Origin of the sequence: Paenibacillus piscarius (genome assembly GCF_022234545.1) — a bacterium.
GTDB lineage: Bacteria > Bacillota > Bacilli > Paenibacillales > Paenibacillaceae > Paenibacillus_AQ > Paenibacillus_AQ piscarius.
This window is the reverse complement of sequence record NZ_JAIEUI010000035.1, coordinates 1-43,270: the sequence shown is the minus strand read 5'-3', so window position 1 is coordinate 43,270 and position 43,270 is coordinate 1. Positions and strand designations below refer to the sequence as shown.

Below are 43,270 nucleotides of genomic sequence, written 5' to 3'. Positions count from 1 at the left end.
ATGTGCAAGCATCCTAGCTACAAAGGTGGCTTGGTCCCTCCTTTGGTTGGACTTGCACCAACTAGATAATGCGTGCCTCTGGGCACGCCTACCGCAAAAAGAGCCACTTTTCAGTGACTCTTAATTTGATGAATGTTCATTTCCCCTCAAATTCAGACCAGACTCTAGCGAAAGTAGAAATACTATTGAAAATGGTGGCGGAATCAAGGAAAGGTTGTTCTCCATCATAGTATTGGAAATCCCGGTAGTCTTAAAAGAAAGCGAAATAGCAGCTATATAATGCAAAGACTCCCGGATGATATAAGCTCCAATTCCAAACCCTAACAGAAAAATCCCTATCCCTTTTTTACTCCAAGTCATTCCCTCCACCTTTATACATACAGTTTACTCTCCAGCGCCTTCTCCCAGATGAGTTGATAGTCACAATCTATCAAATTTGGAGTTAGATCTCCACAATAACTTCTCATGTTTATTGATTATCTACTTTTAGTCGCTGTGGTTGTTTGGGGTCTAATTGTTTCCAATCAGATGCATCTCTGTCTGTGAAAATGTATTCGGTGTCAGGATCATCAGAAAATATCACATATACAGGAAATTTAGGCATAGATCCAAACTTCGCCTTAATACTCACTATATCTTCTTCAGAGTATCCTTGCACGTTAATTAAATAGCTTTTAAGGCTTTTTTCAAGTGAATTATATTTAAACTGAAGTGCTGAATATCCCCCGATAATTAGAATTACAATGATTAATGTCGAATAAATGATTAATTTTCTAATTTTCAAAGCACCTCCTATTTGAATTTATTAAAGCAAATGAAATTAAACTTATTATAACATTATTACTATATATTTCACAAAAACAAATTAAAAACATTATAACCCCCTGCTCTTAAACAGGGGGAGTCTCGTCAGTATAAATACTCTAATCCGTAATCAATTAAACTGCTTTAAATGAAGTCATGTAAATTACAAAGGGTGAATTTATTACCATAGAAGGAGTAACAAATCCTACAAGATCTGGGGTATTATTAACGTTAGTCAAATCTATTCCCTCACCATAATAAAATGCTTGCCATACAAACTTAGAGCAATAGTTCGGTGAAAGAGTTCCAAGTTTTGAAAAAGGGTTAATGAAATACTCCTTAACATATATAAAATTCCAAGTTGCCCATTTAGCAGCACTCACACCCATACCATTTGTAGGACGATAGACTCTTATAGTTTCACCAGCACCATGTCTATTCATATAGCCTGTCATGTTATCTATCGTTCCTCCATTAACAGGATATGTAACATGAACAACTTTAAAATCCGAATTTACAATTCCTGTATGTCCAACTATTTGCGAACTGGAACCCAATGTTTTTGTGGAATAAAGAATATCTCCAATTCTCATTTGTACGTTGGTACCAGGATAAGTAGGACCGATTTCTGCAAATGGTTGAACTAACCCTTCTTCACCATAAGTTTCAGTTATTACAGTTGCCTGGTTTGTCTGGTCTGTTATTATACTATCTTGAATATCAAACATACTTGCACTTGCCTCAGTCACTCCAACTCGCATAAACCCTAATATTGCAAAAATAAATGATAGAACAAATACACTTTTCAATACATAATTTTTCATTTCTTTCCTCCTAATGGTTTATGATACCAATTATTATAAAAAGAAGGGCTTAAAACAATGGGCCCACGGGCCTATTTTTCTTTAATTATCCAATTATAAAAATTTATTCAATATTTCTGTTTTAAACTTCAGTTAAGACTTAATTCCTCATCTTAACATAAGTATCTAAACTAATATTCTCTAAGTTCACATAATCAATAGGTGAATTTTACCTTATTTTGAAAGAATATCACTTAAAAATCACAATATTTAGAGGGAACTATGAATAGTAAAAATGGGGGGACTACTTGTGGTGGTCTTATTAGTTGGTAGCAGCATTAACGGAAACATTATGTATGATGCGAAAAAGGAACCTGATCGTTAAGACCTGCTCCATATTGCATAGGAATACACCAATCTAATGGAATCTATCATTGATGGAGTATTGCTGTAAAAGTGTACATTTTATCATCCCTTTATCTATGCTATGTTATTTTTTTACCTACGAATTTTCACTTCGATTCCTCTATTTTCTCCAATCTATTTCCCTGAAGAATATTAGATTTAAAAACTACTAAATAATGAGATGTTTTATTCAATTCGCTAGTGTCAAATTTAGAGGGGACTTTTATATTTGTCATTTCTCCCCATTTCATGGTTACAGTAATGTTTTGTTTATCTATCTCTGCAATTTGAACAATAGCAGCAGTACTTTTCATACTACGAATAAAGATAATGAATACTAAAATGAAAAGTATCGATAACATGAATTTTATGTTTTTTTGACATTACACTCTCCTTTTACTTGTTGCCCACACTATATACTAATGTTTATTTAATCCTATAGTAAATATTACCACATTCTGATAGAATGATTTTGGTTAATTACATATATTTAGGGGAGCTATGAATAGTAAAAAATGGTGGGTACTACTTGTGCTGGTCTTATTGATTGGTGGCAGCATTGGCGGAAAAATTCTGTATGATGCGAAAAAGGAACGTGATCGTCAAGACCTGCTCCATATTGGAGATCGGTTAGAGAAGTCGTTGTCTGACTACGAAGATACAGTTAAGCAAATAAACGAGGATAAGGATTTAGCAGAGGAATACACCAACCTAATGGAATCTATCATTGATGAGGATTTTGCAGCAAGCGAGTTAGACGATATGATAGCTAAGGCCTGCAAGATGGAGAGCGAATTAATGGATATCTACCCTACCGTCTATACAGAGCCAAGTTCAGTTTGTGATTGAGAGGTGTTTATGATGGCAGTGACACCAGAACTAAAGGATGTTCATGTTTTTGCTGAAGGAGATGTGAACGGAGATTTTTGCGTATCCTTAGTTTTAGACATTGGTCCTGCAGACGTCTATGGTGCTGATCAATTCTATGCTACAGTTGGGACGGCTCAAGGAATTGCGGATTTTCTTAGTACCAAACCATTTATAATTTGTCGAGGTTTTGTGGTAGTTCCTGAATTTAACTTAAAAGCCATTAAAGATTGTATTCAAGTTAGAATTTCGGAATGTGCTAAGGATGACTGGGAACAAACTGCATTGTCAATTAACAGGCTTTTTCCGTGGGAATATGATGAAATGAAGGATTATAAATATTTTTCGCAAAAGACTATTTTTTTCTGATTATTATCAGAATAAGGGGCTATTCATAATGATGTTATTTATTTGGGGATTTATTGTAGTGCTCATTATCGGTATTGTTTTTGCAGCAAAAAAAGGAATTAAACAAGGAAATGAGCTAAAAGAACAAACCAAAAGCATGGGAGCGTTACAGGGGGTATTCGCATCACATGTGGAGGGACTTGGCATTGGAAGTGTCGAGTGCAAAATTTTTAGATTTTCTGATCGTGTGCTTATTGATTCAAGCAGACAAAGATTTGAAATATATCTGACGCAATTCAGAGCCGCTGAAGTTAAAAGTATGCAAGAATTGATCGATAAAAGCAAAAGCGTTGTGGGACGTGCAATGATTGGAACATTACTTGTACCTGGGTTAGGAACAATTGTCGGTGGAATGTCCGGAATAGGAAATAAAAAGAAAACTAATCACTATATGATATTTAACTTTATAGATACTCATGGTGAGTTGTCAGCTGTAACTTTTCAAGATACTTTTGCATTTGGTATGAAGGACTTCTGCCAAGGCTTAAATCATTCTCTGCCGAATGACGAGGCCAGTGTCGTAAGACTTTAACCAATAGCCCGCCGCCCCGTTAAGGTCGACGGGCTTTTCTTGTTTTCCCATCCTCATGTTAAAATAAATTAGATAACTAACAAGGAGGTTCATTTCATTGATACATCATATCGAAATTAACGTTTCCAACCTTAGACGTTCGGCGGAGTTCTGGGGATGGTTTCTGTCAGAGCTTGGTTACACGCAATATCAGCAATGGGAAGAAGGGAACAGTTGGAAATCAGGGAACGCCTACCTGGTCCTCGTTCAAACCAAAGAAAAATACGTGGATGTCTCTTACCATCGCTCTCAGATTGGATTGAATCATCTGGCATTCCATGCAAATTCAAGAGAGCAAGTAGATGAACTGACTACAATGGTGCGAGATAAGGGTATGCATATTCTTTACGAGGATAGGCATCCTTTTGCAGGCGGGGACCATTATTATGCTCTATTTTTTGAAGACCCCGATCGAATTAAAGTAGAGGTCGTCGCTCCCTAACCCCCATCAATCCACCACCAATACCCTGGGTGACGCACTCTGTATAGACTTGGATGCTGCCCAGCAACCCAATCCTGCGGCAATGACACTCAGGGGAATCATCGCAGTGATCCCTCCCCCGTTCATAATCAGCGGAACTTTAACAATCCCGTAATCCGACAGGATCACGTTAAGCAGCGGAGGCAGACCTAATAAACCTAGAGGAATTCCTACCAGGGCACCGATCCCTGATACGACCAGGATTCCGGTGGTTTCCGATAGACGGATCTGGCGGGAGGTCATGCCGATGGATTTGTAGATGCCGTAGGTGCGGCTCTCTTTCTTCATGTTAATCCGGCAGATGCTGTAGATGATCACGAACGTAATGACGATGAACAACAGCGCCATAACGGACACTGGCAGCACGATGATTTTGACCGCCTGGGAGAATACCTCATCCACCAGCGATGCCTGACTGGCGATCCCGAGTACACTGCCGTACCGCTCTTGCAACTCCTTCACGAATGAATCGGTTGAAGTGCCCTCATTCAGATTCATGAAAGTGGTGTTCATCGTACTCCCATAATCCGGATTACTCGTTCTGATAACGTCAGCGGTAATGCGCCCCGTGTTGGACATGTTCGCGATCGCCTGGTAGATTCCGGTGACGGTCAGCGTATGCTTAGTCCCTTCAATATATATGTCCATAGTATCCCCTGCTTGGATGCCCAGCGTTCTGGCGACATTCACACCCACCGAGATTTCATTGGCAGACACCGGGTTACGGCCGTCCACATTCTCATAGCCTATCTCATCATAGTTCCCGTCCGCCACCGTCAGCAAGATCCCCATCGTATCCTGTTTCACAGCAGCCCCATCCTTCTTAGGAACCGGCACCACCGCATTGGCATCCCCGTACCGCGAGTAATTCATCACCCTTGGGTCAGAGAGGACTTCTTCTTGCAGCTGTGCAAAAGTCATTTGGGCCGGATTATCGATTCTTATGGACAGATCCGCCGAATCATACCCCCACTTGGCAATGGTGCCATGGATGGAAGCAATGCTGTATACGAACAGGAATCCGAAGACAAGCACAGCGGTGGACAACGCCGAGATCAGCACAATTAGCAGCGAGCCCCGGATATTCTTGGTGACGCTTCTTAGCCCGATAATCATCGAGGTGGGAAGAGCGCCCAGCTGCAGGAGCTTTCTTTTCCATGTTCCCTTACCCCCGGATTGGCGGGAGTACTCCTTCTCGGACATGCCATAACGAACGGCTTGGGCCGGCTCCACATGACGCGCCTTATTCGCAAATAGCAGGGCCGAGAGCAGAATAACCGCAACAACAGCCGCACCAGTCCACAGGCCTGTACCTGAGAATAAATCGCTCATCCCGGATGTTCCTGTATTGAGATAAGCCATGGAACTGGCAACAATGGTACCGGAGAGAAGATTGCTAACTATGATCCCCGGAATAACCGATATGAGTGCCAGGAAGGTATATTGGGCAACATAGGCCATAATGACTTTGCGGGAAGATAATCCGACAGATTTGATGATCCCGATTGTCCGGTAGTTAGAGAGGATGGCATCGGCAATTGTGAATCCCAAGGTGTACAAGGCCACACAGACCATGACGACAGCCAGAAAAATCATCACGAAGCTGATCACCTGATTCGCTATCATATAATAGGAAGACAAGCTCTCGAAGTCTTTGACAGACTCCAGATAAGGGGTTCCGAGAGACTGCTCGAATCTATCCCAGTAGGCCCTATGTTGGCTGTAATCCTCGAACCTTAGTCCGGTCATATACTTATCGCCGCCAGGCAGCAGGGCCATATGCTTGTTATAATCCTCAGGATTCAGCCAGATTCTCCCGCTCGTCGCAAAAGGCGAACAGTAAGAGATATCCACAACGATGCCCGCAACCTTTAGCTGGATGCCCCCTTCATCCGTTTTGAATTCAACCGAATCGCCCACATGAATATCATTGGGATACGCCAGCGAGGTGGGAATCCAGACAGTTCCTGCTTCCGGTGAGCTCTGCTCTGCTCCTTCCACGAACTGCAGCCGGTCCACGGGAAAAGGCCCTTCGGGCGTATCCATCATGAACAAGTCCACATTCGGGATCTCTTCTCCAGCATGCGACATGCTGGACAGATAGCGGTAGCGCATCAGATCGGAGACCGTTACCCCTGACTGCTCCTTCCACCATGTATGTACCTGAACCGGATCATGGATGCCATTCTCCAGCTGCAATATTTGATGCGCGCCACGGGACTGGTCATGAACACTCTCATACATCCGGTTGGTGTTGTTCAGAACGGACACGGCGGTTGAGAGGAGCAGAGCTGCCAGCATGATGATAATTGCAATGAAGCTGTTTTGCACTTTTTTATGCTTCAGGTTCGTCCAGCATAGCTTCCATACCGCATACATCCGCTACCTCCCCTCCCCTGACATGAACATGAAAATTTGGTTTTCTCTCGCTTTCAGCTGATCCGGTGAAAATTTTCCCATTTCCAGAATTCCATCGATGGTGCCGTCTTTGACCAGGATGAGCCGGTCCGCTCTGCACGCAGCCTGGATATCATGCGTTACCATAACGATCGATTGATGATTCTGATTCATCTCCGTCAACAGATCCAGAATCACAGCGCCCTGCTCCTGGCTTAATGCCCCTGTAGGCTCATCCGCAAAGATCACCTCCGGCGAATTAATGAGCGCTCTGGCGATCGCCGCTCTCTGCTGCTGTCCTCCAGATACCTGGGATGGCAGGCGTCCGGCTTGAGCTCCGATCCCCATCTGGTGCAGCAGGCTTAATGCCTGCCCGTTCACCTCGCTTGCGCTGCGGCCAGCCACGTACCCCGGGAAAGCCACATTCTCCAGCAAGGTGAAATCGGGAACGAGATTGATCGATTGATACACATAGCCGATTTTGGTGGACCGGAAATCCGTAAGCTCCTTCTCTGTGTATGTATCGATCCGCTGTCCCTTGAACATCACTTCACCGGAGGTGATCCCGTCCAGACCGCTGAGGAGATAGAGCAGCGTAGATTTCCCCGAGCCCGAGCTGCCCATAATCACTGTAAAGTCACCTTGGTATACTTCGAGATTAATGCTTTTGGCGGCGGGAAATTGCTCATTGCCTGAGGAGTACACTTTGCATAGATCAACAGTCTGGATTAAGACTTCCTTGCCGGGAATCTGTGTTATCATATAAGGCCGCCTCCTAGAATCAATCGTATTCCTCTTCCTAATCTGCGCTTGATTGCTGTTCGATCTTAAGATCGCCGGTGTCCGAGATCAGCTCGACAAGTGGCCCGCCCTCACCGATAGAACCATCCTGATAATCCGGCAGCGTGACCTGAACCGTTCCAGAATCGGCAGAGAATTCGGTACGGAGTGCCTCAGGTGCTTCTGCTGTCCGAATGGTAATATCTCCACTATCCGAGACGGCATGGATATCCTGACTAATGCGCTCCAGCGAGGCGGTGATTTTACCCGTATCGGTCTCCGCATGGATGATCCCCTCTGCGATATCCAGCTGGATCGCCCCCGAGTCGCTTACCACCCGGTATTCCTTCGCCAGGACGGGGCCGACATCTATTGTTCCAGAGTCCGTTACCACCTCAAGCTGGTCTAGCCGGGTCTCAGGAATCCCAACCGTGAGCTTAAGCTCCGTATAGATGTCAAAAAAGCGGTACCGGTTGTCCTGAACAACCTTTATCCTTATCTGCCCCTGATCCTGAGTGATGTCCAGCTTGTAATCCTTCATTAATGCCTTGGTCGTCTTCCCGCCTAAGGTGGTCTTGATCTCATCTCCCTGAATGGGAACCACATCAATCGTTCCAATATCGTTATGAAGAAGAACACTGGTGGTCTGGTCCATCCGGACAGACTGTTCAACCGATAGCTCATGCACATTGAAGGGTGAATTGCCTAACAGATACAGCACTACATTGCCAATGACTCCGGCAGCAATCAGGAGCAGGGCAAGTCTGGTTACGTTCCGGGATCTATTTTTCAAAAGAAACCACATCCTTCTTAATAACTGTCAGATTATACTTCAGGTACCGGATCACAAGATGGTAATACAGCCGGGTGAGCTTCAATGTTCCAAGGGCTACTAGCAGTCCCACGCCGACCAGGCCCAGCATCAGGAAGATGCTATTGATAGACAGCGCCACCGACTGATACTGAAGCATTAACAGAACCGGAGAAATAAGCAGGCAAATAGCTAAGACGAATACTGCGGCAATCACAGTTAATGAGGTGACAAAAGGCAGCAGAACGATAACCAAGTTGAACAATCCTAAGCTCACGGTGGCCATAACCGCTCTCGTCACGCTTAAGAGGGTTGGGGATTTGTCCGCTCGCTCAATCTGCGACTGGGTCAGTAGTTCACGGGCAATCACCCGGGGATGACCCAGCTTGGAGATCACCTCTGCTTCAGACCGCCCGCTTAACCGGGCAAACTCGAAATGCTCCTTGAACTCCCCCATAAGCTCAGCACATTCCTCAGGAGGAAGCAGCTTCAGATACCGTGCCAATTCATTCAGATAGGCCTCTTTATTCAATCCGATCCCCCCTTAATAATCTCCTGCACCCCTATGGCAAAAGCATTCCATTCTTCAATCATGTCGTGCATGACTCTCCTTCCCTCATCGGTAATCTTATAGTACTTCCGGGGCGGCCCCTCCTCCGATTCGGATAAATAGGTCGAGAATAACCCGTCCGCCGCCAGCCTTCTTAACAATGGATAGATCGTGCCCTCCGCAATGGCAAATTTCTGCGAGATCTGCTCCACCAGCTCATACCCGTACCGGTCCTTCTGTGAGGTCAACACCAGCACACAAAGCTCCAGCACACCCTTCTTGAACTGAACATTCAATCCTAATCACCACGCTTTATTTAGTACTGTGCAATAAACAGTAGTTACTAATACAAAGATTACCATCGACTACTGTTTAATGCAAGGTAGTTGTAAAATCGAATTTACTCCCGGTCATCTTTTAGAGCTAGTGGGCGATGGCCATGTTTTGTATTCTACAATAAAATGAGCCATAAAAAAACATGCTAAAAGCTATATTTTTAGTATAATTTGACAGGTTTTTTTTTACTTTTTTATCAGCTATGATGTTCTCATATATCAAGCTAGGAGGTGAAACAAATGAATCTATCAGATTTGGTAGCACAACTCAACAGCAGCGTAGCTGTCCCGTTAGGTGGCTGCGGAACAAAAAAAACAAGCTCAGCTAATACAGGATGTTGCTAAAAACGAGGGGACGAAAGCTAAACTTTCGTCCTTTTTTATAAGGAGGCTCTTATGAATAATCATAACCCGAAAGATGATGTTGAGAACATGCTTTATGAAATGATAACAACTCTATGCGGCAAACCTAAGGACGTACATAATAATTCGGGTTTAGTAAATGATCTAGCTTTATCTTCATTGGAAATTGTTCAATTAATAGTGATGATAGAGGAGAAATTTAATGTGGAAATTGATATGAATGTTGAATTTAAAGTTATCCAAGACATTATTGATTATATCAATAAGGAAGTTGGTTCTAATGTTTAGTATTGACTCAAAATCCTACCACGTATTTAAAGACAACGATAAGTACTTCTTATTTGATATTTATAAGATGATATTTTGTGAAACTAATTCTTCAATTTATAATGCATTAACTTCTAATGACCTTAGCTTATTAGGTGACGAGGAATTAGTGCTCCTACAATCACTATCTGATAATAATGTTTTTTTTAATACCTCTATCCCCCATCAGCACGAAAATACTCCTGCAGATAAAGCTTACTTCTCATTAGCACCCGTTCATGGCTGTAATCTAAAGTGTAGATATTGCTTTGCCTCATCAGGTAATAACTATACTAACCAAATACGAATGCATGATGATCATACCTTACGAGATATTTCAAATTTTATTTGCTTTAATTGGATGCCTGAATGTAATGAATTCAGATTGGATTATGTTAGTGGCGGAGAGCCACTTATTAATAAAAAGGCATTTAGAAATTCTGTTATGACTCTAAAACACCAGTTCAAACTAAACAAGCGGGAATTATTTATATGGCTTTGCACAAATGGAACACTATTGGATGAGAGTGACCTTGCTTTTTTCGAATCACAAAATTTACTCTTTGGACTAAGTCTTGATGGTAATAAAGAACAAAATGATCAGCGGTTATACCATGATGATAAAGAGACCTACGACGATGTGATAGAAAACATCAAGATGATATTATCTTCTGATTTCTCAAATAAGAGCAAGGAATTATGGGGCTTGTCAGTTATCACAAAACATAATTCGAATTTAAAGGAAATAATAGATCATCATTATAAACTAGGGTTTAAAACTGTTCAAATGAAACTGGTCAGATTATCTCAACCAGATGATAAAAATGTAGATTTTAATAAATCAGAAATAACTAATTTAAAGGAACATATTGCTCAACTATTTGAATATGTGTTGGCAGAAGCAGTTCAGGATAACCTTCAGCCCTGGTTAACTTTTCTGAATGATAATGATCATTTTGGTAAATTAACCCGCAGAATTATATTAAAAAAGCCTTACGATTATCGTTGCCATGCAGCTCGTTCAAAACTGAGCTTTACCCCGGATAGAAAGATTTACCCTTGTGATAGTTTTATTGGCATGGAGGAATTTTGTATCGGGGATTTGGACAACGGTTTGGATCATTCAAAGCTTTCTAACTTTGAAAATCAGTCAATCTATGAACGGGATTCCTGTAAAGAATGTTGGGCTAGATTTGTCTGTTCAGGTGATTGTTTTCACAACTCCTATTTGTCTACAGGCAATATTTCCGAACCAGATCCTTTCTTTTGCGAAATCGTTCAATATACTGCCATGCATTCCATTGTAACCTTAAATGATCTTTTAAGAAAAAATCCGCAATCATATAACAAGCTTTTTAAATTCCTTAATATCAGAGACAAAGTTAAAAAATAGGAGCAATGAACATGACCATTTATATTAACCCCAATGTTATAGGAATTCACTATTTTGGCGAATGTAGCATTATTGAGTTTCAAGACGAAGAATATATATTAAACCCTGCTAAATCTTTAGTAATGGATATGGTGCTAAATAATAGTGGTATTGAAATTGAAAAATGGAGCCTTCTTGATGCCAATATTGAATACCGGGATGAACTCAGACAGGCCGCTTTATTTTTTATCGAATCCGAATTAGGACAAAAGCTATTTACTACAACGGCCCCGCTGACACAATCCGGTTCAATTTTAAAGATTACTGGAAAAACTCAACATTACTATCCCAAAAAAATAAGTATTGAATTAACCAATAAGTGCAACTTATATTGCTCACATTGCTATAAAGAAGCCAATGATGGAAATGTATCTTCTATGAATAAAGACAAAATCTTTTCCTTTTTGCATAAATATAAAGGTCTAATCCCTGCCATTCATCTTACAGGCGGTGAGCCTTTGGTTGCTCCTTATTTGGAAGAATTAATAGAGGAATTTAAGCATTACTATCAGATAGAGCTGAGCAGTAACGGGACGCTATTGCACACCTTAAAGAAAAGCACATTAGCTAGTACCTCTAATATAAGTTTGACCTTATACGGATTATCTGATGAGCAATACAAACTAAATACTGGCAATGCAAAGGGATTTTCTATGCTGCAAAAGAGTTGTTTGTTATTAAAAGAAATGAATAAATCCTTCAAAATGAATGTCGTTATGAATAAACAAGTTCTTCAAAGAATAGATAGTTATATTGAATGTGCCATAAGTTTAGGGGCAAATGTTTTAAACATTGGAGCGCCGCTTTCTGTAGGAAGGTTAACTCAATCAGCATCCGTTGATGATTGGATGCTAACTGAAACAGAACTAAATAAAGTTTTTAGAACTATACAGAAATCTCAATTACATTACACTGACCAAATAAAAATATTGCCTTGGGAAAGAGACATTTATTACAACGCTAGTGATTACAGAGAAGAAATGCAAAATATTTATTCATCACCCTGTTTAGCATGTGGAGCAGGAAATCGTACTTGGGGACTTTCTGAAACTTTCAATTTTACTCCTTGTATCATTTATAAAGATTTATACAATTTAAATCTTACAAGCTGGGAAGAGTACGTTGAAGGGGGTTTAAAGATAGATTGGAATGAAGTAACGACTACGTATAGGAATAATTGTCAGCAACATTCCACCTGCAATAGAATGATTATATTCCAAAAATGAAAGCGTGTGGTTCCCTGATGACGTTCAACGTTCGGTTTGCAAAACTGGTTTGCGGTTTGACGTTAAGAAATCTTTTGGCTATTCCGTTTGGTTTGCTGACAGCATTCAAGCTGGCCCATATTTTGGAGGCATCGCTTAGAACCGATTTCAGGGCGTTACAAACCGGGAGTCTGGAGCTCCTTACGATAGTCATCGTATATTATACAATAGACTACTTTTTTTATTTACTTTTACAACTCACGGTAGAGCGAAAAAAAAACCAGTTGAAAATGTCCATGATTCACCGTTTCTTGTCACTGGATATGCTACAGATTGAACGAATGGGCGAAGGCAAGATGATTGAACATCTCTCGAATGACCTGAACGAACTGGCAGATTATAAAACTACAGTGCTCCCCGGCTTGATTAGCGCCTCCGTCACTGCTGTTATCTATTCGGGTTATTTCCTGTCAGTCAATCCTTTATTTGCTCTGATCCTTGCCTTCATATCCATACTGCATGTTATTCCGCCAATCGTAATCAGAAAATATATGTATACCCAGTATATGGACACACGAGATATTGAAGCCGAGCTTACCAATCATCTTATATCCGGTTTCAAGGCTTTCCGGATTCTCCAGATCTACTCCGGCCACCATTGGTTTATGCAGCAGCTCAAGAAAATTCATAATGAGTACAACGGAGTCGGCAGTAAGGCTGAAAAAACATTAGCTTCGGAGGAAGTGCTGACGAAGGGTGTGGAACACGCCGTCAAATTTGGCACATACGGCATTGTCGGATACCTGATTTGGATAGATGTAATTACGCTGACTAATGGCCTAGCCCTCCTCATGCTGAGCCCCGGCTTCTATTCAGCCGTTAGCACGTTATGCTCACATTTTTCTCAAAAAGCCGTTTATACCGCTGCAAATGAAAGATTAAGTCTATTTCATAAGATCAACGGTACAGAATCATCCAATTCTTTGCGTATTGCTGCAAAAAGGGAGTCTTCTCCCCCATTGTTACTCGAAGTAATGAAGGCAAAAGCGGAGATAGACTCAGCTGTAGCTAATCAATCATGGCATTTCCAACTAATGGAGCATGATCATCTGCTGATACAAGGAAAAAATGGATCAGGTAAATCCACACTTTTACGGCTGCTGACCAGACATGTCCCGCTAGCTGAAGGTCAGATCTATTTCCGGGGGACGGAGCTGGCGTCAATTCCAGAGGATGAGCTTTTCCTGGAGCTCTCCCTGCTTCCCCAAGCGGATTTGAAGCTATCCATAACTCCTATGCAATTATTCAGCCTTTTATATTCAGCTCATCCTGACATCCTCCAGAGAACCCTTCAACTGTGCAGCACCCTCAATTTAAATGATGACAGATTGAGCAAGCATACCATCAGTGAATTGTCGGGAGGAGAACGCAAAAAAGTCTATCTTGCCGCTGCTTTAATGAAACCCTCGGCTTCACTCCTTCTTCTGGATGAACCGGATAACTCCCTGGATCACAATTCCAAAGCGGCACTGATGAAATGTTTGCAGGATGACAAACGTGCTTTAATCATAGTCAGCCATGATGATCTGTTCCAAGCAAGCTCAAATCTGGCCATCCAGTTAAATAGAGAACCTACAGAAGGACAAGAAAGGGATCGTACTTATGTCTAGATCACCATTGCTGCAGACCGTATACTTTTTGCGTTGGACGATTGTACTGGGTGTTGTGGAGGGGGCATCCATAGGCGCTCTTTCTGTTTTTATCTACCAAACTATCGGGTCTGTCACCAACGACATCCTCTACGGCTCCCGTTCATTCCCTTCGACATCGCTGATAATGCTAGTCTTGGCTTTGCTTACAAGTATCCTGTTAATCCCTTTACTGCAATATGTTAAAAATATCTTGATGTTCCGCAACGCCCTGCAGCATGACCGCTATATCATCAATCAGTTCATTCATAAATCGATACCAGACATACAAAAATTCACTGAAGCTGAGATTCAGTACAGGCTGGAGCAGGACCCTCATGAATACCGGATGGCTATCGTGAGAGTTCTGACGGATCTGCCGGTGGCTCTGATTGTCGGTACTGTTATTTTGACAAAGCTTTTCGAAACCCATATCTGGCTGGCTCTGACTTGCATCTTAGCTGCTGCTACTCCGCTTGCCGCCATTCGTATCACCAAACGGCTCGAAGCTGTGTACAAAATGCAAGTCCGGGATTTTGAGCTGGAACAGCGGAATCTGGAGTTTGACGTCATCAACGGCGCCGGTTATTTTAAATTGTATGGAATAAAAGATCAATGGATTGCCCTTTTCCGGGATTCCTTCACAAACCACATGAACCACTCGCTAAAAAAGAGTATGCGCATCCTGTATGCTATCCGCAATGTAAGCTTCATCTCATCCTCTTGCGGCAATCTGCTTCTTCTGCTGGTTGGAGCCTGGCTTGCAGCACATCAAGAAATCATGGCTGGAGCCATTATGAGTGCTCTGGGATTATCCGCAAGCCTGACTGATGTGTATCAGAAATTAGCTTCCGCTATCAAAAGCCATGCCCTTTACAAGCAGTTCATGCCAAAAATCAGTGAAATTGCCGCTGACTCTGCTGAGTCAGGACAAATCGTGCTATCAGACGACCCGCTGACACTTGAATGCCACGGTTTGCAATTCCGTTATAGTGAATCCGTCGCACTGCTTGACAACATTGATATCACGATTAAGCCAGGAGAAAAGACGGCGATCGTCGGACCTAACGGTACCGGTAAAACGACGCTGCTTCACCTGCTTTCCGGCATGCTGACGCCAGCAGCCGGCAGCATTCTTTTGAATGGAGAAAGTCTATCTGCAATTTCTCCCTCTTCTTATTATCGCCAGATTGCGTATATCGAGCAGGAACCCTTTCTGTTTCCGGTCTCACTATTGGACAATATTCAACTGGCAAATCCGGATGCAGCAGCCGATGAGGTGCTTCACATTATCAAAGAGGCAGGTTTGTTCGAAATCCATGAGCAAGGTACTGAGCCGCAAAGCTGTTCAGGCGGTGAGAAGCAGCGAATTGCTATAGCCCGGGCACTACTGAAAAAGGCTCAGCTGATCTTCATGGATGAGCCGTCTAATCATTTGGATGCCCAGGGTAAAGAGTGGCTTAAAGACATCCTTTCTGCTTCCGATTGTACGATTGTATATGTCTCGCACGATCCGGAGTTTATTACGCTGGCAGATCAGGTGATTCAATTACCGACTACTGGAGCGGCCATCTGAGCTAAGCCGACAGTCATGTGAGACAAATCAAAACACCCCCAAGAGAATGGATCCTTATCGTAAGATAGGGGAAAAATCTTGGAGGTGTTTTTGCATGGGTAACCAGAGTAAGTTAATTACTTATTTGCGCCTCATTTGCTAAGCAATCAATTAATTTAGGGATCCATTCTAACTCCTTAGCTTTCATTGATACTAAATTAGAAATAATTATTTTTATTAGCTTTATGTTATAGGCCAATATATGCTTTAAATATTGCTGTCTTGTAGTATATGCAAGATCCATAAGTGATTTGAATTGCGGAAAGAGCAGCTCAAATATATTTTCACTGATTAGACCCCTCTTTCGCATGTAATTCAGTCTCATTAGCATTAGCTTTTTATGCTCATATATCAGATTCAATGGTCTTATGCCAATTTGATTCGTGACAATATTTTGTATCAGATAATCGTATACATCTACTCCATAAACCATATCCGGATCATAATTACGGCTGGTTACAAGACTTGAAAAAGAATCAGCAGCATGAATATAGTCACTTAATTGTCTCTTCACTGATTCTATGTTAAAGCTGAAGGATCTATATACATGTGGTTTAATTAATAATATATCATGCTCTTTATCTTTTATTAGAGCTTTTTCAAACTCTTCAAATGTCACCTTGCTATTTCCAAAAATATTACCTTGTGTATACCCCACGAGATCGAATGTCTTGTTTTCACTGTCATACCCATAAATCATGCTGGAGTGAATGCGGGGATATTCCCGATATGCATCTCTTTCTGGTATGTAAAATTCATTTAGCCCAATGTCAATATATTGCCCTTCATTTATTGCATTAATTATCAGATCTATAATACAAATATCTAGTTTTTCAATTAACGAATAATTTATTTTTTGAACGTTAAGAAGCGGACAAAAAGAGTAAAAATCATCTTTATGTGGACCCACATTGAAATCAATCGGGATCGAATGCATATTAAAATCCTTGTAACAATATAATTGAATGAAATCTGAGGCGTACCAGTTCATATATGAGTTTTCTTCTGACGAACACATCGCTAATCCCATGTAAAGCTTGTTCTTTGACTTAAAAGATACTTCTTTAAAAAATTTCAAATTATGCGGACTGCGGCCATAGTACAGATTAACACTGTCTTTGACTCGTTCAATTTTCAACCTAATAGGAAAACTGGATTTATCTATATATTCTAGTTTTGGTGCTTCACATTGCGAATCTCTCACTTGAAAACATATCCCATTTACAGAAGGAGTTGCAAAAATAAATACATATTTCGAATCAGAACTGATATCTTCTCTAAACATTAGCCCCGCTTTTGACCAAACACCCGAGTTTTTAATATGGTCGATTGAAATTTCTATACTCGAATCTCCTGTGATCTTCGAATAAATATACCTGAAATCGTCGTTTTTATTCAATGATGAAATATCCCCATTGCTGCACGCTGCACTTGTCCGATTAGAAATAGCTATATTGTTTAACACTTCTATTTCTTCGGAAGAACTGAATTCACTTATTTGTCGCTCAAACCAGACATTCCCTTCCGAAGTAGGATCTAATTTCACATTTGAAAACCACACATTTGCTTCTTCTTCTATTTTATCATCTAAAAGTATTGCTGAAATATTAGCATGGTAGGAATATGTTTTGATCAGATTAGCTAAGTTTATTGGTAATACTTCTTTCATCCCTTATCACTCCTATGCTTATTTCACTTGGAACATTAATCTCTTAACTACATTGTATTTTGTCCCACATTGATTGTGAACCTTGCAAATCATTGTTTTATACCGTACAAATCATTGCTTTATTACGGCGAGAAGCACAAGTTTGCAAATCACCTGATTGGATCTTAGCGTCCTTGCAACATACCCCCTATTGAGCTATCATGATGAAAATTACTTAATACAGTCCTAAAGATAGAGCTTTTACAGGAGGTACCGTATGTTTGACCTTCATCATTATTTGCAAAATGAGCTTGCGGAGCTCACGGATCGGCATACGCCTATAAATGGTCCTCAGTCTACCTTGATTTCGTCCCTTAGCTTCTCCCGCTGTTCCATTCCTTACCATTCAACCGAGACTGAACCTCCCTACAAGCTGAACAACCCTTCCCTCTGTATCGTCGTTCAAGGTCTTAAGGATATTGTCATTGGAAAAGAGCGCTTCAGGTATGGTCCGCCGCACTATCTGGTAGCCTCTATGGATTTGCCGATCATTGCCGAAGTGCTGGAAGCTTCCCCCGAAGTGCCCAACCTAACCTGCAGGATTGAATTTACGCCCGGCCATATTCTGGAGCTGGTAAGCGATGATGCACTCCAGGCGAACGCCAAGGGAAAATCCAGACGCGGGATGAATGTTGGCGAGTTGGATGTCCCGCTGTTAGATGCTGTTGTGAGGCTGGTCCGGCTGCTAGATACACCTGACGATATTCCTGTGCTGGCACCGCTTGTTGCCAAAGAAATTCTATACAAGGTACTGCACGGTGAACACGGTGACTCCTTAAGACAAATGGTAACCGAGGGGAGTCCCAGCGTTCATATCAAGCATGCCATTGAGCACATTCTGAATCATTATCAGGAAGCATTCCGCATTGAGGATCTGGCACACATCGCGAAGATGAGCGTTCCGTCGTTCCATCGGCACTTCAAGGTAATCACCGGCATGAGTCCGATTCAATTTCAAAAACAGCTAAGGCTTCAGGAAGCCCGCCGCCTGTTATTATCCGGTTCAGAGAACGCAGCGGATGCTGCTTTTCAGGTAGGTTATGAGAGTCCGACACAATTCAGCCGGGAGTACTCCAGGATGTTTGGTGCTCCGCCCAAAGAGGATATGAAGCGTTTTAAAAGCAACCCGTGATAGGATTAGGCAACTTTTTGATCGGATCGGAGTACCGGGGGTCTCAGCAATCGCTGTATATTATGAATACCTTCAATAAGGTTCAACAAGAATAAAATTTATTCAGGAGGTATGTATGCAGTATATCAAGCTAGGCCACTCCGGCCTCGAAGTTTCACCGGTCTGTATCGGTTGTATGGGTTTTGGCGATCCCCACAGCGGTTACCCCAGTTGGGCGCTCGGCGAGGAAGGCAGCCGGCTTGTGATCAGACACGCGCTGGAGGCGGGGATCAACTTCTTCGATACCGCTAATCTGTATTCGCACGGAACCAGCGAGGAGAGTCTTGGCAGAGCACTCAAGGATTTCACTACACGGGAGAACGTCGTCATTGCCACCAAGCTGGGGGCTCCCATGCGTTCAGGACCTAATGCATTTGGGCTCTCACGCAAGGCCATTATGACCGAAGTTGACCACAGCTTGCGGCGTCTTGGAACGGATTATATCGACCTGTACCAGATTCATCGGGCTGACCCTTTTACCCCGTGGGAAGAGACACTGGAAGCCCTCCATGATCTCGTCAAAATGGGCAAAGTACGCTACTTGGGCGCCTCCACCATGAGAACTTGGCAGTTCGCCAAGGCCCTGCACCTCCAGAAACAGAACGGTTGGACCCGCTTCATCTCCATGCAACATAACTACAACCTGATCGCCCGCGAGGAAGAGAATGAGATGCTCCCGCTCTGTGCCGACGAAGGGATTCAGACCATGGTCTTCAGTCCGCTGTCGCGTGGGGTCCTGGCCCGGCCTTGGGGTGCACAAACCGCCCGCTCTGAGACCGAAACCGGTGCTGCCCAATACTTCCAGGCAACTGCGGCAGCCGACCAAAAAATTGTCGAGGCCATCGGCCAAGTGGCAGAGGAACGCGGAGTCAGCCGCGCCGAAATCTCACTCGCCTGGCTATACCGCAACCCCGTCGTTGCCGCCCCAATCGTCGGAGCCCTCCAAACCAGTCACATTGACGCTGCCATCCAAGCCCTCTCCATCAAGCTATCCGACGAAGAAGCGGAACGGCTGGAAGCCACCTACACCCCCCGCATCGACGTAAACGTGAGAAATTCCGACCCGAAATCCATTGCCCGCATGGCCGCAACCGTCGGGCATGAGGTTGCGATTCCGGATGGGGGGGAAATGAGTATAGGCCCATGCGGGATTGCATGCCTTTTGGATAATTGGAAAAGAATAGATCGTTAAAGTCTGGCAGTTATCTCTGCTTCAGAGCGTCTGCTTAGCCGTGTAACCCATTCTTGAATCATTTCGTGCATGACTCCCGATTAAGATTAACAAGCGGGGAATAATTCTTCCGAAGCCAGTCTTCTTAATAAAGGGTAGATGGGGTCTCCGTTATGGAAAATTATTGAGACATCTGCTCCGCCAGTTCATATCCGTAATGCTACTTCTGTGAGGTCAAAACAAGAACATATAGCTTCAAAAAATCCTTTTGGAACTGAGCAGGAAACAACGTACAAGAGAACAGGGGCAAATGCCGGGCATATTGAATCAGCTTAAAAAAAGTTTTCCAAACCTTTAGCACTCTTTCGGCTCAAGTTGAACTCTTTACCTGACGTACATTAGATTCTGCAATTCATTAATAATTTCAGCTTCTTGGATTACGGAAACAGCTAAATTTCTACACTCATTTGCTTTGCAAACAAGACTCTCGACATATTCTTTAACAGACTTATTATTATCATTAATAATCCTCTTTAGTCTTATACAAAATGATTTAGCATTAGTTCCTTCTTTAAGATATTTATATTCATTTTCATTAAAATGCAATACCAAGAACTCTACAATACCTTTACCTGCGTAATGATTATCAAATAAATCATTAAACTGCGTCTCAGAGAGTATAAAGAAAGGATTTAATAGAAACACTCTAAAATCATTTACGATAACAAAATGGTCTGATGAAAACGAAAACACTTTACTGAATTGAATTAAATGATCAGAGAAGAATCTTTCATTCAATAATTTAGGCGTTTCAATTATATCTTGTAAGAAGTTAATTCCCCATTCCCCATTATACGAAGATTGAATGCTACTGTAATCAAAATCCTTAAAATCTATTGAGTAATTGAAGTTGTCCGAGAAGATAAATATAAATTTTAAAAGCTTTGCATAGGAGATATATGGCCTTGACAAACACTGCTCTATTACACTGTTATCAATTTCCCTTATATTAACGTGCTGACTTACCCATCGTACTAAATCTTCTTTAATTTTATGACCAATATAACTTTTGTCAATTTTATAGCAAACGAAATCCAAAACTTCCTTATCTGTGATAGACTCTTCAATCCATATTTTACTTATAACACTTCGAAATAATATAACTTCTCTCTTCCATTCCCATGATGGTCCAGTATAAAACAAATGATAAAAGACTATGGATGCCTTATACTTAAAGCCTATTTTTCCAGCCAAAAACTCTAAATACTCTTTATTTTTTTCTGTGCATTCCATGTGAATAATGTAGTTATAAATGATATCGTTTGTTCGTTCATCAATACTGCTTGTATTATCACATACACGGTGTGAACCCCAAAAGCTGGAGTATTGTTTATTTTTAATATCATCCAAATAGTTCTTATACTGATCCAAAATATTGTAGAAATAATTATCGTAGCTTTTAAAAAGTTGTTTTTCGTATTCTTTCAATTCCTCATCCTTGAGTTTACTAGCTTTTTTTATCTTTTTAAAACCTATTCTTTGTGTTACATGTTGATGAATCTCATCAATGTCATCACTAGAAGATATACTCTTCACAATTATAAAAGGTAATTTAAAGTAAATACATTCATCATTTGTCCAACTTTTTGTGTTTGAATAGACACAAACTAGCTTATCCAATAATTCTTCCTCATCTATATGAAGAATAGCTATACCGGTGTAAATCGCATTATCATGTAGTCTGTAAATTACCAACAAATCGTGCAAACTTAGTTCAATGTTACTTTTTTCAATCTTTTTATAGAGTTGGGTAAAAAAATTATGTAAATTAAATGGTCTATATTTTAATTCTCGTTTTCTTCGATTAAATATCTTAAACAATAATCCCCTTCTGCTTTGTTCCAACTTTAATGAGAAGAAAACTTCTTTTATAACATGCATTAACATCTGGTTCTTTTCAGCATTGTCTAGTGATTTTAGTTCTAAAAAAAGCTCATCTAAAAAATAACCATTACTTTCTCTAATAGAGTATTCAAATATCTGTTGATATTTTTCAGTCACTGTTCTTTTAATTTTCCTCTCTAGCCATGAACTACGTCTTTCCTGAATATCATAAAGTATTCGCATAATATTCAAGCTTCTCAAAAAAAGGTAAGCATACAGAACATAAATAATTAATAGGCTTGATTCCCAAAGTGCTTTTGGAAACTTATTGAATATATCAAAATCATATAATAAGTTATGAATTTCCTGACTTAAGCTGGGATAAATAACTACATACAAAAAAAGCACTTTAAAAAGTGTTGAATTAAATATTTTTGACCTCAGATGATTAAAAAAAAGCTCTTTGGTTATACTTCTTCCCCAGTATTTATCGTTTTTATTTTGAAGAGCGTAACCAATAGTAAACTGCAAGAACGCATAAAGAATTCCGTATAAAGTTAAAATACTAATTACTAAAGAATTATAATTATCCTTATTACCAAACTGAATAAGATCATAATTTTGTTGAAAAGCAACAATTAATGCTATCACTACAAGGAGCAAAATATTAATAATTGCATTCTTTAAAATTTTAGTCCTAAAAAAATAATTTTCGACTCTACTAAACAGTAAAAAATTTACTCTTCTAAAAATTGGTTTTATAAAGACACGAAAAATAATAATAACCAAAGATACAAAAAAGAAAATCTTAAGATTTTGCTGCGAAAATTCGATAATTTCCAATTAATTCGCTCCTAACATGAAATTACATATTTGATAGTGTACTCCCTTACCCAGTAAATATCGTACCACATAATCTAACCAGTGTCCTCTGGAGGAGTAGCAGGTAATTACCTTCCTGTTGATCGATCCAAACGGTAGCATCAGCGTTAATGAACCATTAGCGGAAAACAAATAAACGCCGACCCCAACGGAGACTAGTCCATGAGATTGGCGCTTCATACTCCTTATTGTTCTTGCCGTCAGCTTTTTAAGCTGACTTGACTTCCCGTGCTCCACCTTCCAATCTTCGTTAGCAGGCGCGAAATAACGCCGTGTCCCCTCTATATCGCCATGGTCTAGCGTCTTCTCCTGCGCAAAAGCATTCGCGCCATTATAAATATATATGAGTCTGAACGCGTTTCGGAGGTCATACGGACGGATAGTACGCCGAGTTGATCTCTGGTCGCCCCACATATGACGTTCAATACAAACCCCATAAAGCGCTCGAAATATACACCTCACTCCAATCCCTAACTAAATCAAGCAATGCCTATAGAGAGATGATTTTGTTGTTCTACTGTGCCTTTGAATAACTTTGTAAGATACACAATGCCCAAATAAAAGAAGGGTCCCAAAGGCCTCCCCACTCCCCAATTTCTATCCCCCCGACACATATTGTACATTTTCCTGTTTTATACTGTACGTTGTTTCTATCCTGTAAGTCGTTCTAGCCTGTATGTATAGAAAAGACGCATTCGAGTGAGTCCGTCCTTTACTATTATAGCCCGAGGAGGCATACAAAGCGTTTAATTAAAACTCCATCTTCTTTAACATTGACAAATATAGAATAATGTGAGAATTTGTTGATGTAGGAGAGTCTTCTATTCGACACTATATTATTTCACAAAATGATATGTGTACTCTAATCAATTGGCATAATGTTGATTCCTTTGGAATAATGACCTGAACTTACTTGGGACTCTCCTACAATAACTAAGTAATAGAGGGATAAAATGAACTCAGACTTACAAGATGAAATTAAGAATTTCATTAACCACAGGGTATGGATGACTAAAAAAAGCCGCATGGAAGCGGAATCAAGAATGAATAAGAATAATGTTTTCTCCCAGTTCCTTGTAAATTATTATACTTTTATTGTCTTAGCCTTTTCAATATTATCTTTAATAGAAAAAAACTCTGATATAATTGCGATAATGACTGTTATTGCCTCGGTTGGACTTTTTGGGACAACATTATTTTTAACTTCAATGGCATACAGAGAAAAAGCAATACAATACAAAGAATCATATTTAAGCCTGAATGAACTAGAATCTGACTTAAGACATATACTCAGAGAAAACAATGACGATCCTGAAGTGATCACTCAATTTCAGAAACTTGAGAAAAAATATAATGAAATATTGGCAAAGACCGACAATCATAGTGAGGTTGACTTTAATAGAGTCCAATTAAAACACGGAGCAAAACTAAACAAAGACAATTACCTAAATTATTACAGGCATAAAAGTATTACTATCTCCTTTCAAATCATTTTAATTTTATTACCTTTAGCTCTAACGATCTTATATCTGCGCTATAAATAGGAGAGATGCTCTGTGTCTGCTAGTAATGAGTATAATAAATTATTCACTATAAAAGGCTTATCAAACACGTTTGAAACTTATATTAAGTTCAATACTGCCGCAGGCATTGATAAGATCAACTATGATCGCTTCGAATCACAGAAAAACGAATATTTTAATATTATAAAAAACAAAGTTATTTCTGGAAAATATAGATTTACCCCCTATAAAGAAAGACTTATCCTTAAATCTAAGCATTCCTTACCTAGAGTTATTTCTATTCCAACAATTAGAGATAAAATTGTTCTTAAAAATCTACATCTTATATTATCTAAAACTTTTGACGTTCATCAACATTTACCACAAAAATATTTACAAGATCTCAAAGATAATCTTCAAGAATATGATTCATTTCTCAAAATAGACATATCCAATTTTTTTGGCACTCTGAAACATGGAATTTTATTAGATAAATTAAAAACAAAAATTAGAAAAAAGGAAATATTAGAACTTATCCACAAAGCAATAACAACCCCTAATTTTCCTAATACATATGAGCTTATAACTGAGGGAGTCCCTCAGGGATTACCGATTTCTAATATATTAGCCCATATTTATATTGATGACTTGGACAGAAAATTTAAATCCATGGAAGACATTATGTACTTAAGGTATGTAGATGATATTTTAATTTTTTGCCAACAGTCTAGTTTAAATAACATAGAAAGACAAATTAAATATCAACTAGAAGCAATTCATAATCTTAAATTGAACAATGAGAAAACAAAGAAAGGTTATTTAACAGATGGCTTTGATTATCTCGGATATTCAATAGAGTTATTAGGCAATGGACAAATAGGAATGAAAGTTAAAGAATCAGCTAGAAAGAGATTTGAAAACTCTCTTGTTAATCTCTTCACCGAATATAAATATTCAAAAGAAATATCACCAAAACAATTTATTTTTAGGTTGAATAATAAAATAACTGGCTCAATAAGTAGTAAAGTTGATGGAGACGAAACAAGAGAACATAAATACGGATGGCTCTTCTACTACTCACAAATGGATGATATTAAATTTCTATATCACCTTGATTGGTTTATTAAAAAGATGTTTGAAGATTTTGCTTTAGGAAATATAGATCTCTCAGAAATCAAAAGTTTTGTTAAAGCCTTTTATGAAATTAAATACAATGTCAAGGAGAGTGAATACTTCCACAGGCCTGATTCTCTTTCTGACCAAGAAAAAAAGAAACTTCTTATGGAGGTGTTTAATATACATAAGGAAAAACTACTTGATAAAAGCCAACTAAATCGCCAGTACTATAGATGTGTATATAAACCAATTAAAGATTATGAAAGAGACATACAAAAAATCAAATCTTAAAATAATTAGCAAAACAGTCATCTATTTTAATGATGGCTGTTTTTATGAGTTCTAAATATTCATATTAAATATATAAACGATTAATGAAACCTTTCATAATAAATAATATAATCAATATGATATTCTCTTAAAATCAGTCTTTTAGGGTTTGTTCATCTCAGATTACCACAGACACGTATGAACATGTCACAAAAAGGCTAGTCGCAAAACAACGTCACACCTTGATGCCTTCAATCCAAATATTCGTCCCCAATCCGTCCCCCAATCAAAAAAACTCTCACCCTCTATAAATATGGTTCAAGTTATAAAAAAAGAAATCCCTTAGTATCAAGGGATTTCCTGTTCTTTAGTATGCCGAGGACGGGGGTCGAACCCGTACGGTACCAAGTACCGCAGGATTTTAAGTCCTGTGCGTCTGCCTGTTCCGCCACCCCGGCGTGAAATGTGCGTTGTTCACGCAACAAGGAATATAATAACACGTATCCTTAGGATACGCAATCAGTTTTCACATATTTAATGACGGCAACAAAAGCCCGCCCAGCCGAAGCTGATGCGGGCCTTGTCTCTACTCAATCCCCCAACTAATGCCGGTCACGCTCACCGGTTCTGCTGCGCATGCCAGCCAGGCCGAGGAGACCGAGCAGACCGAGCCAGCCCCAGTTGGAGCGGTTGTTGGTGGTGTTGGCTGTGGTGGTGCTCTGTGCCCGGTAGCGGCCCGTGTTGTTGTTGTTGGACAACGGGGAGACGGAGCTGTTGTCGCCGGTGCGGACTTTGTCGCGCATGATATTTTCGGTCTTATGCATCGAATCACGGGTCTCATTCATCAGCGTGTTGCCCCGACTGTCCATCATGCGGTTATCCATATTGCCCATGTTCCCCATACGTCCGTCTGTGGTGGTATTCATGCCTGGTGCGGAAGTACTCATAACGCCCGGAGTCGTAGTCGTCATTCCGCCTGGTGCTGCGGAGATGTCACTGGCTCCGAGCAGGCTCATGGACAGGACGGTTCCGCAGGCAAACGTTGTGATCAGCTTGTTCAAAAGGTTGTGCCCCCTTCATAGATGGTTGTTTTCTCGCTGATAATTTCCCCATCCGGGACACGGTCTATACAGAGAACTTTATTCCTTCACAATATTCACAGTCTTGGTACGCGGGTCATACGCCACCTGAGCTCCAAGCGCTTCGGCTATGGCCCGCACCGGGGCATAGGTTGTATCGTTATCCATGAGTCCGGTGGTCAGCTTGCGGCCGTTCAGTGTGATATTCACCGGGGTATCCTTGTTCACGTCTGGCTCACCTCCGTTTATTATGCTCAGCGCTGTTTTCACCTGCTGGGCGGTCGGCTTCTTGCCGGCGCGCAGCTCCGAAGTGGTCAGTCCGAAGCTCATCTGCAGATGCGAGTAATCCTTGAACGAGGTCCAGTCCCCGCCCCATTCGAAGCCAAGCTTCTTCCCCTCCTGGGCGACCTCCTGCCAGTCCGCAACCTTGTCGCCGTCCCCGTCACGGTTCATATCCCAGGATACGTTCCGGCCGTCCGGCAGGAGCAGGGCGAAGTCAATCGCGAGGCCGTAATTATGATAGCTGCTTCCGCCGCGTACATTCGTCACGATATTCCCCTTCTTCGTTCTCCCTTGTGCATACAGCGCATTCTGCTCCGCTATGGTACGCATTCCCTGCGTAATAATGATCGGGACGCCACGGTTATAGCTTCGTCTGATCAGCTCGTTGGCCCCTGCCAGCACAGCCGGATGCAGATTGCTAAGCCTTCCGGCCGACTTGCTCTTCACTTGCTCAAACGTCAGCATATACTCACCCCCTGGTATAGTATATGCACGTTTGGCCGGACGGCTTGCTCCAATTTTCCCGGACAACCACCCATTTTCCTGATAAAAGCGTAGGATTCGACGAATTCTGTCCGCCGCTTCCTGATAAATTCCGGCTTCTTCGGCCAAAATAAGCCTATTGACCAGCTGTAACCCTTAAACCCTACAGAAAGGCGGAATGAATATGGACATCCACAGCAACAGCTACCGGATCGCTGCGTTTGACAACCGGGAGGAGGTCATCGAGGTCATCCGCGAGGCTGAATCCGCGATTGCCAAGATGACCGGAATCCCGGAGGTCACACTGATTGCATATGAGAAGACGGATAGCGGGGAGTAGCCGGAGCTCTTTTCTCAAACCGCATAGTACTTGATCCGGTCCTTGTTAGACAATGTAGGCCTCGAGCACATCATCTACCAGCAGCCACTTCCATTCTTCCGCCCACTGCAGCTTGAATTCACGCGAGTGGGTGTGAATGGAGGTGACGAATCCGCTTAAGCGCCTCCGCTCCAGTGGGTCATATAATTCAACGGTTACCCGCACATGACTGCGCAGCGACAAGGCCAGCGTATGCTCAATCTCCTCCACCTTCTGCTCATCCAGCACCGGCCTCAAGCTGCGCCACGTCTCCCGTTCCACTCTCCCCGGCTGCTCCATATACGCCGAAATGATCCGTCTGCGCTCCGCCAAGCCGTTATCCTCCAGCTTCTTGCCCATCGCGGTTCCTCCTGTCTGATATTTAGCTTACTCTCAATACAGAACATATGTTTGTATTATAGCTGTGGCCCGGCCGCTTAGGCAAGCAGAAATTAATGTCATCCCGGAGAGCTATGAGGAGCAGCACCATAACCTCTGCACAGCAAAAAGACGCCTACAGTTCAGCTGTGAAGCGCCTTAATATCATTTATTCCATTAAACAGTTCTCTCTAGTCTGCAGTACTTCCGGTACTCTCAGTATCCGTCTTGGCGTCTGCATCCGATACGGTTCCCACACTAGTCTGCAGGCCGTCCTCTGACGTAATCAGTCCCACTTCGAGTCTGGCTTCGTTCAGCTTGGAGATGCCGTACAGCATCGCTACGTCCGCCTGCTGGTTCATGGCATTGAATTCCTCAGGGGTCACATCGGGTGATACGGCGCTCTTGGAGGCTTGCTCCTTAAGGTCATAAGCACTCTTGAAGGCAATGAAGGATTCTCTCAGCAATGTCTCTACGGTGTCCGGCAGGCCCTTCGAAATCTTGACCTCGCTCACCTGATCCGATATCTTGGAAGCCGTATTCTGGAATTGATCTACAGCCTTCTGCAGCTCCTTGCCGGTGGCTTGTCCGGTGGAATAAGAGGTTAGTGTCGCATTGAAGTTTTCCAGCGAGGTTTTACCCATTTCGTCAAATCTGGTCATTTCATTGTAAAAGTTAAGTACCGTGTCCTGCACCTCTTCCGGGGAAGCCGGTTCAGCACTGTTATTGCCGCAGGCGCTAAGGATCATAACAACGAATAATACGCCTGCCAGTAAAGCTTGTCTCATCATTTTCATATCCCTCCACTTAACAGAATAATCGCGATTAGATTTAAGCGCAAATGAAATTATTGTAAAAGGAAAGGAAATGAAACATCTTCTTGCGTTGAAGCGTATTCAATGAATAGAAATCCAGCCGGAACCCTTGGTGACTGGGGATTTTCGTTATATTATAATGAATCTATCTGTCAGATGAGAGGAAGCGATCCTATGCCTTATTGCACAGCCTGTGGTACAGAATACAAGCAAGGTGCCAAGTTCTGCGGAGAATGCGGAGCGGACACGGGGGATCATGCGGCGGGCGGGTCACAGCGTCCGGTTACAAGCCGGGGCCGAGGCTCCCAGCCGGAAACTGAGCTGTGGCAGGGCAAGCCTGCCGGCATCTCCGACCGTCTCAAGGGGCTGATCGGACTGAATACGACGAGGTACACGATTACCTCCCAGCGGATCAAGGTGAGAAGCGGTCTGATCGGTAAGGATGCCGAAGAAATCGAGCTGCTGCGTGTCAACGATTTCTCCGTCACCCAGTCCATTATGCAGCGTATTCTGGGTATAGGGACGCTTATTATTTTGTCGGATGATACTTCATCTCCTCAGCTTCCCTTCTATAGAATTCGTAAGGCTCATGAGGTTAAGGATATCCTGCGCCAGGCTGTCCGCGACGAGAAGGTCGCCAACAACATCAGCTACCGCGAACAGATCTGATCCCTCTACTTATCCAGGGAGGTATAGAGCCTCCGGCGGAATTACGCTTCTGCCCTGGCTCTGGCTCTCCCACATCAGCACCGCCCGCGCATCTCCCTGGTTCTCATAGTACTCCACCTTCAGCTCATGCAGCTTCCCCGCAATCAGTTCCGCCGTGCCTTTCCGTTCCTGTCCGCTCTGCTTAATCCAGCTGTCAATGACCAGCTTCCCGTCAATCCATATCCGGATGCCGTCATCCGAATAGGAGTAGATCGTATACGTCTCGCTGAACGCTGCACTCAGCCTGCCGCTCCAGCGTACCGAGAACAGGTCTGCATTAATTCCCGGACCCGGCGAGGCCTGCCTCCAGGCGAAGTTAATGTTCGCATCCGTCCGGCTCAGTGCCGGCGTGCCGCTAAGCGTAATGTTATTGTAGTATTGCCCGTAGAGCCCCGGCTTCAGCACCACTCCTGCGGAGGCATCGAAGGCTGCGGCTTTGGCTGCATATTCATCCCTGGTGAGCACGAAGCTGTCGTTCATATAAGCCCGGATCGCCGCCTCCTTATTCTGCTCATACAGCAGCTTGCCCCAGGTTAACTGGTAGCTCCATTTATTCTGCGTACCTCTTAGTACCGAAGCCTGCGGAAGCTGTCCGTTCTCGCCAATGGCAATCAGCTTGCCGCGCCCCAGGTCCCACATGCTGTCATGATGGCTATCCTTGTAGTCCCCGTCATAGATATCCGCTGCCAGCACATCCACTCTGCCGCTGCCGGGATAATATTTCGCCGGGTCCTCACTATTCTTGTTCTTTGCATTAGGACTCCACACCCACAGCAGATTGTGCAGCTTATGATAGACGGTGAAGCGGTTGAACATGAGGTTCCAGAGGGTGACAAAAGACGACTTCTGCCCCCACCAAAACCAGCCGCCGTTCATCTCATGGTAAGGTCTCCAGAGGACGGGCACGCCGGCGTCCTGCAGTTTCCGGAGGAAGACAGCGACCTTATCCAGCTCTGCCAGCAAGGCCGTATTCTGCGTCGTCCCCGGGGTGATGTATGGGGTGAAATTGGCTTCGCTCAGGCTCATCGACACATTCGTCCAGGCCGGGGCCGTCCCCGGCAGATTGGCGTGGTAGGTCATCGCTACCATGCCTCCGGCTTTGTGCCAGCGGATGGCGCTGTCCGTCACACCCTGCCGCTGGCTTGCGATCTGCTTCTCCGTCTGATTACTGATCGGTCCCATCTCATAACCGTGAATCCCGGCATACGTGCCGGCCGTAGTCTTCAGCTTGTTATTCAGGTCATCCGGGCTCTCCAGGTAGTCATGCTGCCCGCTGATGATCCCCTGCCCCTGCAGCCAATATAGCGTCCCGAGCAGCTTCCGTGCCGGCTCAGCCAGCTCCGCATCTGCGGGAGCCATCTGTACTTTGCGAAAAGCCGCCTGCCACTGCACATCGCCAATCAGCCGGGAAGCGGCGTCCAGCAGGTCCCTCAGATTGCGTTCTTCCACATTTTCCACCATCCTTTACCATGTGTTTGTACATTTTATGACGAATTGTGGAATTTAAGCACGGCGAATGTCCCGCCATCCGGGCGGTTTCAATGCTATACTAATGGAAGCCGAAGGCTATATTACAACACTGTACAAGGAGCAGATATGAACAAGCGTAAATCCATCATCAGTCTCTTCCTCATTCTTCTCATCAGTCTGGCCGCTTACTGGTTCGGAGAGGACGGCCAGTGGCCCCCGCAGCAGCCTTCATCGGGTAAGTCCGAGGTCGTGAAGCTGGAATTCCCGGCAGAGCGGTTTCCGCAGACGGCCAAGCACATCAAGGAAGCGATCCGCAAGGGGCATTCGGCCGTATGCACGATTGACCGTAAGGAGGCCGAGCAGAACCGTAAGGAATCCCTGAAGGGCGTCCCCGTCAAAAAAGGCTACGACCGCGACGAATGGCCGATGGCCATGTGTGCAGAGGGCGGGAGCGGCGCAGATATCAAGTACATATCCCCCGGCGATAACCGCGGGGCAGGGAGCTGGGTAGGCAATCAGCTGGAGGACTTCGCTGACGGCACCCGGGTAGAGTTCATGTTCAAATAGGCGACACGGCTTCATCCAGCTTGTACAGACCTTGCCCCTGTTATTTTATCCCTATTTCACTGGAATGAAGCGTACAATGAAAAGGGAGCTAATAACGAAGATGGAGAGCCGCGAGTGTTCTATATCTGTTACCGGGGCAGACGGCTGTACGGTCCGATGTCCGAGGCGGAAGCCTTACAGGAATGGTTCTCGCTCGCCGGAACAATCAAAGAACTCTATATCGTCGAAATCGATGCAGCTACAGGCAGAACCAAACGCCAGATCGGGCCGGCGGTCCGCAAAAAAAAGAAAAAATAGCCCTGGCCGGCACGGGGCCGGACAGGGCTGGGCTTGCTGCAGGTCATTCTAGAACAGGCAAGCTTTGGTGATAATAACCAGCAGGATGAACAATACCAGAATAGCACCTGTGGAAGTCCAAGGGCTAACCACCGGAACGATTGGAGGTCCCTGATTCACACCGCCAACGTTATTTCCACAACCGCAACCATATTCTGCTCCCATCATTAATTCCTCCTCTTGAATATTGAATACAGCACAGAATATGTGAATTTCCGCCCCGGCGCATGGGCCTTACGGCAAAGAAATCACATTCACCTAACGGACAGGCGGCCAGCGGCCGATATAAGAGAGGAAAGACCAAGTTCCAATCCCTGATGGAGGTTGCTGTTATGGATATTGCCGCATTATCCGTGGTCATGAGCCAGTCTGCCTTACAGCAGGCCGCAGGGCTGCAGGTTATGAGTCTTGCCAAGGAGCAGGCGCAGAGCGGGGCCCAGAGTATGGTCCAGATGCTGAGCCAGGCCCCGCACCCCAGCTTGGGAAAAACACTTGATATTCGAGTGTAATTCCTTTATGCTTACATACATAGGAACACCCGTTCCATTCAGCCGCCGCTTGGAGGCGGATTGCTTAGCCCTTTCGGGCTTTTCTTTTGGCCAATAATACGAACATACGATCTTATATCGAGGTGATTGATGATGCAAGGTTATTATCAGATGACAGCATTGGAGCAATGGACAGAGGACCTCTATCAGCGGATTGGAGTCCGTCAGCCGTCCGACATCTCCATCAGTTACATAGCAGAACGGCTGAATATCTGGGTGCATTACCTGGATGTCCGAAGCAAGGCGGTAGAAGCTGCGGCCGGAATGTACAGTGTGTATATCGACAACCGTCTGCCTCCTGAGCTTCAGCGGCTGGAATTCCTCCATGAGCTCTGCCATCTGCTGCGCCATGCCGGGAAGTCGACCCTGATGCCAGCACAGTTCACGCAAGCGCAGAAGGATGAATCCGAGCGGTTTATTCTGTACGCCTCCATGCCCTATTCAATGATCTCTAAGGGTAGCTTGCCTGAGCTGCGCGATGATGCCGTTGCCGTGCTCGCTGTAACCTTCCAGGTCCCGGTTCCGCTGGCGGTGCAGCGGATTGACCAGATCCAGCGGCGGATTTTTCAGGGGCAGCTGATGGCCGTCATGGAGCGCAGCGAAGACAGAAATATCATCCATAGACATATTCGCTAAGCGATGCGGGGATAATACGGGATAGAGATACAGACCAGTAAGCACCTCTATACATGGTGAGATTCTACTGTAAAGGGGATCAAGATCGACATGGACGCCTTGCAGGTCATTGAATTACTGCTGACTCATCCTGATTATAGTGTGGATGCGGTGCATCCTGAAATCCCGGACTTCGTGGGTATTGAGACGATTGAGGTGGATCACGGAACCAAGACCTTCTCCATCCTGCTTCAGGAGCCCAAGGAATACGGCTGAGCTGTCGCCTTAGCGGCCTGTGCACAAGTGACCCCGCCGGAGATCCGGCAGGGTTAAGCTTGTGGACTAAGGATTCATTTCGTGGATTCAATAGATTTCGTGGGCATTATAGGATGACAATTACATAGAATAGTGCGGCTATGACGAAGCGGTAGAGCGCGAACCATTCCAGGCGCAGCCGTTTGATCAGCTTAATGAATGTTACCACCTCAATCAGTGCCACTACAAAGGATGTCACGAAGCCGATCAGCATCAGTGTCAGCGCATCCGAGTTCAGCAGATCCCAGCTGTCGTACAGATCCAGTAGACTCGCACCGAACATGACGGGCACGGAGATCAGGAAGGTGAAGTCAGCCGCGGCCTTCTGGCTGGTGCCCAGCAGCAGACCGCCTGAGATGGTCGAGCCGGAGCGCGAGAACCCGGGCCACAGGGCCAGGCATTGGAATAACCCGATCCCGAAGGCTTGTTTATAATTCAGATGGTCTACGGTATCTGCCGTCTTGGTTCCTCTGCTGCGTGCCGCGAAGATCATCAGGATGGCGCCAGCCACCAGCCCGATCAGAACCGGCTCAGGCCCGAACAAGTGAGTCTTGATCATGTCCTTGAAGAACAGATACACAATTAATGCCGGAATCATGGCCAGGAACATATGTATGGCGTTCAGGCCCTTGCTTTTCGCGAAGTCCATCTTCAGCATATTGACACCAATATGGAGATACTTCTTCCAATACAGCAGGAGCACCGCCAGTACGGCCCCGAGCTGTATCACAATCTTGAAGGTTACCGCCGTATCCCCCTCGAACTTCAGCAGATCCCCGGCCAGCACCAGATGTCCGGTAGACGAGACCGGCAGGAATTCAGTCAGTCCCTCTATAATCCCTAATATTATAGCTTTGATTGCATCAGTCACTGGTGGATAGTCCCCTTTCTGAAATAGATCAACTATTTACAGTATAAGAGGCAGGCTTGGAATCCCCCATCGAATCGCCTAACAATCCGGGAGCAGGGTATGACAGAAATGTCACTTGGCGGGGGAAGTTCCTGTTTTGTGCAACCTCTTCCACCCGGAGTGCGTACATGGATAAAGGAGTTGGTAACACTATGGCTGTTCTGTTTATTATATTAGTTGTAATCATAGCGGTCCTGAATATCTTCTTCCCGGCCCTGGGCTGGCATCTGCGGTATGGCTGGATGGTCCAAGGCGACTCCGAGCCCAGCGATGCTTATCTTCTGATGAGCCGGATTACCAGCGTGGTCGTTCTTATATTTTTTCTCTTGTACTTTTTGCCTTCGATGTTAGGGTAATAAGTATTGGGTGAAATTGGGGAGAGTTGACTCTAGCTAGAATATTCAAGTTGCACATTCGGGCCATAAAATGGCCCATTTTTCATGTATAAAAATCTTTTCTAAACTAAGGGTAAATATAATTTTATCAATTAATATTCCTATTAAAGTCCTAGGACATATTAATCAATTACTAATTTATTTTACAATACGACATTTTTCTCCAATATATAACATTATTTTTCTACAAAAACCATACTTTTTACTTACATACATATAAATCCAATTAATTTATTATTATTTATGAAAAACAAAAAACTTAATTATGGAGGTATGGCAGTATGAAAAAGAAAATTTTAGTTGGTCTCTTAACTGTTTCAGCTTGTTTCGCTCTAGGCTCTACATCATTTGCAGCAACTGCACCAACCAAGGCTCCTGATCTATCCTCAGTAGCTACTGTAAGCAAAGCTACTGCACAAGACGTTAATGCTAAGGCTAGTTTTGAACAAATTATTGTCCATATGAATTCAGGATATTGGAAGTATCTCCCAGGAACACTCGAGCTAATCTTTAATGATGGAGCTATTGTATTGTATGAAGATGGATGGGTTCAGGCTGTTCAATACGGAGCTTCAACTATATTTTCATATGATGAATTCGGAAACATAACAGCTTATACTATTCTGGTAGATAGAAATTAAATGAATTCCGCTTAGTTGCAGTTTACGTAAAGACGGGTAACTAATAAGAAAAGAAGCCACCAGCGCTTCCCTGCCGGCGGCTTCTTTTCTTATTTTCTTTTAAAGTTCTTATTCCAGTCTAAAGCCATTTCCAGAAAGCTAACTTGTCTGCGCCAAGTGCTGCCAGTGGTCTCCCATTCCTTGACCGCCTGCGCATAAGGCGTGTAAAATCTCCAATCACTAATATTCCAGGAACAATAAATCTTGCGGTAGCAACTCCCAAACAGAATATCCTCAGTGTATCTCCGCACTGCCTTACTCGCTTGCCGTTTGCTCCAACGACCGCCGTACTCTTTACATACCGGTGATTTCTTCATACTTCTGCTCAACTTAGCTCTAACCTCCTTAAGGGAAGCTAGAGACCGTCCAATACTTTCATTGATTCACCCCTTACTAGGATTAAATATCCCATACTACAGCTCTTTCTTATCAATGCTAAACACTTTTAGCTTTTCATCCGGCTTGAATTCACTACAATTGCTAAGCAATATGTTGTAGAAGTCATTGGTTTCTTCCTTCTCGATTTTCTCACAAGAATAATTCATTCCTTTTGCTACACTCAATGCATCTCTGCTGTTGTCAACGCTCCAAGTGACGGTCTTACCCTCAATGGAGACATCATTAATTATATAGCCACTATCGATAGGCTGAGGAATTAGCATTAAGTAATCTGCTTTTCCAGCATTAAAATTATCAATAAACTGATCTATCCTTCTCAAGTCAGTGTTGTCAAAATCAAACAAAATAGAAAGCTGACTTGTCACGCTTGTTTTTTCATCTTTCTCGTATAAAGTCTTTATCAACAAAAACACCAATAAAATAACCAACAGACTATTTATCACTAAAATAATACGGTTGATTTTATTCATTGCACCTCTCCTTAAAGAATCTAGTTGCATTAATCACGAACCTATTTGGTCCAACGGGTGGCTTGATCTTGGGGCATACCCCCTTGTCAAACATGCTTTTCGAATATCATGAGCGAACTTTTCCCCTATAAATATCCCATGAATGTTGAGACCGCAATTTTCGGCGAAATCGCCACCGGCATGAACATGATCAACATTATGTCAACTTCTAGAATTTTCACCTCCTCATATTTACATAGACGTCTAAAAATTTCGAGTAATCTGTTCTCAATTAATTATAGATTTCTTTGCGTCTTCACTTCGGGATGATACTATGGGATTCATATTAACTCTGCAATATATATAAAGAAAGCATAGCATGTAATCCCATATATCGCCATAACAGGACATTTAGTGTAGAATAATAACTGATATCAACATAGCAAATCCCTCATCCGATGAGGATTATAGCAGGTGTCTAATGGATAATACACATGAAGAAAATGATTTTCAATTTCCATTAATGGCTATTTTCTTCAATACGTAGAGCTTCTTAACCGCATTTTGGAGCAGCAAGAAATAATTCAAACCAGCAGCATCACGCAGCCATTTTGGCAACATGCCATTCTTCGTTACGGACTTATTAGCCGCCGCATCTTTGTATGGAGGCCAAAACACATCAACGAAGATAACACGGTCTGTACTGTCCTCAAACTCAATAGCATCGGGGAAGAAGGCTTGGGGAAAGCTTCACCCTTTTCCTCCAGCTCCAGAAGTCGGAAAGCCAGTAATTCCTTTGCGCGCCAGATGCCGTCTTCTAAATCCTTTGGAATAATCGAGGTACCTGGAAAGTCAGGAAAATACATTCCGATGCCGCCGTCTTCCGCCTGCTCAACCACTACAAGACATACATGGGTATTCAAAATATCACGCTCCTTTAATGTAAAGAGGTAAGCAAAGGGGAGAGCCGGGGTTAAAACTCAACCCCGGAAGTCCGTTCTATTTCTAGTTCCGGGCATTTTGTCTTGGATACCGGAGGCGGTGAAGCGCCATGCTGGATGATACATCGCGCAAGCTCCTTCGAGTCATGTTCCAGTTCAACGGGCACTTTCGCCGGGTGCCTTCTCTAGATAAACTGTGACGTATGAGTGGACGGCGGCCCGCAGCAATCAATGCAGGTTTGCGGCGGACGCTACATTGAGTGGGATGACAAGCTGCCGGTTGAGAGTGCCATTGTGATAGAAGCGTGGGAAGGGATGTTCCGTTTATAACTCATACCGGAGTAGGCTCACACAAGTCACAGCAACCGCCATTGACTGGGAACATAAATTATTGGACTGACTATTAAGGGAAAGAAGCCATAGCGGAGAACGGGGATGACACAGCAAGCCGTTTCTTCATCCGAGCTAGAAGCAGTTACATAAAAAACGCCCCGCCAGAACAATCCGGCGGGGTATTTTTATAGTAAATATTTCCTAGTTTCAACTGATCGCTTAAGGAAGGGGAATTACATTTAAATCATGATCTAAGCTTAATCTGATAATATGAATTTGATCTTATCTGATAACTAATCACAGCATTTATTTATTTAATAATTCTAATCCCTCAAAAACATTTACTACTTTTTTAGCTGGGTAATCTACTTTTTCATAGAGAGTTAAAGTATATTCATTGGGGTTTTTTACAATCGATTCTATTTTATTTTTATTAATTTCTTTTTTTAAAGGAGCCTTAATATGAACTTGATATTCTGCATTATCATCGTCAATTAATTTTTCGCCTTCAGTAACTTCCGAGTTTGGCGACTCGAAATAATCGTTTAGCTTAACAGGAACTGTAGCAAAAAGATAGTATGAATGATTGCCATTTAAAATAAAATTTCTTGGGGTGGAATCTAATTTATAACTAACAGAAATAATTATAGAATTGTCAAACTCATTGTATGATAGTGCGAATTTGGTTACGACGAATGAATCTGCATCCGGAAAGTTTTTTCCGGTCAAAAACTCTTCTGATTGGCTAATAGTTGTAGGTGAAGCTTTCAAAGAAGTTTCTTTATTTATTGCTTGATCATTATTCGAACATGAAGAAATTATAATTGAAAATAATAATAAAGTAATTCGTTTTTTCAAACGCAAGAACTTCCACCCCTTAAAATAGATCTAAGAAGCCAGCCTACCTGTAATGGATAGGCTGACTTCTTAGTTTTTTCTTAATTTTATAATTTAGATACTAACACAGCATCAGAATATTCACGAGATGTATATTCTGCTGTAACGGATTTTTGTTGCACTACAACCCCAGATGTATTAGCAATTTCAATATAACCTATTGTTCTAACAACTTCTTCTCCAGCACTAAGGTCGTAAACACTTTTACCAGGAACATTCCAAGTAACAGAAGTACTTACAGTATAATCCAATCCAGCTTGTACCTCAACGGAAGTGTTGACCTTTGTTGCTATTATATTTAATTCGAATTCTCCACCTACAGTCAATTGTGCGTATTTTCTCATGGTAACTGTTCGGACAACCTGAGTAGTTACATCACCATAATTTGTACTTCGCATATTAAAATGAGAAAATTTAGTAGAAGTTGTTGACAAAGGCTGATAATATGTACCCGCTCCCGGATATTTAATTATTGCGAATGGCGATATTGCAGAAGACTCATTTTCCAGATAAGTTGCTTCCGTAACACTAGAACTTTGAGCTGAAGCTGAGGTGGCTGAGAAAGAAGATAATAATAAACCTACTAAAGATAATACTGTTAACGTTTTTTTCACAATAATCCTCCTAATATAATATGTATTCCATTTTTTTCTTTAAAATGGGATTGAAGTAATTGTATAATAAATAACCAAAATAAGGAATAGGTACTTCGAATTACAAAATTCTAGAATTAATATGCAAAAAATTTTTTTCCTGTAACTAATTGTCATTATTTGTCTTCTGGGCCTACAACCAGGACCACCCGTCCAACGGGTGGTTTGCTCTTGGGGTATAACCCTTGTTGCCAAACTGCGCCTAAAGACGCTAGCCTGACAGCAGTTCTGTTCAGGCTCAGTGTAATTTGTCTTTTTCACGGACCCATTAAACGGGCTTATTTCTTTTTGTTCCTTTTGTCGCTAAATGGATCTTCATACTCTTTTACACTCAACTTATCGATTGCCTGGTCATGTGCTTCTTGTTCAAGAATATATTTGGCTACGGTGGCCTCATTCAGACCTACTGTGCTTACATAGTAGCCTTCTGCCCAAAATTTCCGATTTCCGTATTTGTACTTGAGCTGAGCGTGTTTCTCGAAGATCATGAGCGAACTTTTTCCCTTTGCATATCCCATAAATGTGGAGACCGCTATTTTCGGTGGGATTGCTACCAACATGTGAACATGATCGGGCATCATGTGACCTTCTAGAATTTCGACTCCCTTATACTTACATAGACGTCTGAAAATTTCGATTAGTTCTTTCCTCACTTGATTATATATTTCTTTCCGTCTATATTTCGGGGTGAACACGATATGATATTTGCACATCCATTTCGTGTGAGCTAGGCTATAGCTCTTGTTTGCCATCTTTGACCATTCCTTTCGCTTGAGCCTGAACATCTCAATTCTATCGGAATGGTCTTAGTGGTCAAATCTCCGTTCCCTCCATCCGCATAGCGGGTGTTTTTTTGTTTCCCGCGTTTCTCGCGCTCAACTGGCTAAAGCCATAATAAAAAAGAGCCTATCGGCTCTAGATTTTTCTTAAACTCTTTAGCATTCTTGCATGATATTCCGGATCTTCTACCTCCACATCATAAATCACTTTTCTATCTACAAGTTCATCTAACCAACTGTAGTCATAATTATCCGTCCAGCTTATTAAAAACACTTTATTGTTAGTACGTTGTACAAGATCTTGAATAATTTCTTCCTTACTATTATTTTTGCACACTGAATCAATAGGATAAATAATTGAGAAATCAACAGCATAAGGAGTCTTCGTCCAAGATGTTGATTTTATAGAATCAACATATACCCTATGGGAACCAAATCCATAGCCGTGTCCTGTCTTATAAGTAGCTGTTGGATTTTCCAAAATGGTTCCAAAATTCCTCATACTGTTGGCTCTAAATAATACTGTGGAGGGAGAGGCCACTTCAGATAATACCTCCAAAACAAGACTATGCTTCTGATACTGATGAGTACCTGTGATTAAGATTACAGATTCATCGGAATTTAAAAATTCCCTTATTTCCTTTTCTGCATTTTGCCGTGTATTCATAAAATCACCTCATATAATACTTTCGACTATAGAGATAATTTTCCTTTTCTATTGGATTTGAGTTGAGTTGGTTTTTCATCTTCGATCAGCCGAAAACTCGGCAGGAGACGGAGAAGACCTGCCCGTCCTGCTCTTTTCTTCCCATCACTACACAAACACACGTTCCTTAGTACAATCCCTGAGAACGGCTTACAGAAGGTCATTTATATGCATAAAAAAAGCACCCGTTAAGGTGCTCTTCTCTCTTTCATTAATCTTCGTACCAGATAAATGCAACGTGACTATTTTGTTCTCTTTGGTACTGGATAGACTTCACCGTGACATTCTTATGTCCATGAAGCCATGAGTTTACAGTTGTTTGAAGACTCTGTATGGTTGCATGATGGATAATTCCGACGCTATTTTTCATTATTCTCACCTGCATAAGTCAACACTTCTTTGGTTGTATGGGAGGATCTTTCAGCGAAGGACGAATGTTATTCTGTTTTTTCTTCATGATCGTTATCTATATCCCAGCGTAAAGCGTAGATTTGAATGATTTCCGGTGCCGTCAGTGTGAGATCCGTCGATAGAATCGCGAGCCACTCGCTTTTCTTGGAGCGATGGCGAACAAAGACCACGACGACTGGAATCCCAAGAACAGTTCCGTATGAATCTGACGCAAAATAGTCCGTTGCTTCCCTTGCACTTGTGTAGCAGATCGGTAAAGACCATTGAGATCGACCTGCTTGCCATGAACAGATACAGCTTGTTGTCGTTTTTCACCATGCCAATGACATGAAGACCTCGCTGCACCACTCGCCCGATTAAGGGCGCATGAGTGAACCAGTTGTCCACGAGTACGTAAGTCGCAGGACCCCCCGAGGCGATGGCCCGGTTCAACAGTTCAGAAACCAGATGTGGGGCCGAAAGAAGAGCTTCCTTCCGGCGTTTGTACCCAGAGGATCGCTCCAAAGGGAGAAACGTATGGCCGTCCGACCAGCCTAAAGTCAGCATACGAAATCCCTTATAATAAGCACCGGTGCGTGATCCTTGAACCTAGCCAGAAGTTCTACGGCTTTGCTGCGATTTCGTTCAAACATGGAATCGTCGACGATGAACACGGAAGTTCGCGTGACGGAGGTCAAGGTTTCGACTCGCTGGACAGTGTCGCTGCTGAGTGAAGTCAAGAAACGCCGCCAAGCAAATTGGCTGTGATCCAGAAAGCGGTAGACGGCATCTTTGCCAGGAAACGTTTCACCTTTGGAACTTTCGAGCAGACGAAACCAGTTCTTCTGATGAAAAAGCAAGACAAAAACGAGCATAAACAGATGGGAACAGGTATAACCAAACGTCTTTTTGAATCCTGCTTTTCTCAAGTGCTTCAAAACACCGAGTTCCTGAAAAGCAGGTCTCATTTCAGGTGGGAGTTGATCTAGAGACCACTTTTATTTTATCAAGTAAGGGACACCTCTTCTGTGGTTTAGTGGATCTCGACAATCTCACTTTACCAAAGGAAGCGGTGTTTTCACCTTAACACCGGCTTGGGGTCAACTCAATTTTGACTCTACGTAAGTTGAGTCAAGAAAATCCGGTTCCACGATCAGCGCCATACACATGCTTCATTCCTTCTGGCCATTGGGATCAATCCAAAGGTGGCTGCCGAACGGCTGGGTATGACTCCGGCAATGTTCAACGAGAGGTACTCACATCTGCTCCCGTTCATGCAGGAAGAAGCAGTTGACAGAATTGAAAATGAACTCAAAAAATTCGCAGAAAAGCAGCTTGAACCTGTGGAATAAAAGTCTCCGTTAGCAAATCAGTTAGCAAGCTTAAAAATACGGCCTTTCTCGGCACGAGTATACTCACTCCTATGAGCCTACATACAGCAAAAAACCCTTACTAGGTAAGGGTTTAAGTGAAGTGGGCCCTACAGGACTCGAACCTGTGACCAATCGGTTATGAGCCGACCGCTCTAACCAACTGATATAGAGGAAAGGGTTAAACGCCTTACACTCTATTATTAAATCGTTGATTTTATTAGGGTTCGGGACTATAAGGTAAATTGAATTATAAAGAGTTCGTGACCAAATATGTGACCAATCAATCCTGGGGCAATCCAGGATTGATTCACTGTTCAGGAAACTCTAACCAATTGAGCTTGGGAAAAGGCTACAGAGTATGTAATTCAGTTTTCTTTTCCTAAAATCCTTTGTAATTTGTATTTATGCATTTAACTATGATTTAACTAGTTCGTTTACAAATTCGTTATGATCTTATGCTTATGAATTTCTATGTATTCAGCACAAAGACATTTTCAAAGCTTTATTTCAGAATTAAAGATAGGGACATCTAAATTGTATTTTTTTACAATCTCTTTCACCAAAGATACATACCAACTAGCTGCAAACGGACTAATATACACAGTCTCAATAAAATCATTTAGGTTTATGTCAATAAACAAATTTTCTTGTTCTTCTTTGAAAATAATCGCTCTTATTTCCTGTTCGTAGCTATAATGTTTTTTTTTGCAAACAAAATAATTTTTCTTTCCAAATGTATCATTATCTATCTTAGGTCTCTCAGGTAGAATTCTTATATTTTCATTATCATCTACATAATGTACTTTATACACATGCCCACCTCCCTCCTTATGATTCAGTTTTCTTACTCTAGCTCGCTAATTCGCAGGATTTCATTCGTTATGAA

General features: G+C 42.6%; 46 protein-coding genes, 1 tRNA gene and 3 pseudogenes. 23 read left to right on the top strand and 27 right to left on the bottom strand.

Annotated features, from left to right (window positions below):
- Positions 1 to 469: 469 nt before the first annotated feature.
- Both K1558_RS31525 and K1558_RS31520 read right to left on the bottom strand, forming a co-directional pair.
- Positions 470 to 784 (bottom strand): DUF3139 domain-containing protein, encoded by a 315-nt coding sequence (locus K1558_RS31525; RefSeq protein ID WP_238655925.1) that lies wholly within the window; start codon positions 782 to 784, stop codon positions 470 to 472.
- A 154-nt stretch (positions 785 to 938) separates the two neighbouring features.
- Positions 939 to 1,628 carry a peptidoglycan amidohydrolase family protein gene (locus tag K1558_RS31520; RefSeq protein ID WP_238655924.1) on the bottom strand — a complete coding sequence of 230 codons (690 nt, stop codon included), beginning with the start codon at positions 1,626 to 1,628 and terminating at the stop codon, positions 939 to 941.
- Positions 1,629 to 2,513: 885 nt separating this feature from the next.
- Here K1558_RS31520 and K1558_RS31515 point away from each other — a divergent pair.
- The 4 genes from K1558_RS31515 (at position 2,514) to K1558_RS31500 (ending at position 4,300) form a co-directional block, all read left to right on the top strand.
- Entirely contained in the window at positions 2,514 to 2,861 is a 348-nt protein-coding gene (locus K1558_RS31515; protein WP_238655923.1) for a hypothetical protein, read from the top strand.
- A gap of 9 nt (positions 2,862 to 2,870) precedes the next feature.
- Positions 2,871 to 3,248 (top strand): Imm8 family immunity protein, encoded by a 378-nt coding sequence (locus K1558_RS31510; protein ID WP_238655922.1) that lies wholly within the window; start codon positions 2,871 to 2,873, stop codon positions 3,246 to 3,248.
- Positions 3,249 to 3,276: 28 nt separating this feature from the next.
- A complete protein-coding gene (locus K1558_RS31505) occupies positions 3,277 to 3,819 on the top strand; it encodes a hypothetical protein (protein ID WP_238655921.1) in 543 nt (180 codons plus the stop codon).
- 97 nt (positions 3,820 to 3,916) lie between these two features.
- Positions 3,917 to 4,300 (top strand): VOC family protein, encoded by a 384-nt coding sequence (locus K1558_RS31500; RefSeq protein ID WP_238655920.1) that lies wholly within the window; start codon positions 3,917 to 3,919, stop codon positions 4,298 to 4,300.
- Positions 4,301 to 4,306: 6 nt separating this feature from the next.
- Here the strand turns inward: K1558_RS31500 and K1558_RS31495 are convergent, their stop codons facing one another.
- The 5 genes from K1558_RS31495 to K1558_RS31475 are packed head-to-tail and all read right to left on the bottom strand — an operon-like array spanning position 4,307 to position 9,173.
- Positions 4,307 to 6,718 (bottom strand): FtsX-like permease family protein, encoded by a 2,412-nt coding sequence (locus K1558_RS31495; protein WP_238655919.1) that lies wholly within the window; start codon positions 6,716 to 6,718, stop codon positions 4,307 to 4,309.
- A gap of 3 nt (positions 6,719 to 6,721) precedes the next feature.
- Positions 6,722 to 7,498, bottom strand: a complete 777-nt coding sequence (locus tag K1558_RS31490) for an ABC transporter ATP-binding protein (RefSeq protein ID WP_238655918.1) — start codon at positions 7,496 to 7,498, stop codon at positions 6,722 to 6,724.
- Positions 7,499 to 7,535: 37 nt separating this feature from the next.
- Entirely contained in the window at positions 7,536 to 8,309 is a 774-nt protein-coding gene (locus K1558_RS31485; protein ID WP_238655917.1) for a DUF4097 family beta strand repeat-containing protein, read from the bottom strand.
- On the bottom strand, positions 8,299 to 8,859 hold the full coding sequence (locus K1558_RS31480; RefSeq protein ID WP_238655916.1) for an HAAS signaling domain-containing protein: 561 nt from the start codon (positions 8,857 to 8,859) through the stop codon (positions 8,299 to 8,301). The genes K1558_RS31485 and K1558_RS31480 overlap by 11 nt, the downstream gene beginning before the upstream one ends.
- Entirely contained in the window at positions 8,856 to 9,173 is a 318-nt protein-coding gene (locus K1558_RS31475; protein WP_036724153.1) for a PadR family transcriptional regulator, read from the bottom strand. Before K1558_RS31475 ends, K1558_RS31480 begins: the two co-directional genes overlap by 4 nt.
- 435 nt (positions 9,174 to 9,608) lie before the next feature.
- On the opposite strand from K1558_RS31475, the gene K1558_RS31470 reads away from it, so the two are divergent.
- From K1558_RS31470 to K1558_RS31450, 5 genes are read left to right on the top strand one after another with little or no spacing between them, the layout of a single operon-like run.
- Positions 9,609 to 9,863, top strand: coding sequence for an acyl carrier protein (locus K1558_RS31470; RefSeq protein WP_238655915.1), 255 nt, complete (start codon positions 9,609 to 9,611; stop codon positions 9,861 to 9,863).
- Positions 9,856 to 11,274: a radical SAM/SPASM domain-containing protein gene (locus K1558_RS31465; protein ID WP_238655914.1), complete on the top strand. Its 1,419-nt coding sequence runs from the start codon at positions 9,856 to 9,858 to the stop codon at positions 11,272 to 11,274. Before K1558_RS31470 ends, K1558_RS31465 begins: the two co-directional genes overlap by 8 nt.
- 11 nt (positions 11,275 to 11,285) lie before the next feature.
- Complete coding sequence (locus K1558_RS31460) at positions 11,286 to 12,539, top strand: radical SAM protein (RefSeq protein WP_238655913.1); 1,254 nt, start codon at positions 11,286 to 11,288, stop codon at positions 12,537 to 12,539.
- Positions 12,540 to 12,556: 17 nt separating this feature from the next.
- On the top strand, positions 12,557 to 14,188 hold the full coding sequence (locus K1558_RS31455; RefSeq protein ID WP_238655912.1) for an ATP-binding cassette domain-containing protein: 1,632 nt from the start codon (positions 12,557 to 12,559) through the stop codon (positions 14,186 to 14,188).
- Positions 14,181 to 15,782, top strand: coding sequence for an ATP-binding cassette domain-containing protein (locus tag K1558_RS31450; protein WP_238655911.1), 1,602 nt, complete (start codon positions 14,181 to 14,183; stop codon positions 15,780 to 15,782). Before K1558_RS31455 ends, K1558_RS31450 begins: the two co-directional genes overlap by 8 nt.
- A gap of 112 nt (positions 15,783 to 15,894) precedes the next feature.
- Here the strand turns inward: K1558_RS31450 and K1558_RS31445 are convergent, their stop codons facing one another.
- Positions 15,895 to 17,490 (bottom strand): hypothetical protein, encoded by a 1,596-nt coding sequence (locus K1558_RS31445; RefSeq protein WP_238655910.1) that lies wholly within the window; start codon positions 17,488 to 17,490, stop codon positions 15,895 to 15,897.
- A 256-nt stretch (positions 17,491 to 17,746) separates the two neighbouring features.
- On the opposite strand from K1558_RS31445, the gene K1558_RS31440 reads away from it, so the two are divergent.
- Positions 17,747 to 18,661 (top strand): AraC family transcriptional regulator, encoded by a 915-nt coding sequence (locus K1558_RS31440; protein WP_238655909.1) that lies wholly within the window; start codon positions 17,747 to 17,749, stop codon positions 18,659 to 18,661.
- A 115-nt stretch (positions 18,662 to 18,776) separates the two neighbouring features.
- Positions 18,777 to 19,892: an aldo/keto reductase gene (locus tag K1558_RS31435; RefSeq protein ID WP_238655908.1), complete on the top strand. Its 1,116-nt coding sequence runs from the start codon at positions 18,777 to 18,779 to the stop codon at positions 19,890 to 19,892.
- A 363-nt stretch (positions 19,893 to 20,255) separates the two neighbouring features.
- On the opposite strand, the gene K1558_RS31430 is transcribed toward K1558_RS31435, so the two are convergent.
- Positions 20,256 to 22,598 (bottom strand): hypothetical protein, encoded by a 2,343-nt coding sequence (locus K1558_RS31430; protein WP_238655907.1) that lies wholly within the window; start codon positions 22,596 to 22,598, stop codon positions 20,256 to 20,258.
- A 992-nt stretch (positions 22,599 to 23,590) separates the two neighbouring features.
- On the opposite strand from K1558_RS31430, the gene K1558_RS31425 reads away from it, so the two are divergent.
- Together K1558_RS31425 and K1558_RS31420 are read left to right on the top strand one after the other, a co-directional pair.
- Complete coding sequence (locus K1558_RS31425) at positions 23,591 to 24,181, top strand: SLATT domain-containing protein (protein WP_238655906.1); 591 nt, start codon at positions 23,591 to 23,593, stop codon at positions 24,179 to 24,181.
- Between the two features lie 12 nt (positions 24,182 to 24,193).
- Entirely contained in the window at positions 24,194 to 25,546 is a 1,353-nt protein-coding gene (locus K1558_RS31420) for a reverse transcriptase domain-containing protein (protein WP_238655905.1), read from the top strand.
- Positions 25,547 to 25,898: 352 nt separating this feature from the next.
- On the opposite strand, the gene K1558_RS31415 is transcribed toward K1558_RS31420, so the two are convergent.
- The 3 genes from K1558_RS31415 to K1558_RS31405 all read right to left on the bottom strand — a co-directional run bounded on the left by K1558_RS31415 (position 25,899) and on the right by K1558_RS31405 (position 27,351).
- Positions 25,899 to 25,983: transfer RNA gene (locus K1558_RS31415), tRNA-Leu, on the bottom strand.
- A gap of 144 nt (positions 25,984 to 26,127) precedes the next feature.
- Positions 26,128 to 26,586 (bottom strand): WGxxGxxG family protein, encoded by a 459-nt coding sequence (locus K1558_RS31410; RefSeq protein WP_238655904.1) that lies wholly within the window; start codon positions 26,584 to 26,586, stop codon positions 26,128 to 26,130.
- 78 nt (positions 26,587 to 26,664) lie between these two features.
- On the bottom strand, positions 26,665 to 27,351 hold the full coding sequence (locus tag K1558_RS31405) for a M15 family metallopeptidase (RefSeq protein WP_238655903.1): 687 nt from the start codon (positions 27,349 to 27,351) through the stop codon (positions 26,665 to 26,667).
- Between the two features lie 202 nt (positions 27,352 to 27,553).
- Here K1558_RS31405 and K1558_RS31400 point away from each other — a divergent pair, with 202 nt between their 5' ends.
- Positions 27,554 to 27,709, top strand: a complete 156-nt coding sequence (locus tag K1558_RS31400; RefSeq protein ID WP_238655902.1) for a hypothetical protein — start codon at positions 27,554 to 27,556, stop codon at positions 27,707 to 27,709.
- A gap of 45 nt (positions 27,710 to 27,754) precedes the next feature.
- Here the strand turns inward: K1558_RS31400 and K1558_RS31395 are convergent, their stop codons facing one another.
- Both K1558_RS31395 and K1558_RS31390 read right to left on the bottom strand, forming a co-directional pair.
- Positions 27,755 to 28,087, bottom strand: a complete 333-nt coding sequence (locus tag K1558_RS31395; RefSeq protein ID WP_238655901.1) for a YolD-like family protein — start codon at positions 28,085 to 28,087, stop codon at positions 27,755 to 27,757.
- A gap of 209 nt (positions 28,088 to 28,296) precedes the next feature.
- The gene (locus K1558_RS31390) at positions 28,297 to 28,896 is read right to left on the bottom strand and encodes a hypothetical protein (RefSeq protein WP_238655900.1); all 600 of its coding nucleotides are present in this window, start codon (positions 28,894 to 28,896) and stop codon (positions 28,297 to 28,299) included.
- 198 nt (positions 28,897 to 29,094) lie between these two features.
- On the opposite strand from K1558_RS31390, the gene K1558_RS31385 reads away from it, so the two are divergent.
- The gene (locus K1558_RS31385; RefSeq protein ID WP_238655899.1) at positions 29,095 to 29,589 is read left to right on the top strand and encodes a PH domain-containing protein; all 495 of its coding nucleotides are present in this window, start codon (positions 29,095 to 29,097) and stop codon (positions 29,587 to 29,589) included.
- A 9-nt stretch (positions 29,590 to 29,598) separates the two neighbouring features.
- Here K1558_RS31385 and K1558_RS31380 read toward each other — a convergent pair whose 3' ends face one another.
- On the bottom strand, positions 29,599 to 31,077 hold the full coding sequence (locus K1558_RS31380) for a glycosyl hydrolase (protein ID WP_238655898.1): 1,479 nt from the start codon (positions 31,075 to 31,077) through the stop codon (positions 29,599 to 29,601).
- Positions 31,078 to 31,224: 147 nt separating this feature from the next.
- Here K1558_RS31380 and K1558_RS31375 point away from each other — a divergent pair, with 147 nt between their 5' ends.
- The gene (locus tag K1558_RS31375; protein WP_238655897.1) at positions 31,225 to 31,665 is read left to right on the top strand and encodes a NucA/NucB deoxyribonuclease domain-containing protein; all 441 of its coding nucleotides are present in this window, start codon (positions 31,225 to 31,227) and stop codon (positions 31,663 to 31,665) included.
- Between the two features lie 114 nt (positions 31,666 to 31,779).
- Positions 31,780 to 31,962, top strand: a complete 183-nt coding sequence (locus K1558_RS31370; protein ID WP_238655896.1) for a hypothetical protein — start codon at positions 31,780 to 31,782, stop codon at positions 31,960 to 31,962.
- A gap of 48 nt (positions 31,963 to 32,010) precedes the next feature.
- Here K1558_RS31370 and K1558_RS31365 read toward each other — a convergent pair whose 3' ends face one another.
- Positions 32,011 to 32,166: a hypothetical protein gene (locus K1558_RS31365; RefSeq protein ID WP_155991357.1), complete on the bottom strand. Its 156-nt coding sequence runs from the start codon at positions 32,164 to 32,166 to the stop codon at positions 32,011 to 32,013.
- Between the two features lie 167 nt (positions 32,167 to 32,333).
- Here K1558_RS31365 and K1558_RS31360 point away from each other — a divergent pair, with 167 nt between their 5' ends.
- From K1558_RS31360 to K1558_RS31350, 3 genes are all read left to right on the top strand, one after another.
- The gene (locus K1558_RS31360; protein WP_238655894.1) at positions 32,334 to 32,510 is read left to right on the top strand and encodes a YjfB family protein; all 177 of its coding nucleotides are present in this window, start codon (positions 32,334 to 32,336) and stop codon (positions 32,508 to 32,510) included.
- 150 nt (positions 32,511 to 32,660) lie between these two features.
- Entirely contained in the window at positions 32,661 to 33,185 is a 525-nt protein-coding gene (locus K1558_RS31355; RefSeq protein ID WP_238655893.1) for an ImmA/IrrE family metallo-endopeptidase, read from the top strand.
- A gap of 90 nt (positions 33,186 to 33,275) precedes the next feature.
- Entirely contained in the window at positions 33,276 to 33,440 is a 165-nt protein-coding gene (locus tag K1558_RS31350; RefSeq protein WP_238655892.1) for a hypothetical protein, read from the top strand.
- Between the two features lie 106 nt (positions 33,441 to 33,546).
- Here K1558_RS31350 and K1558_RS31345 read toward each other — a convergent pair whose 3' ends face one another.
- A complete protein-coding gene (locus K1558_RS31345; protein WP_238655891.1) occupies positions 33,547 to 34,350 on the bottom strand; it encodes an undecaprenyl-diphosphate phosphatase in 804 nt (267 codons plus the stop codon).
- Positions 34,351 to 34,541: 191 nt separating this feature from the next.
- Here K1558_RS31345 and K1558_RS31340 point away from each other — a divergent pair, with 191 nt between their 5' ends.
- Positions 34,542 to 34,745 (top strand): DUF6199 family natural product biosynthesis protein, encoded by a 204-nt coding sequence (locus tag K1558_RS31340; protein WP_238655890.1) that lies wholly within the window; start codon positions 34,542 to 34,544, stop codon positions 34,743 to 34,745.
- A gap of 320 nt (positions 34,746 to 35,065) precedes the next feature.
- The gene (locus tag K1558_RS31335) at positions 35,066 to 35,425 is read left to right on the top strand and encodes a hypothetical protein (RefSeq protein ID WP_238655889.1); all 360 of its coding nucleotides are present in this window, start codon (positions 35,066 to 35,068) and stop codon (positions 35,423 to 35,425) included.
- Between the two features lie 89 nt (positions 35,426 to 35,514).
- Here the strand turns inward: K1558_RS31335 and K1558_RS31330 are convergent, their stop codons facing one another.
- The 9 genes and pseudogenes from K1558_RS31330 to K1558_RS33245 all read right to left on the bottom strand — a co-directional run.
- The gene (locus K1558_RS31330; RefSeq protein WP_238655888.1) at positions 35,515 to 35,793 is read right to left on the bottom strand and encodes a hypothetical protein; all 279 of its coding nucleotides are present in this window, start codon (positions 35,791 to 35,793) and stop codon (positions 35,515 to 35,517) included.
- Positions 35,794 to 35,877: 84 nt separating this feature from the next.
- Positions 35,878 to 36,333: a DUF4362 domain-containing protein gene (locus K1558_RS31325; protein WP_238655887.1), complete on the bottom strand. Its 456-nt coding sequence runs from the start codon at positions 36,331 to 36,333 to the stop codon at positions 35,878 to 35,880.
- A gap of 128 nt (positions 36,334 to 36,461) precedes the next feature.
- Positions 36,462 to 36,628 (bottom strand): annotated as a pseudogene (locus tag K1558_RS33250) (transposase); the annotation flags it as partial.
- A 316-nt stretch (positions 36,629 to 36,944) separates the two neighbouring features.
- A complete protein-coding gene (locus tag K1558_RS31320; RefSeq protein ID WP_238655886.1) occupies positions 36,945 to 37,235 on the bottom strand; it encodes a type II toxin-antitoxin system HicB family antitoxin in 291 nt (96 codons plus the stop codon).
- Positions 37,236 to 37,892: 657 nt separating this feature from the next.
- Complete coding sequence (locus K1558_RS31315; RefSeq protein WP_238655885.1) at positions 37,893 to 38,450, bottom strand: hypothetical protein; 558 nt, start codon at positions 38,448 to 38,450, stop codon at positions 37,893 to 37,895.
- An 80-nt stretch (positions 38,451 to 38,530) separates the two neighbouring features.
- Positions 38,531 to 39,097 (bottom strand): hypothetical protein, encoded by a 567-nt coding sequence (locus K1558_RS31310; RefSeq protein WP_238655884.1) that lies wholly within the window; start codon positions 39,095 to 39,097, stop codon positions 38,531 to 38,533.
- A gap of 317 nt (positions 39,098 to 39,414) precedes the next feature.
- Complete coding sequence (tnpA, locus tag K1558_RS31305) at positions 39,415 to 39,888, bottom strand: IS200/IS605 family transposase (RefSeq protein WP_238655883.1); 474 nt, start codon at positions 39,886 to 39,888, stop codon at positions 39,415 to 39,417.
- A gap of 163 nt (positions 39,889 to 40,051) precedes the next feature.
- Entirely contained in the window at positions 40,052 to 40,582 is a 531-nt protein-coding gene (locus K1558_RS31300; protein ID WP_238655882.1) for a hypothetical protein, read from the bottom strand.
- A gap of 503 nt (positions 40,583 to 41,085) precedes the next feature.
- A pseudogene (locus K1558_RS33245) lies at positions 41,086 to 41,979 on the bottom strand (IS4 family transposase); the annotation flags it as partial.
- Positions 41,980 to 42,141: 162 nt separating this feature from the next.
- Between K1558_RS33245 and K1558_RS31285 the strand changes: the two are divergent.
- Positions 42,142 to 42,363, top strand: a pseudogene (locus K1558_RS31285) (hypothetical protein); the annotation flags it as partial.
- A 515-nt stretch (positions 42,364 to 42,878) separates the two neighbouring features.
- Here the strand turns inward: K1558_RS31285 and K1558_RS31280 are convergent.
- Complete coding sequence (locus K1558_RS31280) at positions 42,879 to 43,196, bottom strand: hypothetical protein (protein WP_238655879.1); 318 nt, start codon at positions 43,194 to 43,196, stop codon at positions 42,879 to 42,881.
- Positions 43,197 to 43,270 lie beyond the last annotated feature (74 nt).

What these genes read in the sequence shown, in the direction of transcription:
- K1558_RS31385 (WP_238655899.1), top strand. Translation starts at nt 29,095, where the DNA reads ATGCCTTATTGCACAGCCTGTGGTACAGAATACAAGCAAGGTGCCAAG.
- K1558_RS31440 (WP_238655909.1), top strand. Translation starts at nt 17,747, where the DNA reads ATGTTTGACCTTCATCATTATTTGCAAAATGAGCTTGCGGAGCTCACG.
- tnpA (WP_238655883.1), bottom strand. Translation starts at nt 39,888, where the DNA reads ATGGCAAACAAGAGCTATAGCCTAGCTCACACGAAATGGATGTGCAAA.
- K1558_RS31505 (WP_238655921.1), top strand. Translation starts at nt 3,277, where the DNA reads ATGATGTTATTTATTTGGGGATTTATTGTAGTGCTCATTATCGGTATT.
- K1558_RS31510 (WP_238655922.1), top strand. Translation starts at nt 2,871, where the DNA reads ATGATGGCAGTGACACCAGAACTAAAGGATGTTCATGTTTTTGCTGAA.
- K1558_RS31365 (WP_155991357.1), bottom strand. Translation starts at nt 32,166, where the DNA reads ATGGGAGCAGAATATGGTTGCGGTTGTGGAAATAACGTTGGCGGTGTG.
- K1558_RS31325 (WP_238655887.1), bottom strand. Translation starts at nt 36,333, where the DNA reads ATGAATAAAATCAACCGTATTATTTTAGTGATAAATAGTCTGTTGGTT.
- K1558_RS31520 (WP_238655924.1), bottom strand. Translation starts at nt 1,628, where the DNA reads ATGAAAAATTATGTATTGAAAAGTGTATTTGTTCTATCATTTATTTTT.
- K1558_RS31460 (WP_238655913.1), top strand. Translation starts at nt 11,286, where the DNA reads ATGACCATTTATATTAACCCCAATGTTATAGGAATTCACTATTTTGGC.
- K1558_RS31350 (WP_238655892.1), top strand. Translation starts at nt 33,276, where the DNA reads ATGGACGCCTTGCAGGTCATTGAATTACTGCTGACTCATCCTGATTAT.
- K1558_RS31455 (WP_238655912.1), top strand. Translation starts at nt 12,557, where the DNA reads ATGACGTTCAACGTTCGGTTTGCAAAACTGGTTTGCGGTTTGACGTTA.
- K1558_RS31300 (WP_238655882.1), bottom strand. Translation starts at nt 40,582, where the DNA reads ATGAATACACGGCAAAATGCAGAAAAGGAAATAAGGGAATTTTTAAAT.
- K1558_RS31425 (WP_238655906.1), top strand. Translation starts at nt 23,591, where the DNA reads ATGAACTCAGACTTACAAGATGAAATTAAGAATTTCATTAACCACAGG.
- K1558_RS31495 (WP_238655919.1), bottom strand. Translation starts at nt 6,718, where the DNA reads ATGTATGCGGTATGGAAGCTATGCTGGACGAACCTGAAGCATAAAAAA.
- K1558_RS31465 (WP_238655914.1), top strand. Translation starts at nt 9,856, where the DNA reads ATGTTTAGTATTGACTCAAAATCCTACCACGTATTTAAAGACAACGAT.
- K1558_RS31450 (WP_238655911.1), top strand. Translation starts at nt 14,181, where the DNA reads ATGTCTAGATCACCATTGCTGCAGACCGTATACTTTTTGCGTTGGACG.
- K1558_RS31390 (WP_238655900.1), bottom strand. Translation starts at nt 28,896, where the DNA reads ATGATGAGACAAGCTTTACTGGCAGGCGTATTATTCGTTGTTATGATC.
- K1558_RS31375 (WP_238655897.1), top strand. Translation starts at nt 31,225, where the DNA reads ATGAACAAGCGTAAATCCATCATCAGTCTCTTCCTCATTCTTCTCATC.
- K1558_RS31355 (WP_238655893.1), top strand. Translation starts at nt 32,661, where the DNA reads ATGACAGCATTGGAGCAATGGACAGAGGACCTCTATCAGCGGATTGGA.
- K1558_RS31470 (WP_238655915.1), top strand. Translation starts at nt 9,609, where the DNA reads ATGAATAATCATAACCCGAAAGATGATGTTGAGAACATGCTTTATGAA.
- K1558_RS31340 (WP_238655890.1), top strand. Translation starts at nt 34,542, where the DNA reads ATGGCTGTTCTGTTTATTATATTAGTTGTAATCATAGCGGTCCTGAAT.
- K1558_RS31445 (WP_238655910.1), bottom strand. Translation starts at nt 17,490, where the DNA reads ATGAAAGAAGTATTACCAATAAACTTAGCTAATCTGATCAAAACATAT.
- K1558_RS31395 (WP_238655901.1), bottom strand. Translation starts at nt 28,087, where the DNA reads ATGGGCAAGAAGCTGGAGGATAACGGCTTGGCGGAGCGCAGACGGATC.
- K1558_RS31400 (WP_238655902.1), top strand. Translation starts at nt 27,554, where the DNA reads ATGGACATCCACAGCAACAGCTACCGGATCGCTGCGTTTGACAACCGG.
- K1558_RS31435 (WP_238655908.1), top strand. Translation starts at nt 18,777, where the DNA reads ATGCAGTATATCAAGCTAGGCCACTCCGGCCTCGAAGTTTCACCGGTC.
- K1558_RS31405 (WP_238655903.1), bottom strand. Translation starts at nt 27,351, where the DNA reads ATGCTGACGTTTGAGCAAGTGAAGAGCAAGTCGGCCGGAAGGCTTAGC.
- K1558_RS31515 (WP_238655923.1), top strand. Translation starts at nt 2,514, where the DNA reads ATGAATAGTAAAAAATGGTGGGTACTACTTGTGCTGGTCTTATTGATT.
- K1558_RS31490 (WP_238655918.1), bottom strand. Translation starts at nt 7,498, where the DNA reads ATGATAACACAGATTCCCGGCAAGGAAGTCTTAATCCAGACTGTTGAT.
- K1558_RS31335 (WP_238655889.1), top strand. Translation starts at nt 35,066, where the DNA reads ATGAAAAAGAAAATTTTAGTTGGTCTCTTAACTGTTTCAGCTTGTTTC.
- K1558_RS31360 (WP_238655894.1), top strand. Translation starts at nt 32,334, where the DNA reads ATGGATATTGCCGCATTATCCGTGGTCATGAGCCAGTCTGCCTTACAG.